This window comes from Frankia sp. Mgl5 (assembly GCF_023242985.1).
Classification (GTDB): Bacteria; Actinomycetota; Actinomycetes; order Frankiales; family Frankiaceae; genus Parafrankia; species Parafrankia soli.
Window position 1 is genome coordinate 35,109 of record NZ_JALKFY010000852.1, and the last position, 57,427, is coordinate 92,535.

The 57,427-nt window shown below is 74.1% G+C and carries 49 protein-coding genes, 1 tRNA gene and 1 pseudogene (1 of these 51 running past the window's edge); 28 read left to right on the top strand and 23 right to left on the bottom strand.

Features of this window, described 5'->3' with window-relative positions; all coding sequences use genetic code 11:
• Positions 1 to 405: 405 nt before the first annotated feature.
• Positions 406 to 1,200 carry an alpha/beta fold hydrolase gene (locus MXD62_RS37470; RefSeq protein WP_248834053.1) on the bottom strand — a complete coding sequence of 265 codons (795 nt, stop codon included), beginning with the start codon at positions 1,198 to 1,200 and terminating at the stop codon, positions 406 to 408.
• 58 nt (positions 1,201 to 1,258) lie between these two features.
• Positions 1,259 to 1,642 (bottom strand): VOC family protein, encoded by a 384-nt coding sequence (locus MXD62_RS37475; protein WP_248834054.1) that lies wholly within the window; start codon positions 1,640 to 1,642, stop codon positions 1,259 to 1,261.
• A 56-nt stretch (positions 1,643 to 1,698) separates the two neighbouring features.
• Between MXD62_RS37475 and MXD62_RS37480 the strand changes: the two genes are divergently transcribed.
• Positions 1,699 to 2,361, top strand: coding sequence for a TetR/AcrR family transcriptional regulator (locus MXD62_RS37480; protein ID WP_248834055.1), 663 nt, complete (start codon positions 1,699 to 1,701; stop codon positions 2,359 to 2,361).
• Positions 2,362 to 2,680: 319 nt separating this feature from the next.
• Positions 2,681 to 2,971, top strand: coding sequence for a hypothetical protein (locus tag MXD62_RS37485; RefSeq protein WP_248834056.1), 291 nt, complete (start codon positions 2,681 to 2,683; stop codon positions 2,969 to 2,971).
• Positions 2,972 to 3,214: 243 nt separating this feature from the next.
• Here the strand turns inward: MXD62_RS37485 and MXD62_RS37490 are convergent, their stop codons facing one another.
• Positions 3,215 to 4,345, bottom strand: a complete 1,131-nt coding sequence (locus MXD62_RS37490) for a pentapeptide repeat-containing protein (RefSeq protein WP_308301387.1) — start codon at positions 4,343 to 4,345, stop codon at positions 3,215 to 3,217.
• A gap of 316 nt (positions 4,346 to 4,661) precedes the next feature.
• On the opposite strand from MXD62_RS37490, the gene MXD62_RS37495 reads away from it, so the two are divergent.
• The gene (locus tag MXD62_RS37495; RefSeq protein ID WP_248834057.1) at positions 4,662 to 5,204 is read left to right on the top strand and encodes a xylanase; all 543 of its coding nucleotides are present in this window, start codon (positions 4,662 to 4,664) and stop codon (positions 5,202 to 5,204) included.
• A gap of 110 nt (positions 5,205 to 5,314) precedes the next feature.
• Here MXD62_RS37495 and MXD62_RS37500 read toward each other — a convergent pair whose 3' ends face one another.
• Positions 5,315 to 5,509 carry a hypothetical protein gene (locus MXD62_RS37500; RefSeq protein WP_248834058.1) on the bottom strand — a complete coding sequence of 65 codons (195 nt, stop codon included), beginning with the start codon at positions 5,507 to 5,509 and terminating at the stop codon, positions 5,315 to 5,317.
• 46 nt (positions 5,510 to 5,555) lie between these two features.
• On the opposite strand from MXD62_RS37500, the gene MXD62_RS37505 reads away from it, so the two are divergent.
• The 3 genes from MXD62_RS37505 (at position 5,556) to MXD62_RS37515 (ending at position 6,707) form a co-directional block, all read left to right on the top strand.
• The gene (locus tag MXD62_RS37505; protein ID WP_248834059.1) at positions 5,556 to 5,939 is read left to right on the top strand and encodes a hypothetical protein; all 384 of its coding nucleotides are present in this window, start codon (positions 5,556 to 5,558) and stop codon (positions 5,937 to 5,939) included.
• The gene (locus tag MXD62_RS37510; protein WP_248834060.1) at positions 5,920 to 6,288 is read left to right on the top strand and encodes a transposase; all 369 of its coding nucleotides are present in this window, start codon (positions 5,920 to 5,922) and stop codon (positions 6,286 to 6,288) included. Before MXD62_RS37505 ends, MXD62_RS37510 begins: the two co-directional genes overlap by 20 nt.
• 101 nt (positions 6,289 to 6,389) lie before the next feature.
• Entirely contained in the window at positions 6,390 to 6,707 is a 318-nt protein-coding gene (locus tag MXD62_RS37515; RefSeq protein ID WP_248834061.1) for a hypothetical protein, read from the top strand.
• Between the two features lie 169 nt (positions 6,708 to 6,876).
• Here MXD62_RS37515 and MXD62_RS37520 read toward each other — a convergent pair whose 3' ends face one another.
• Positions 6,877 to 7,035: a hypothetical protein gene (locus MXD62_RS37520; RefSeq protein WP_248834062.1), complete on the bottom strand. Its 159-nt coding sequence runs from the start codon at positions 7,033 to 7,035 to the stop codon at positions 6,877 to 6,879.
• 107 nt (positions 7,036 to 7,142) lie between these two features.
• Here MXD62_RS37520 and MXD62_RS37525 point away from each other — a divergent pair.
• A pseudogene (locus tag MXD62_RS37525) lies at positions 7,143 to 7,502 on the top strand (integrase); the annotation flags it as partial.
• Positions 7,503 to 7,543: 41 nt separating this feature from the next.
• On the opposite strand, the gene MXD62_RS37530 reads toward MXD62_RS37525, so the two are convergent.
• Positions 7,544 to 7,624, bottom strand: a tRNA-Leu gene (locus tag MXD62_RS37530).
• A 448-nt stretch (positions 7,625 to 8,072) separates the two neighbouring features.
• Here MXD62_RS37530 and MXD62_RS37535 point away from each other — a divergent pair.
• Complete coding sequence (locus tag MXD62_RS37535; protein WP_248834064.1) at positions 8,073 to 8,450, top strand: hypothetical protein; 378 nt, start codon at positions 8,073 to 8,075, stop codon at positions 8,448 to 8,450.
• Positions 8,451 to 8,514: 64 nt separating this feature from the next.
• Here MXD62_RS37535 and bcp read toward each other — a convergent pair whose 3' ends face one another.
• The 5 genes from bcp to MXD62_RS37560 all read right to left on the bottom strand — a co-directional run bounded on the left by bcp (position 8,515) and on the right by MXD62_RS37560 (position 12,636).
• Positions 8,515 to 9,009 (bottom strand): thioredoxin-dependent thiol peroxidase, encoded by a 495-nt coding sequence (gene bcp, locus MXD62_RS37540; protein ID WP_112105582.1) that lies wholly within the window; start codon positions 9,007 to 9,009, stop codon positions 8,515 to 8,517.
• Between the two features lie 162 nt (positions 9,010 to 9,171).
• Positions 9,172 to 9,888 (bottom strand): thioredoxin domain-containing protein, encoded by a 717-nt coding sequence (locus MXD62_RS37545; RefSeq protein ID WP_248834065.1) that lies wholly within the window; start codon positions 9,886 to 9,888, stop codon positions 9,172 to 9,174.
• Positions 9,889 to 9,933: 45 nt separating this feature from the next.
• On the bottom strand, positions 9,934 to 10,476 hold the full coding sequence (locus MXD62_RS37550) for a MauE/DoxX family redox-associated membrane protein (RefSeq protein ID WP_248834066.1): 543 nt from the start codon (positions 10,474 to 10,476) through the stop codon (positions 9,934 to 9,936).
• A 92-nt stretch (positions 10,477 to 10,568) separates the two neighbouring features.
• On the bottom strand, positions 10,569 to 11,453 hold the full coding sequence (locus MXD62_RS37555; protein WP_248834067.1) for an SCO family protein: 885 nt from the start codon (positions 11,451 to 11,453) through the stop codon (positions 10,569 to 10,571).
• Between the two features lie 325 nt (positions 11,454 to 11,778).
• On the bottom strand, positions 11,779 to 12,636 hold the full coding sequence (locus MXD62_RS37560) for a hypothetical protein (protein WP_248834068.1): 858 nt from the start codon (positions 12,634 to 12,636) through the stop codon (positions 11,779 to 11,781).
• Positions 12,637 to 13,008: 372 nt separating this feature from the next.
• Between MXD62_RS37560 and MXD62_RS37565 the strand changes: the two genes are divergently transcribed.
• Together MXD62_RS37565 and MXD62_RS37570 are read left to right on the top strand one after the other, a co-directional pair.
• The gene (locus MXD62_RS37565; RefSeq protein WP_248834069.1) at positions 13,009 to 13,431 is read left to right on the top strand and encodes a DUF3618 domain-containing protein; all 423 of its coding nucleotides are present in this window, start codon (positions 13,009 to 13,011) and stop codon (positions 13,429 to 13,431) included.
• The gene (locus MXD62_RS37570) at positions 13,428 to 14,153 is read left to right on the top strand and encodes a histidine phosphatase family protein (RefSeq protein WP_248834070.1); all 726 of its coding nucleotides are present in this window, start codon (positions 13,428 to 13,430) and stop codon (positions 14,151 to 14,153) included. Before MXD62_RS37565 ends, MXD62_RS37570 begins: the two co-directional genes overlap by 4 nt.
• A gap of 225 nt (positions 14,154 to 14,378) precedes the next feature.
• On the opposite strand, the gene MXD62_RS37575 is transcribed toward MXD62_RS37570, so the two are convergent.
• The 3 genes from MXD62_RS37575 to MXD62_RS37585 all read right to left on the bottom strand — a co-directional run bounded on the left by MXD62_RS37575 (position 14,379) and on the right by MXD62_RS37585 (position 17,560).
• Complete coding sequence (locus MXD62_RS37575) at positions 14,379 to 15,416, bottom strand: YbhN family protein (protein ID WP_248834071.1); 1,038 nt, start codon at positions 15,414 to 15,416, stop codon at positions 14,379 to 14,381.
• A gap of 582 nt (positions 15,417 to 15,998) precedes the next feature.
• Positions 15,999 to 16,526 (bottom strand): NUDIX domain-containing protein, encoded by a 528-nt coding sequence (locus MXD62_RS37580; protein WP_248834072.1) that lies wholly within the window; start codon positions 16,524 to 16,526, stop codon positions 15,999 to 16,001.
• On the bottom strand, positions 16,523 to 17,560 hold the full coding sequence (locus MXD62_RS37585; protein WP_248834073.1) for a tellurite resistance TerB family protein: 1,038 nt from the start codon (positions 17,558 to 17,560) through the stop codon (positions 16,523 to 16,525). Before MXD62_RS37585 ends, MXD62_RS37580 begins: the two co-directional genes overlap by 4 nt.
• A 382-nt stretch (positions 17,561 to 17,942) precedes the next feature.
• Between MXD62_RS37585 and MXD62_RS37590 the strand changes: the two genes are divergently transcribed.
• Complete coding sequence (locus MXD62_RS37590; RefSeq protein ID WP_248834106.1) at positions 17,943 to 18,740, top strand: hypothetical protein; 798 nt, start codon at positions 17,943 to 17,945, stop codon at positions 18,738 to 18,740.
• A gap of 37 nt (positions 18,741 to 18,777) precedes the next feature.
• On the opposite strand, the gene MXD62_RS37595 is transcribed toward MXD62_RS37590, so the two are convergent.
• The 3 genes from MXD62_RS37595 to MXD62_RS37605 all read right to left on the bottom strand — a co-directional run bounded on the left by MXD62_RS37595 (position 18,778) and on the right by MXD62_RS37605 (position 22,654).
• Positions 18,778 to 19,209 carry an ATP-binding protein gene (locus MXD62_RS37595; protein ID WP_248834074.1) on the bottom strand — a complete coding sequence of 144 codons (432 nt, stop codon included), beginning with the start codon at positions 19,207 to 19,209 and terminating at the stop codon, positions 18,778 to 18,780.
• 212 nt (positions 19,210 to 19,421) lie between these two features.
• Entirely contained in the window at positions 19,422 to 21,743 is a 2,322-nt protein-coding gene (locus tag MXD62_RS37600; protein WP_248834075.1) for a hypothetical protein, read from the bottom strand.
• A 236-nt stretch (positions 21,744 to 21,979) separates the two neighbouring features.
• The gene (locus MXD62_RS37605) at positions 21,980 to 22,654 is read right to left on the bottom strand and encodes a hypothetical protein (protein WP_071065827.1); all 675 of its coding nucleotides are present in this window, start codon (positions 22,652 to 22,654) and stop codon (positions 21,980 to 21,982) included.
• Between the two features lie 446 nt (positions 22,655 to 23,100).
• Between MXD62_RS37605 and MXD62_RS37610 the strand changes: the two genes are divergently transcribed.
• The 4 genes from MXD62_RS37610 to MXD62_RS37625 all read left to right on the top strand — a co-directional run bounded on the left by MXD62_RS37610 (position 23,101) and on the right by MXD62_RS37625 (position 29,049).
• Entirely contained in the window at positions 23,101 to 23,478 is a 378-nt protein-coding gene (locus MXD62_RS37610; RefSeq protein ID WP_020463076.1) for a co-chaperone GroES, read from the top strand.
• Positions 23,479 to 23,964: 486 nt separating this feature from the next.
• The gene (locus MXD62_RS37615) at positions 23,965 to 24,264 is read left to right on the top strand and encodes a DUF4193 family protein (protein ID WP_020463075.1); all 300 of its coding nucleotides are present in this window, start codon (positions 23,965 to 23,967) and stop codon (positions 24,262 to 24,264) included.
• A gap of 84 nt (positions 24,265 to 24,348) precedes the next feature.
• Positions 24,349 to 24,870: a potassium channel family protein gene (locus MXD62_RS37620; RefSeq protein WP_248834076.1), complete on the top strand. Its 522-nt coding sequence runs from the start codon at positions 24,349 to 24,351 to the stop codon at positions 24,868 to 24,870.
• A gap of 102 nt (positions 24,871 to 24,972) precedes the next feature.
• A complete protein-coding gene (locus MXD62_RS37625) occupies positions 24,973 to 29,049 on the top strand; it encodes a LuxR family transcriptional regulator (protein ID WP_248834077.1) in 4,077 nt (1,358 codons plus the stop codon).
• Positions 29,050 to 29,095: 46 nt separating this feature from the next.
• Here MXD62_RS37625 and MXD62_RS37630 read toward each other — a convergent pair whose 3' ends face one another.
• On the bottom strand, positions 29,096 to 29,758 hold the full coding sequence (locus tag MXD62_RS37630; protein WP_248834078.1) for a hypothetical protein: 663 nt from the start codon (positions 29,756 to 29,758) through the stop codon (positions 29,096 to 29,098).
• 447 nt (positions 29,759 to 30,205) lie between these two features.
• Between MXD62_RS37630 and MXD62_RS37635 the strand changes: the two genes are divergently transcribed.
• Positions 30,206 to 31,249 carry a LuxR C-terminal-related transcriptional regulator gene (locus MXD62_RS37635; RefSeq protein ID WP_020463071.1) on the top strand — a complete coding sequence of 348 codons (1,044 nt, stop codon included), beginning with the start codon at positions 30,206 to 30,208 and terminating at the stop codon, positions 31,247 to 31,249.
• A gap of 1,568 nt (positions 31,250 to 32,817) precedes the next feature.
• Here the strand turns inward: MXD62_RS37635 and bioA are convergent.
• Positions 32,818 to 34,104, bottom strand: coding sequence for an adenosylmethionine--8-amino-7-oxononanoate transaminase (bioA, locus tag MXD62_RS37640; RefSeq protein ID WP_248834079.1), 1,287 nt, complete (start codon positions 34,102 to 34,104; stop codon positions 32,818 to 32,820).
• Between the two features lie 310 nt (positions 34,105 to 34,414).
• Here bioA and MXD62_RS37645 point away from each other — a divergent pair, with 310 nt between their 5' ends.
• The 3 genes from MXD62_RS37645 (at position 34,415) to MXD62_RS37655 (ending at position 37,295) form a co-directional block, all read left to right on the top strand.
• Positions 34,415 to 35,641 carry an enoyl-CoA hydratase/isomerase family protein gene (locus MXD62_RS37645; protein ID WP_248834080.1) on the top strand — a complete coding sequence of 409 codons (1,227 nt, stop codon included), beginning with the start codon at positions 34,415 to 34,417 and terminating at the stop codon, positions 35,639 to 35,641.
• 86 nt (positions 35,642 to 35,727) lie between these two features.
• Positions 35,728 to 36,648: a 4'-phosphopantetheinyl transferase superfamily protein gene (locus tag MXD62_RS37650; RefSeq protein ID WP_308301390.1), complete on the top strand. Its 921-nt coding sequence runs from the start codon at positions 35,728 to 35,730 to the stop codon at positions 36,646 to 36,648.
• A gap of 98 nt (positions 36,649 to 36,746) precedes the next feature.
• Positions 36,747 to 37,295, top strand: a complete 549-nt coding sequence (locus tag MXD62_RS37655) for an SRPBCC family protein (protein ID WP_248834081.1) — start codon at positions 36,747 to 36,749, stop codon at positions 37,293 to 37,295.
• Positions 37,296 to 37,342: 47 nt separating this feature from the next.
• On the opposite strand, the gene MXD62_RS37660 is transcribed toward MXD62_RS37655, so the two are convergent.
• Positions 37,343 to 37,993: a TetR/AcrR family transcriptional regulator C-terminal domain-containing protein gene (locus MXD62_RS37660; RefSeq protein WP_248834082.1), complete on the bottom strand. Its 651-nt coding sequence runs from the start codon at positions 37,991 to 37,993 to the stop codon at positions 37,343 to 37,345.
• Positions 37,994 to 38,047: 54 nt separating this feature from the next.
• On the opposite strand from MXD62_RS37660, the gene MXD62_RS37665 reads away from it, so the two are divergent.
• The 3 genes from MXD62_RS37665 (at position 38,048) to MXD62_RS37675 (ending at position 42,431) form a co-directional block, all read left to right on the top strand.
• Positions 38,048 to 38,722 carry an AAA family ATPase gene (locus MXD62_RS37665; RefSeq protein WP_368862510.1) on the top strand — a complete coding sequence of 225 codons (675 nt, stop codon included), beginning with the start codon at positions 38,048 to 38,050 and terminating at the stop codon, positions 38,720 to 38,722.
• A gap of 12 nt (positions 38,723 to 38,734) precedes the next feature.
• A complete protein-coding gene (locus tag MXD62_RS37670) occupies positions 38,735 to 39,565 on the top strand; it encodes an ABC transporter permease (RefSeq protein ID WP_248834083.1) in 831 nt (276 codons plus the stop codon).
• Between the two features lie 241 nt (positions 39,566 to 39,806).
• Positions 39,807 to 42,431, top strand: coding sequence for a UvrD-helicase domain-containing protein (locus MXD62_RS37675; protein WP_251082967.1), 2,625 nt, complete (start codon positions 39,807 to 39,809; stop codon positions 42,429 to 42,431).
• Between the two features lie 220 nt (positions 42,432 to 42,651).
• Here MXD62_RS37675 and MXD62_RS37680 read toward each other — a convergent pair whose 3' ends face one another.
• Both MXD62_RS37680 and MXD62_RS37685 read right to left on the bottom strand, forming a co-directional pair.
• Entirely contained in the window at positions 42,652 to 42,894 is a 243-nt protein-coding gene (locus MXD62_RS37680) for a hypothetical protein (protein ID WP_006539918.1), read from the bottom strand.
• Between the two features lie 213 nt (positions 42,895 to 43,107).
• The gene (locus tag MXD62_RS37685) at positions 43,108 to 44,001 is read right to left on the bottom strand and encodes an acyl-CoA desaturase (RefSeq protein WP_368862511.1); all 894 of its coding nucleotides are present in this window, start codon (positions 43,999 to 44,001) and stop codon (positions 43,108 to 43,110) included.
• Between the two features lie 620 nt (positions 44,002 to 44,621).
• On the opposite strand from MXD62_RS37685, the gene MXD62_RS37690 reads away from it, so the two are divergent.
• From MXD62_RS37690 to MXD62_RS37710, 5 genes are all read left to right on the top strand, one after another.
• Positions 44,622 to 47,396: an RNA helicase gene (locus MXD62_RS37690; protein ID WP_248834086.1), complete on the top strand. Its 2,775-nt coding sequence runs from the start codon at positions 44,622 to 44,624 to the stop codon at positions 47,394 to 47,396.
• A 939-nt stretch (positions 47,397 to 48,335) separates the two neighbouring features.
• Positions 48,336 to 49,193, top strand: a complete 858-nt coding sequence (locus MXD62_RS37695; protein ID WP_248834087.1) for a LuxR C-terminal-related transcriptional regulator — start codon at positions 48,336 to 48,338, stop codon at positions 49,191 to 49,193.
• 822 nt (positions 49,194 to 50,015) lie between these two features.
• Complete coding sequence (locus tag MXD62_RS37700) at positions 50,016 to 53,267, top strand: MMPL family transporter (protein WP_248834088.1); 3,252 nt, start codon at positions 50,016 to 50,018, stop codon at positions 53,265 to 53,267.
• Positions 53,268 to 53,456: 189 nt separating this feature from the next.
• Complete coding sequence (locus tag MXD62_RS37705) at positions 53,457 to 54,287, top strand: acyl-CoA thioesterase II (protein WP_112108019.1); 831 nt, start codon at positions 53,457 to 53,459, stop codon at positions 54,285 to 54,287.
• A gap of 208 nt (positions 54,288 to 54,495) precedes the next feature.
• Entirely contained in the window at positions 54,496 to 55,827 is a 1,332-nt protein-coding gene (locus MXD62_RS37710; protein WP_248834089.1) for an alkaline phosphatase PhoX, read from the top strand.
• Between the two features lie 95 nt (positions 55,828 to 55,922).
• Here MXD62_RS37710 and nagA read toward each other — a convergent pair whose 3' ends face one another.
• The gene (gene nagA / locus MXD62_RS37715) at positions 55,923 to 57,128 is read right to left on the bottom strand and encodes an N-acetylglucosamine-6-phosphate deacetylase (RefSeq protein ID WP_248834090.1); all 1,206 of its coding nucleotides are present in this window, start codon (positions 57,126 to 57,128) and stop codon (positions 55,923 to 55,925) included.
• Positions 57,129 to 57,405: 277 nt separating this feature from the next.
• Here nagA and MXD62_RS37720 point away from each other — a divergent pair, with 277 nt between their 5' ends.
• Positions 57,406 to 57,427 carry the beginning of a GGDEF domain-containing protein gene (locus MXD62_RS37720; RefSeq protein WP_248834091.1) on the top strand. It continues 1,652 nt past the right edge of the window, so the window shows 22 of its 1,674 coding nt (coding positions 1–22); it begins with the start codon at positions 57,406 to 57,408; its stop codon lies beyond the right edge, outside the window.

Genomic DNA, 57,427 nt, shown 5'->3' on the forward strand with positions numbered 1-57,427 from the left:
GGGGCCGCCCCCCCCCCAAACCCCGGGGGGCACCAGGGGGGCCCCGGGCCCGCCGCCGGGCGGGGGGGCCGGCCCCGGACGCGGACGGGAGTGCCCGATGAACGTCGGACACTCCCGTCCGGACGTCAACGCCCCCGTTCACCCACAGGCCACGTGGGCGCGGCAGGGGCCGAACCTGCGACCACTCGCTTGTAAGGCATGGATTACGCCAAGTGACACGACTCCCGTCACGGCTCGGTCTGTCCACTGGAGCCCATAGCCGTCCGTCGACGTCCGTACAGCGCGCGGCCGCACCATGATCGGCTGCGCGCCGGCCGGGACTGCGAACGGGGTGAGCAGCGAGAGCGGCGCGGGCACGGTCACCTGGTTCGAGTCGGGGGAACGCGCGCCGCACGGTCGGACTGGTCAGGGGGCGGGAGTCGGGATGGGGAGGAGGGTGGCGAGGGCGGTGGGGGCGCGGAGGGGAAGCAGGTGGTTCTCGCCGGGGACGACGGTGGTGCGGGTGTCGGGGAGCATCGTGGCGAGGTGGTCGACGAGGCGGTGGGTGAAGGGTGGGCTCTCGCCGCCGGCGACGAGATGGACCGGCTGCTCGATCCGGCGCGCCAGTTCCTCGTCGAAGTGCCACGCGGCGAGCGCCGGCACCTCGCCGGTGAAGCAGTAGCCGCAGTCGCGTTCGGCGCGTTCCAGGCCGGCTCGGCCGAGGGCGGACTCGATCACGGACCGGTGCTGCGGTCCGCACACCGCCGCCATGAAGGTGTCGAAGGCGGTGCGCAGGTCGCCCAGGGCGGCGGCGCCCATCGCCGCGCCCAGGGCGGGGCCGATCACGGCGGCGACCGTCGCCCGGTCCTGCGGCGGCAGGAGCGGGTCGATCAGTGGCGGCTCGACCAGGACGAGTTCGCCGACCAGCTCCGGGTGGTCGAGGGCCAGCTGTAGCGCGACCACGGTGCCGGAGGAGTGCGCGAGCACCCGGGCCCGCTCGATCCCGAGGCGGCGCAACAGGTCCGCGCACTCGGCGGCGTGGTCGGCCACCGACAGCGGCTCGGCGGGTGCGGGGTCCGAGTACCCGGTGCGGGTGACGCGGATCCGGCGCAGGCCCGCGACGGCCGGCTCGCGTTCGAACGGGACGAACCAGTCGGCGAAGACTGCTGCGTGGATCAGGACGAGCGGCTCGCCGTCGCCGCCGGAGTCGGTGTGTCGCATGGAGATTCTCCTGTTCTGGGTCTGTTGTTCTTGGGCTGTTCTCGGTCTGTGGCTCGGGTCAGTCGGCGTAGAGGCGGATCTCGATGCCGTCGGGGTCGTGCAGGCCGACGAGGACGGTGCCGCCGTGGTGGCCGGTGACGAGGCCGCCGTGCTTCTGGTCGATGGCGGCGAGGTGGTCGGCCCAGGCGTGGATGCCGTCCCGGGTCGGGACGCCGAGCGCGACGAGGTCGAAGCCGGAGAGGGCGGCGGCGCGCTCGGGGTCGTGCCGCAGCGCGATCTGGGTGGTGCCGTCCGGGGCTCCCAGGGCGACGCCACGGAGCTCGCCGTCCTCGGTGAACTCGATCGTCACCTGCAGCCCGAGTACCCGCTGGTACCACTGGCTGCTGGCGCGGACGTCGCTGACCGGGATCTTCACGTGGTGGATCGGTGCGAGGTCGGGCATGGCCCCTCCTTTGGCTAGAGCTCACTCTAGCGACTCATTGGAGTAGTCTCTAGCGAGTGAGTGATTCCGTCAAGGACGGGCCGAGTCGGGTCAAGGACAAGCCGAGTCGGGCCGAGAAGACCAGGCTGACCAGGCGGCGGATCGTCGCCGCGGCGGCGGAGCTGTTCCTCGACCAGGGCTACGGAGCGACGACGCTCGACCAGGTCGCGGCGCGTGCGGGAGTCGCCGTGCAGACCGTCTACTTCCACTTCGGGAACAAGGCGACGCTGCTCAAGGAAGCGCTCGACGTGGCCGCGGTCGGCGACGACGAGCCGGTCGCGCTACTCGACCGGCCGTGGCTCGAGGAGCTGACGGCCGAGCCCGACCCGGTCCGTGTGATCGAGCTCTGGACGAACGGCGGCCGCGAGATCATGGGGCGGGTGGCGCCGCTGCTCGCCGTCGTCCGCGGCACCGTCGGCACCGATCCCGACCTCGCGGCGCAGTGGGACGTCAACGAGGGCCAGCGCCGCGCCGCGTTCCGCGCTCTCGCCGGCCTGCTCGCCGACCGCGCGGCGCTCCGCCCGGGGCTCACCGTCGAGGACGCCGCCGATCTCGCCTTCCTGATCACCAGCGCCGAGAACTACATCGTCGCCACGGGCACCCTCGGCTGGTCGCCGGAACGCTGGCGGAGCACCACGGCCACGCTGCTCACCCAGGCGCTGCTCGGCGCAACGGCCTAGCGGCGGAGGGGGCGAGTGCCGCCGCGGTCGAGGTCGAGAAACTCGGGGGCGTGCAGCCGCACCATGATCGGCTGCACGCCGGCGATTCCGGCGACACAGAGGACGGGGAAGCGGGGGAGTCTCCGGCCGGCCCGGCCACCGGTCCGCGACGTCCGCGCCCGCCGGCCCCGAGGTCGGTCAGGATCGGCCACCGGCAGGATGGTCCCGTGGCGGAGCAGAGGGACAGGCGCTGGAACCACAACATCCACTACCATCCCCGCATCCTGCGCGCGATCCCCGCAGGCGCCCAGCGCGCCCTCGATGTCGGCTGTTGACCCGCATGCGCGACCTGCTGCGCCCCGGCGGGCTCTTGGCCCTCGTTGGCCTGGCCCGCAGCGCCATGCCCAACGATCTGCCACGCGAGCTTGCCGGGGTCGCCGTCAGCGCCGTCTATCGCGCTACGAAGGGTAGTTGGGAGCACCCGTCCCCGCTCGTGTGGCCACCGCCGGTGACGTATCGGCAGATGCGGGCCTTGGCCGCCGAGATCCTGCCCGGATCCCAGTACCGCCGCCACGTCCTGTGGCGCTACAGCATCATCTGGCGCCCCCCGAGCCAAGGGATCGGAACGTGACCAGAAGTCAATGCGGCCTTGAAAGGGCGATGGACACCCGCCTGTCACACCGCTCCTGACCTGCACTTTCGCTGTTCGGCGGCCGCCCGGTGGCCGAGTTTCGGCACGTATTTGGCGTGGACCATGGTCAACGAGGGTCGCGAGGCTGCCTCGGAACCGACCTCTTCCGACCCCACATGATCTCCTCGGTTCGGAGCTGCCTTATTAGAGCGGCCGGAACGGCGGAGCCGGCCCGGCCTTGCATCAGGCCCCGCCGGTGTCGCCCGACGTCCATGACTCTGGCCGCACCAGCCCTTCGGGTAGCCGGGTCTCCTCATCGCCCCGTGCCTCGTCGACCTGCTTCTGCGACAACCCCACCGCGCCGGCGAGGTCGGCTCCGTCCAGCCGGGCCTCGACAAGATTCACTTCGACCAGCCAAGCACCCGTGAAATCCGCTCCGACCAGCCGTGCACCGACGAGGTGTGCCCCCTCTAACCACGCGTCGGATGCTCCTATGGATGTCAGGTCTGCTCCCGCTAGCCGGGTACGGGTGAGGTCCGCTCCATCCAGCCAGGTGCGGGTCAGGTCCGCCCCGTCCAACTGAGCTCGGGTGAGATCCGCTTTGACCAACCGGGCATCGGTCAGGTTCGCGTTAACCAGCCGAGTCTCGGTGAGGTCCGCTTCCTCCAGCCAGGTGCGGGTCAGGTCCGCCCCTTCCAGGTGAGCCCGGGTGAGATCCGCCCCGCTCAGCCGAGCGTCGGTCAGATCCGCACCGGCCAACCGGGCACTGGTGAGATCTGCTCCGATCAGCTGAACGTTGGTCAGGTCCGCTGCGTCCAGGTGAATGCCGGTGAGGTCGGCTGGAGGGACCCCGGGCCGGGCGGGGAGCCGACCAAGGACGGCGAGCGCAGCGTGCGCATCAGTACCCAGCCGGACACTCCCCTCACTACCGGCGACACTGGCAGGAGGATGCCTCCAGCGTTGTCCAGGTGGTGGCCGCCGCTCCAGCAACGGGGCGGGCAGGGTGTGCTCGCGGAGAAACGCCGAGAGCACCTCAACGACCGTGCGCTGATCGGCCGCGCTGTCTCGAGCGATCCGTTCCAGCGCGTAGATTCCACCGAGGCGGCTATCGATGTCGGCCGTGCTGAGCAGGCCAATCGCGGTCGCGTACAGCTCACGGACGTGTGTGTTCTTGTTCGCCCGCCGTACTTCGGCATTGGCCTGCCGTGTCTCGTCCAAGGCGATCAGACCGCCGGCCACAGCGGTGAGCGCGGCAGCCGCCGTTAACAGCCCGCCTTGCAACGCTGCCCGCGCCTGGACCGCGCCATCGCTGGTATCCGGGTACATCCGGTCGGGCAGGTGCCAGACCCCCAACACCGCCAACACCGCCAGCACCGCGCCGAGTCCGGCGATCCCAGCGACGATCCACAGCCACCGTCGACCGGTCCGCCGACGAGCGCCCCCGTTGTCCACCATGGGCAGGGTTGTATGCCTTCGATGCTGCCGGGCGCTGAGAAACGACCCAGGCCGCGGCCCTGGACCTGGGCGGCCTTGTGTCACGTCTTGCGGTATTTCGTTCCGCTTGTCGCGCAATGGCGTGAGGTCCTAGCCTCAGCGTGACCGGTATGTGCGTCACCGCCCGGTGACGTCTGGCGATGGGCGAGGGGGCTGTGTGAGCGCGGGCCGACGGCATGCGGGACTGCTGCTGTGCGTGCTGCTCTTGGGTGCTCTCGTGGGCGGGTGCGGCTCGGACGGAGACGATCCGCTGCCGGTGCCGCCAGCGCCGTCGCGGCATGGGTCGGTCGGGTTCCGCACGCCCGGGCCGCTTAAGACGCTCAGGCTCACCCCGCCCGAGGTCGCCTCCGACGATAGCGTGAAGTACCACTACCTGTTTTTCTGGCGGTCGTTCATGGACGCCCAGTACCTCAGAGACCCGAACTTCCCGAAGTTGGCGCAGCGCGGGGAGGGGGAGGCTCTCGCGTTCGCTCGGACGTCGATCGAGGAGTACAAGAAAAACGGCTGGGTCCGTGTGATGAAGGACGGGTTCCAGACCCACTCGAAGGTACTCGAGCGCACAGACGGCACCGCCCGCGTCAGTGACGTCCAGGACTGGAGCGAGTGGCCGCTCACAGTCCGGGCCAGCGGGCAGGTCGTCGAGGGTTCCGCGCCGCGCCAGTGCATCACCGCTGACCTCGTTCGGCGGGACGACATCTGGGTGGTGGCCAGGCTGGTCTTCGTACAGAACGCATGCTGAGGCGGTCCGCCGCCCCGCGGCGTGGTGATGTCCGGCCTCCTTACGCTGGCCCTGCTGACGGGCCTGGTGGTGTTCGCGGCGCCCGTGATCGCGGCCGGTCCGGAATGCCCTCACGGGACGTCCGCCGGGTTGGGTGACTCGAGCGGCTGGTGGGTGTGCACCGATGATCCCGCCTCCGTGCCCGCTCCAGCTTCGCGGCCCCGGCCTGCCAGCGAGGCGGCTGACCGGCCGAGCTCGGGCGGGGGAGTAGCCGTTGACCCGTGCTCGAACCAGCGGAACTGGCCCTTCGATCCGATCAGTGGCACGGTTCCACCCACCGGCTGGGCTGGCGTCGGGCAGGGCGGCGGCTACGTGTACCAGACCTGCGACGGCGACAACCAGAATCCCCAGGGCGGGCCGGGCTGGGTATGGGTGGCCAACCCCGGCGATCCCGCCGGTGGTGCGCCTGCCGACGTGGTCAAGCAGATGAAGGCGCTGATCGTGACCGCGCCGGAGCCGGTCCGCGCCGAGCTGTCCACCCCGACCACCGGCCGGTTGATCACTGTGTGCGTCGACGCCGAGGTTCCTTCCGCTGGGGCCGGGGACCCGGCTGTGGCGGTCCGTTTGGCGCTGCGCAGTCTCGCGCGCCGCTTCCATCACCTGTCGTCCGAGATCAAGGATCTCGGACAAGATCCTCAGTTCTCTGGTTGCCGCAATCGCTCCGAAGCCGCTCGCCGTGAACGGTGTCGGCGCTGACAGTGCCGGTCAGCTGCTCGTCAGCGCCGGCGACAACCCTGACCGGCTGCGTTCCGAGGCCGCGTTCGCGATGTTGTGCGGCGTCGCCCCGCTGCCTGCCTCGTCCGGGCGGACGCACCGCTACCGGCTCAACCGGGGCGGGGACCGCCAGGCCAACGCCGCTCTCTACCGTGTCGTGGTCTGCCGGCTGCGCTGGGACCCGGCCACCCAGGCCTACGCCCAGCGCCGCACCGCCGAAGGCAAGACCAAGCAAGAGATCATCCGCTGCCTCAAGCGCTACGTGGCCCGGGAGATCTACGCGATCTTCACCGCCCCCACCACACCAAACAATCTTCCTGCGGCTACTTGAACTTCATGAGAGCCTTGATCCAGGACGACCGCTGTTGCCGCTCGCGACCCGGATCATCGAAGCGGCCATGCACCGCGTCCCAGCAGAGGAGCCCCCGCATCGTGAAGTGGCAGTGGATCGGCCTGGTCAGCTTCTCTCTGACCCTGCTGCCCGCAGGACTGGCATTGGCCGCCGACCGGGTGCCTCGCCGCCTGCGCGCCAGGCTGGCACGGGTACGCGCGTGTGGCTGGGGCCTGTTGCTGATGTACTCCGCAGCGCCCCTCAACGCGGTTCCGCGTCTGGCCGCCGCCTCCTTCGCCGTGACTCTCATCTGTAGCGCGGCCGGCAGCGTCCTGTGCTTCGCCGGCGGGCTGCTGGTGGGCATCGCGGTCAACCGACGCCAGAACCGCGCCGTCGACGGACCGCGGACCGTCGGCTGATCATCGACCCGGGGTGCGCGGTCACACCCCCAATATGATCACTATTGATGCAAGACAGGTGAGAGCCTCGGAAGACCGGGTGCTCATGGCCGCTTGACATCCATAGGAGCGTCGATCGACCAGCGGTGCTCCGTTCGGCCGGGTGCCCGCCGCCGGTGTCCGGTTACGTTCAGTGGGGCCGGTTGGCGAGGTGGCGCTGGAGGCTGGCGTGGCGGAACTCCCACACCGCGCCGGCCTGGCGCAGGACGCCGCGGTCGTAGGCATCGGCGAGGAAATCGATTAGGTGTAGAGGCTGCTTGCGGCGGGCGGCCAGCCACAACCGGGCCACTACCAGCCGTCCCCACGCCGAACTGAGCCCGCTCGCGAGCCCGACCGCGAGCCCGACAGTAAGGATTGGGAGTGCTCGTGGGGTGGCGCGGTGCGGTTCCCGTCGCTGCGCTCTCGTCCGAGCAGGTTGCCTCACCACTCGCCGCGGCGCCTTACGACCTGCGACATGCCTGTGTGTCGACGTGACTGAACGGAATGGTCCAGGGCAGTCAGGTGGCCGAGTGGGCTGGCCACACCGTGGCTGTGCTCTACCGGGTGTACGCGAAGTGCATCGACGGGGATGTCGACATCCAGCTCCGCCGGGTCGAGGCGGCACTGGGCATCAGCCGTCCGGACGCGCCTGGCGCCGGCGGCACGGATGCCAGGGCTGTGCCGCGCATGTGCCGCGAACTGCCGGACGCCGCTGGACCTGATCGGACGCCGCCGGACACGGCGGAGCGGTCGGCTGATGATCTGTCGGTGACCTGACCTCTGCAAATAAAGGGGAAACGGCCGATCAGAGTCCTGGGTGCGGGAGGGGGGATTTGAACCCCCACGCCCTAGGGCGGCAGATCCTAAGTCTGCTGCGTCTACCATTCCGCCACTCCCGCGTCCCTCCAGATTAGCGAGCCGCGGGACGGCCTTCGGGGTCGGGATGGGCGCGCGCCGTCCGAATCCTGCCCAGGTTCTGCCCGCGGCTCGGCTGCTATGGGGGTGGTGCGGGTGGGGAGACGATCGGTTCCGGCTGACTCCCGCGGGGGTCCGCGGCGATGTCGTTGATCACATTCATCGGGGTCGATGTTTGCCGTGCCGCATCTGGGGGCTTCGTCGGGTTTGGGATGGCGTGGGCTGGACAGGACTGTGACCAGCGTCGATGACCGCTTGGCCCATGGGGACGGCGCACAGCGAAGCCACGGAGCACGAGCCGAAGCAGGTGTCGTCGACCCAACAGTGCCCCCAGGGGGCGGGTGTCGCCGACGCGACCGACAGGCAGCCCCGTCCGGGTGCAGGGTGTACCTGCGCCGGTGGGCGCCTGGATGCCTCTGGGGGAAGATCTTCATGACGACCATCGCGGACGCCTCGCCGGACCGGCCGGACCAGTCTCCCGCCGCGGTGCGGGAGGAACGGGACCGGGCCCGCCGGCTGATCGACAACGGCCGGGCCACCATGGCGGTCATCGACACCGTCAGCGACACCGGGGTGCGCGTCGACGGGCGCACCGTCGCCGAGGTGCACCTGCTGGTGGAGCGCCCAGGCCAGGAGCCCTACCCGGTCACGCGCCGGGCGGTCGTTCCCGCGGACGAGGCGGGCGCGAGCCCGGTGGGTGACGCCCGGGGCGGTATTCCGAGCCAGCTCCGCCGCCGGGTGCCCGTCCTGGTCGATCCCGCCCGCCCGGACAACGTGCTGCTGCGATGGGACCTGCGGGTCGCGAGCTGAGTGACGGGGGAGAACCGGCGGTCAGCCGGCGAGAACCGGCGAGGCCGACTTCAGCCGGCCGACTTCAGCCGGCGAGGCCGATCTCCTTCAGCAGCTTCGCGACGTGGCCGGTGGCGCGAACGTTGTACTGCGCCTTCTCGATCCTGCCCTCGGCGTCGATGACGAACGTCGAGCGGATGACGCCCATGGTCTTCTTGCCGTACATCGTCTTCTCGCCGAAGGCTCCGTAGGCCGAGAGCACGGTCCGCTCCGGGTCGGAGAGCAGCGGGAAGGTGAGGCCCTCGTTGTCCCGGAACTTGACCAGCTTGGCCGGCTTGTCCGGTGAGATCCCGAGGACGTCGATACCCGCGTCGTTGAGCAGCGCGAGGTTGTCGCGGAAGTCGCAGGCCTGCTTGGTGCACCCGGGCGTGGACGCGGCCGGGTAGAAGTAGACGACGACCTTGCGCCCGCGGAACGACGCCAGCGAGACGTCCTTGCCGTCGGCGTCGGGCAGGGTGAAGTCCGGGGCGGGGTCGCCGGGGGAGAGCCGGGCAGCGGTGGCGGTCTCGGTCTCGGTCATGACGGAGAAGCTAGTCGTGGCCCCGGCGGGCCGGCAAACGTGGCAGTGGCATCGCGAGCGAAGCGGCCCCACGGCCGACAGACCGGCCACCCGGCGGACCACCCGGCAGACCACCGGCCGGCCAACCGATTGCTGGCCGGCCGAGGAGTTCGGACGTCCCGGTCAGCCCTTGGCCGCCGCGGAGACGGCGGCGCGCAGGCCGTCGGGGGTCAGCTGGTCGGCGGAGAGCTGCTTGCCGTCGACGAGCACGGTCGGGGTCGAGGTGACGCCGCTGCGGGAGGCGTCCTCGTCGACCTTCGCGACGTAGCCGTCGTACTTGCCGTCCCGCACCGCGCTGACGAAGGCGTCCGAGGTCAGGCCGACCGAGGCGCCCTTCTGGATGAGGGTGTCGGTCTGGTAGCCGCCGGTGTGCTCCTCCGGCTGGTCGGCGAACAGGGCGTCGTGGAACTCCTTGAACTTGCCCTCGTCGGCCGCGGCGGCACTGGCGTTCGCCGCCCGCTTCGACTCGTCGCCGAGGAACGACATGACGTGATAGTTGATCTTAATGTCGCCCGAGTCGATGAGGTCGCTGATCGTCGAGCCGGTGGTGCTCTCCAGGGACCCGCAGGCGGGGCACTGGAAGTCCTCGTAGAGGTCGAGGGTGACAAGCGCGTCAGCTTTCCCGACGACGATCGCGTTGTCGGGCCCCGTCGCGCTCGCCGGGAGAACGACCGGCTTGGACTCCTCCCGCGAGTTCTGCACGGCGAAGCCGATCACCCCGATCAGGACGAGCACGGCGGCGACGACCGAGCCGATGATGAGCTGCCTGCGCCGTCGTTCCCGGGCGGCCGCCGCCGCCCGGGCCGCCGCGACCTTCTCCCGCCGCTCCGCGGCCGTCACGCGTGGCCCCGATCCTGAGGGGGCGCCGGCGTGCTGCCGCCGGAGCTACGGCCGGGCGGCGCCGACGTCCGCGATGTCTTCCTCGTCCGCGATGCCATGGGTACTCCCGAGAAGGTCGTCCTCGTCGTCGAGGGGCTGTCGTGCTGGTCCGTTCAGAAGCCGGTCGACCGACAGGTAGCCCGCGGGCCACCGCGCCAGCAGCAGGCTGGCCAGCAGCAGCGCGCTGTCGCGAACGATCTCCTGGGTGTAGTGCGTGGGTGCCTCGGACGTCAGATCGCCGCCCGCGGAGAAGCAGCCGCAGTCGATGCGCAGGCCGCGGGCGGCCGCCGACGCGATCGCCGCGATGTAGACGGCGAACAGCACCGCCGAGATGGCGGCGGTCAGCCGGATGGTGAGGCCGACGATCAGCAGCACGCCGAGCGCGATCTCCACGAACGGCACGGCGTAGGCGACCGGGTCCACCAGCGCTTCGGGCAGGATCCGGAACGCGCGGACGGACCGCACCATGCCGTCCGGGTCGTTGATCTTCAGCGCGCCCGCGGCGAGCCAGAGGATGCCGAGGCCGACCCGCAGGACGGTGCTGGCCACGCGGGCGAACCGAAGCGTGCGCGGCGTCCCGGCGTTCCCTGCGTCTCCGGAAGCAGCGGACCCGGTGGCCCCCACGGCCGCGGTGGTCCCGGTCATCCGGCGGCGACCCGGGTCGGCCGGCTGTCGCCGGTTGTCAGGACGGTGTTCGTCGTCCCGGCTGTCCCGGCTGTCCCAGAGGACCCGAACGGCCCTGGTGCCGCGGTCACCCTCGGCGTCGCGGTGACCCTGGCCGCGCTGGTCGCCCTGGGCGTCGCGGTCGCGGTCCCGTCGCGCGGGTCGGTTCCGAGGGTCTCGGCCGTGAGGACGGGAAGGTCCGCGATGTAGTCGGCCACCGGGGTGCCGGCCAGGTAGAGCACGCGGGCGCGGGCGTCCCGGCCGAAGGCGATGACCTGGCTGCCATGGGTGACCAGGACGGATCCGTCCGCCTGGACCTTCGGTGCCTCCAGCGGGACGCCGATCGCCTCGGCCTGGGCCTGCACGTCCTTGAACGGCCCGCGTACGCCGATGAAGGTCGAGTCGAACTGGCTGAGCCAGCGGTCGAGGACGGGAGCGGTGTCACGGTCCGGGTCGGTGCTGACGAACACCACCGAGACCTGGTCCCGCACCGATCGGTCGACCTCGTCCAGGGCCGCGGCGATGTCGGCCATGGTGGTCGGGCAGACGTCCGGGCACATCGTGTAACCGAAGAAAAGCAGAGTGATCTTCCCTTGCGTTCGGGCGCGAAGATCGAACGGGCGCCCGTCGGTATCGGTCAGGTTGAGCGCCGGCTTCGCGAAGCGTTCGGTTGGGACAACGCCGTGTAGTCCCCCGTCGGTTCCACCGGCGTCGACGATCGTCACCCCGGTGCCGTCGCCGCCGTTGGAGCAGGCGCCGAGTGTCGCGCTGACTACGACGATGATCCCGATCAGCAGGGCGGACGACGTCCGTCCGCGACGGGTAGTTGAAAGGTAACTGATGGTGGATGGATTCCTGGTCACGGACACCTGATTCCTGCGGAGATCTGGGCGATACCGACACACACCGCGCCGCCGGGCTGGCGTGGTCAGCGCGCGGGGCACCGCGTGCCGGGCAGCGCGCACGGCGCACCGCCCAGAGCTGAGCCCGCGACGGGGCCACACCTGGGCAACGCCTGCCGGCGACGGTCAGACCACGGACATTCGGCCTGACCTCAGAAATCTGACGCCAGAGATCGGGCGCGAGCGGTCTGACGGCCAGCGGCCAGGCGTCGGGTCGGGCCTGGTGGGTGGGGAAGGGGCGCGGACGGATCGCGGCGCCTGGCGCCGGTCGCGTCGCTACGCCGTTTCAGCAGCTCGCGATGGCCGGCGGGCCTCGGGACGGCGTCGCCGCCCACGGGCGGTCGAGTGCGCGGAGCGCGGGTAGGTGCGGTGCGCGGACGATCCGGCGCGGCACCGGGACCAGCGCGACGGGAGCCCGCAGCGCGGACAGGCACGACCCGAGCGTCAGGCAGGCGGCGCGCAGCACCTGGCAGCCGCGGCTGGTCCACCAGGAGGCCGCGGCAGCCGCCAGGGTGTGGGCGAGCAGCACCGCGATGCTGTGCCCCTGGAGGCCGTGCCCCTGGAGGAGCTGGCCGTACAGCCCGTGGCTGTGGACGCCGTACTGGGACAGCCGCGCCGCGGCCGCGGCCAAGCCGCCGCTGTCGGTGGTCGGCGGGGCGCCGAGCGGTCGGCCGGCGAGCGCCGCCGCGAGCTGCCCGGGGGAGGCGAGCGCCCCACCGGGGCCGCTGCCGGGCGCGCAGAGCAGGCCTTTGAGTGAGGTGCCGCCGGGTGGCCCGGCCCGCCCGGCCCCGGCGAGCAGCAGGACATGCACCCCGGCCTGGACGCCGAGCAGCGCGGGGAACGAGCGGGGACCACCGACCCGGCGCCGTCCGGCTGTGGCCGTGGCCCCGGCACCGGGCCGGCCGCCGCGTGACCCGGCCGAGTGGGCTGAGCGGGCGAGATCACTACCGGCGCACAGTGCGACGATGGCGGCGACGGACAGCGCCATGCCGGCGGGCGCGGGTGCTTCGGTGTGCGCGGTCGGCAGGTGGGCCAGCAGGGCGAGCGCGACCGTGGGCACGGCGAAGGCCAGACCTGGGAGCACCGCGGACGCGAGGCGGTGGGCCAGCCCGGTGAACCGCGCCCCGCACCGGCCGACGTGCACGCCTTCAGCGTAGTGCCGCTCCCGGCCCGTCCGGATCGGGCCCGACGCGCTTCCGGAGCTGCTCCGGTGGTCGTCGGGCGTGGCGCGTGCCTGTCGGTGTCCGCCCCGGGCGGCTGGACGTCCGCCCACGAGGGGGGTCGACCGATAAGGGGTCGGCGGGGACAACTCACACCGAGCGGTAGGGGCGCCCCGACCGGGGTGCTGACCAGGTTCGCAAGTGCCACCGGAGCGGCGCCGGTCACCTGGAACCCGCAGGTCCGCGGACATGGTCCGCCGTTTCGTCGCGCTGGGGAGGGGCTGGTCTGGCACGATCGAGTCGGGTCGTCAGCCCGACCCCGTCCACCCAGTAAGAGAACCGAGAGGGCGACATCGGTGCCGCAGGATCCGGCCGTCATCCAGCGTCAGATCGAACAGACCCGCGCAGAGCTGGCCGAGACCGTCGACGCGATCGCGGAGATCGTCAGTCCGAAGCGGGTGGCCGAACGAGCGAACGAGCAGGTCCGGGCCAAGGTGGCTGAGTTGCGCGAGCGGTTCGCCCCGGGTAGCGCCGCGCGGTCCGCGCTCGGTGCGGCGCCCGCCGGGCACCGCGCGATCGGGGCCGGCACGACCGAGAGCGGCACACTCGGTGGCGGCCTGCCGGGCACGGTCGGCTCGGCACCGGGTGCGGACGGCGCGGCGGGCGAGGGCGGCCCGACCCAGGTGGTGCGGACGGTTCGATGGGACAGGGTCGCGCTGGTGACGGCGGCGGTCGTGCTGCTCGTGGGGGCGCGCCGCCGCCGGCACCGGAGCCGGTGACCTCGGAGCCGGTGACCTCGGAGCCGGTGGGTCCGGTGGTGGTTCCCGCCGGTCGGGTCACGCTGATCCGGCACGGCGAGACCGAGTGGAGTCGCACCGGTCGGCACACCGGGCACACCGACGTTCCCCTCACCGCCGAGGGTGAGCGCCAGGCCGCCGCGCTGCGGGCGGCGCTGGTGGGCCGGCGGTTCGTCCTGGTCGCGACGAGCCCGCGGCGCCGGGCGGCGCACACCGCCGAGATCGCGGGCCTGTGCCCGCCAGCCGGCGAGCCGGGAACCATCGAGCCGGGAACCATCGAGACACAGGCCGCTGGGACGCCGGCCGCCGCGCCGGGAGCTGAGGACTGCGTCGTCTGGCCGGAGCTCGCCGAGTGGGACTACGGGGACTACGAGGGAGTCACCACCGCGCGGATCCGTGAGGATCATCCCGGCTGGACGGTCTTCACCGGCGACGTGCCGGGCGGGGAGACCGCCGATGAGGTGGGGCGGCGCGCAGACCTCGTCCTCGGCCGGGTGGTGCCGCTGCTCGCACACGGGGACGTGGCGTTGCTCGGGCACGGCCACATGCTCCGGGTGCTGGTGGCGCGGTGGCTGGGCCTGCCCCCGACGGCCGGGGCCCACTTCGTGATCGAGCCGGCGGGAGTCTCGGAGCTCGGGTTCGAGCACGAGAACCGGGTGCTGCGGCAGCTCAACGCCCGTCCCGCCCCACCGACTCACTACTGAAAGTAACCACCGATCGTCCGCGTGCGAGCCCGCCGATCCGGCGGTGTCCGCGGCGTGTGGTCGGTGGAAGACGAGGCTTGGTCGAGAGGGAGCGGGCCCGGGACCGGGTGGTCTCGGGCCCGCTCCGCTGCCGGTCAGAAGACCGGGCAGCGGCCGTCGAGGAGTGATGGTCCTCGAGGCGGTGGTCTCGGGTGCGATCGTCTCAGCGGCGGGGGTCCGGGGGTCTCAGAGGTCGCCGCGGCGGCGCATCATCGCGAGCGCGGTCACCCCGGGCAGGATCGGCAGCCAGTAGCTGATCAGGCGGAAGACCAGGACGGCAGCGAACATGGTCGCCGCCGTGCCACCCGACGCGGTGAGCCCGATGACGAGCGCCGGTTCGATGGCCCCGACGCTGCCGGCTGTCGGCGCCGCGCCCGCGACGGCCGAGCCGACCAGGTACACGGCGGTGATCGAGGCGATGCTCAGCCCGCTCTCGAACGACCACACCGCGCAGGCGAGGCCCATGACCTGTGCGGCTTTCGTGGCTGCGGTGCTGGTCACGAGCACGACCGTCCGGCCGGGCGAGCGGGCGAGTACCGCCAGGTGCGCGCGGAAGCCCCGCAGCGCGGGCCGCAGCCTCGTGCGTACCCGCGGGTGCGCGGCGGCGGTGCCGATCCCCACACCGACCACGGTGAGCCCGGCCGCGACGGGGCCGGCTCCGATCCCGTTCACCGTCATCCGGACGGGCGCCGTCACCGCCTCGCCGACGCCGGAGCCGCGCAGGGTGCCGGCGACGAGCGCGATCCCGGCCAGGTGGACGAGGAACGCGGCGCCCTTGATCGACGCCACGGCGGCCACCGCGGCGGGACGGGTCATCCCGCGGCGTTCCAGGAAGCGCAGGTGCACGGCGATGGCGCCCAGGCCCGCCGGGACGACTCGGTTCGCCGCGGCCGCGGCGAGCTGGGAGGCGGTGGCCGTGCCCAGGCTCATCCGCAGCCCGCTCGCCGCCCGCACGCTCACGCCGTGCGCCACGTAGAAGAGCACCGAGGCGAGCAGGCAGACCACGAGCCAGTGCCAGCGCGGCGCGGGGACGTTGGAGAGGGTGCCGAGAACGTCCGAACGGAACCGGGTGCCGACGAGTGCGCCGACGACGCCGACGACCACGACGGCGGCCAGGACACGCAGGCGCGTCCGGCGCAGGCCGAACCCGCGGGGGGCCCGGATGAGCTCGACGGCGACGGCGGCGGCGCCGGTGGCGTCCACCCCGCCGAGCACCGCGGGCACGTCGGCCGGCGTGACACCGGTGCGCCCGGCGCGCGCGTCGGCGGGGGCGGTCCGCTCCGGCGGGAGCAGCGCCTCCTTGACCGTGGACCTGGCGGGTCGGGGCCCGCCGCGGCCGGACGTCGGACGTTCGCCATGGGCGGGAGCCCTGCGCTCGCCGACCCGTCGGTGACGGGGCAGTGTCGGCCCGGGAACAAGCGGTGCAGCCGCGGCGTTGTCGGCGTTCAGCGCGACCGGGACGTTCAGCGCGACCGGGATCTCGATGTCTACCCCCAGTGTCCGGAAGCCTCGCCGCTCACGCTACGGCGCACGCCTGAACGGCACCTGAATGTGCTTCATTGTGCGGCTGGCCGAGCAAGGTCGCCGACCGGGGAATCAGGACAGACGAGACAGCGGAGCGCACGGGCCACAGCATGGCGTAGTCATCCCCCCGCAACGCTGTCCGATGCCTGCCGGACACACTGTGACGTGGTCGTATGCTCCCTGTGAAGGGCCCGGGAGGTAACAGTTGGATGGCCGTAACGGGCCCGTGGGGTGCCGCCGCTGCGGGCGGCGGCCGGGGGAGGCCCCGGCCGCCCCGAGGGCTCAGCGGGTAGACCCGTTCGTGGGGTGTGCCGACCCCCCGTCGGTGTACCAGCGGGGCTGGCGGTCGGTCAGCCAGTCGGTGATCGCCCGCCCGGCGCGCGCCGGGCGGAACTCGACGGACCGTAGCCGGGACGGCCGGAGGGTGACGATGTCGATGTCGTCGATCCGGCTGCCGAACTCCGCATAGCGCGGCACGGCCCCCGCGAAGACCACATCGATGCGCTGGGACGTCCCGCCGACGGGGTCGAGATGCTCGACGCCGCCGACGAAGTCGAGGGAGCGCACCTCGAAGCCGGCCGTCCGGCGCAGTACGCGGTGCAGCACCTCCTCCACCCCCTCGCCCGGTGGGACGTGCCCGCCGAGCAGGAAGAACCAGGGCTGGCCGCGATGGTTGGCGACGACCACGAGATCGCCGAAGGTCAGGAAGACCCGGGCGTGCAGCGACCGGCCCGGCCGCGGCCCCGCGGGCACCGCCCGCGCCCCGGGCACCGGCGCGTGCGGCCGCCGGGCGGCGTCGGCCGGGTTCATCGCCCGACCGCCTGGACGGCGAGCGCGCCCGAGCGAAGCCCCAGCGTGTCGGCGGCGTCCTGGACGACCCGCCGCTCGGCCGGATCGAAGTACCCGTCGGCCCGGCCGATCACCGCCCCGATGCGCAGCACCGCCCACGAACGAACCGGGTCACCGCGGACCTTGCCGATCTCGCGCATCGCCGCGCGGCGGCCGGCGGCGAGATCCGAGCGCAGCCGGGCGACGTGCAGGTCGAACAGCAGCTCCAGGTCGGCCCGCGGGTAGTCCGCCAGCACGTCCTCGGCGTGGATGGACGCGGTCATCGCGTCACGCTCGGCGGGGTCGACATACCCGTCGGCGGCCGCGACCAGCGCGCACATCGCCACCGCGGCGTCCCGGAACACCTCGCCCCGCACGTCCTCGCGGCGGGCGGTGAGCTGGGCCCGCAGGGTCCGCACCGACTGGCGCAGGCCGGTCCACCAGGGCTCGGCGTCCGCGACCGCGAGCCCGCGCCAGGACGGCCACCGATCGGCCCACCACGACATCGCCGCGTGGCCGACCGCGGGCGGCTGGATCGTGAGTGCGGGCCCGGAATCGCTCTCGTAGGGGTGGACCAACGTCAGCCCCGGGGGAAGCGAGTGCCCGCCGGCGAGTCCCGCCGGCTCGAGGGTTACGGCGTAGAGCACGGTCAGGGTGTGCGCGGACGTCGTCCCGTCCGTCGCGGCCGCCGTCTCCGCGGGTGTCCTGTCCGCGGGCGTGTCCCCGGGTACCCCGTCCGGGGTCCTGTCCGGGGGCGCGTCCGTGGGTGAGCTGCGCGGGCTGGGTGCCGGGGTGGGTCGCCACGCCCCGCTGTGCTCGACGCAGCCCGCGAAGACGGGCCGCCCCGCCGCGGACAGGACGGCCCGCAGGAGCCGCTCGGCGGCGTCCAGGGACGACTCGCCCGGCCGGGCGGAGCCGCCCGGGAACCGCGGGCCCGCGGCGTCGTCAGCGCGGACCAGCAGACCGCCGTCGACCTCGATGAGTAGCGCTATTTCCAGAGAGACCTGTGTCGACATCGGCATGCCGCCCCCAATCGTGACGCCCCGTCGTCACCTGGCTGCTGATACGCCGCCATCATCCACCTCCCCCCGAAGATTTCGCCGCACTATGGCCGAATGGTGGCACGGTGTCGCGGATCCGGGTCGCCGGACGGCCGCCGGGCGTGGCCGAAGGCGGGCGTCGCCGGCCCGTGGGGGAGCGGCCGCACACTGGACCGGCGCCGACCGTGACGCGCCGTGACGGTCCGCCTGCTTGCCGGTGGGGCCGCGTCGCGGTGCGCTGTGCGGCGCTGGGCTGGGCTGGCACGGCTGCTCTGGCGCGCGGCGGCCGGGGCGGCGCGCTGCCGGGTTGATGTGGGCGGGCCGGTGTGTGGTCCGTGGGCGCGGGAGGAGGGACGTGATGTGGGCGGCTTTGTCGCGCGGCTACGAACGGGTGATCGTCGAGCCTGGGAAGCAGCCGTTGCTGGCGCTCCTCGTCGCGTTCATCCTCACGTTCCTGTTCATCCGGCTGAGTGTGCGCATGATCCGTGCGGGCGTGCGCTGGTGGCCGGGCAACGTCGCGGTCGGCGGGGTGCACGTCCACCACGCCGTCTTCGGCATCGCCTTCGTGCTGCTCGCCGGGGTGGGCGCGTTCTCGCCCGCGGGGGGGCGGTCGCCCTGGTGGGATCTGCTGGCGATTCTGTTCGGCGTGGGCGCGGCGCTCATCCTCGACGAGTTCGCGCTGGTACTGCGGCTGAAGGACGTCTACTGGTCCGAACAGGGCCGGATGTCGGTGGACGCGGTCATCCTGGGCGCGGCGTTCACGGCACTGCTGATCGTCGGCGCGACACCACTGGGCGTGGACGGCCTCGACACCGGAGACCACCTCGCGCTGTGGGACCTCATCGTCGTGCTCGGCATCAACATCGTGGCGGTGAGCTGCAGCTTCCTCAAGGGCCGCGTCGGCTTCGGTGTCGTCGGCCTGCTCATTCCGCTGGTCGCGGTGGTCGGGGCGGTCCGCCTGGCGCGGCCCGGCTCGGCCTGGGCGCACCGGCGTTACCCTGAAGGGTCCCGCAAGGCCGAGCGGGCCGCCCGGCGCGCGGCCCGGTTCGCCGCCCGCTGGCGGCCGCGCCGGGACAGGTTCTTCGACCTGATCGCCGGCCGTCCGGACGACGAGACGGATCACGCGGGTCGCGGGGACTCAGGCCGGGGGAGCTGACGGCGGCGCTGAGCGGCCGCGGCCGAGCCCGCCGCCCTCATCTCAGGACGCAGCCGATCGTCGCCGCCTCCCGGACGGCCGGCAGCTCGAACCAGACCTGCTTGCCCGGGCCGGTCGAGGGCGGATCGTCGACGACACCCCACCGGCTGGCGAGCGCGGCGACGAGCTGCATCCCGCGGCCGGACTCGTCATCGTCCTGGGCGGCCTTGAGTACCGGGCGCAACGAGCTCCCGTCGCTCACGGCTACCCGGACCTGCTCGCCGCGGCACTCAACCGACACGCGCAGCACCTCACGGGCTCCCACGTAGCGAACGGCGTTCGTGACGACCTCGCTGACCAGCAGTCTCGCGACTTCGGCGGCGTTGCCACAGCCCCACGACACGAGCAGATCGGCGACCAGCCCGCGGGCCTGCCCGGCTGCCCGGGGATCGGCGGGCAGGTCGAAGCCAGCGGTCAGAGCTTCGGCCACGCATCACCTTCCGGGCGGTTGTCCGTTTCCGGTCCGCCCGCGTTGCCACGGCCGGGCCGGCGTCGCGTTCCTCCCACCTCCGCGTGGACCTCAAACCTGATTGGCGTGGTCCTGCCAGACCGGAGGCGCGAGACACAGCCTGGCCCGGGTCCGGTGCGGGGTGGTCGCGACTCGCCGCAACCCCCGATGACCGCACTGCTGGCGGTCGGCGTTCAGATGACGTCGATGCCGTCGAGCACCGAATCCTTGCGCGCGAGCCAGGCCCTCGTGACGGCCTCCACCTCAGGGCTCAGCGACGGGTCCGAGGCCTGGTCGCGGCCGGGGCCACGGTCCGCCGGGCCCGGGCCGGCCGGGCCGCTGGAACGGTCCGCGCCGACGTCGGCGTTGGGACCTCCCGGGCCGCCGGACCCCCGCTGGCCGTTCGGCTGATGCTGGCCGTTCTGGCCGCCGCCATACCCGTTCTGACCGCCATACCCGTTCTGGCCGCCGTGCCCGTTCTGGCTCTGGCCGCCGTGCCCGTTCTGACCGCCTTGGCCGCCGTCGCCGTTCTGGCCACGCGGGCCGCGCCCGACACCGGCCCAGGAGTCGTCGACGGAGATGGGACGGCGCTGCTCGGCGGCCTGGCTGCTCCACGGGGAGCCCTGGGGACGCGGCTGGTCCGGGCCCGCGTGCCGGCCGCGCGTACGCGCCGGGTCGGAGGTGAGCCGTCCGACGGGCGGCCGGGTTCCACGTTCGGGGCCGCGGACGATGTCGGGATGCCGCGGCGGCGGTGGTCCGGCCGCGGCGGCCGCCTGCCCGCGCGCCAGCTCCGCGGCCCGGGCGGCGGCGATGCTGGCGGGCAGCATCTCCACCGGGCCGGAGATCGGCGGCGCCTGCCGGGACGTCGGCACCGAGAAACCGTCGGCCTGAGCCGCCGGGGCCTCGACACCGTCAGGACGGGCCGGAGCCCGGGACGGCTCGGACCGGGACACGCCGGCCGCGGGCTGGTGCTGCGCGGGTTGGGACTGCGCGTGGTGGGGTGGGGGGCGGGACGGATCGCCCGGGTGCTGGGCCCGTCCGGGCATGCGGTCACCGAGCCCGGTGGAGACCGGGCCCGTGGACCGGCCCGGGCCCATTGCCGCGGGCTGGCCGAACAGGCCTGGCCGCGCGATCGGGCCGGACTGCTCCACCTGGCCCTGATAACCGGGATGGCCTGGCTGCCGGCCCTGGCCGGGCTGCCCGGCGTAGCCAGGCTGCCCGTTGCTGTAGCCAGGCTGCCCGTTGTGGCTGGGCTGCCCGTTGTACGCCGGTTGCCCGTTGTAGCCAGGCTGGCCGTTGTAGCCGGGGCGCTCCATCGGCCCGGTCGGCGGGCCGCCGGCCGGGCCGGCCGCGGGGCGGTGCACGGGTGGCCCGCCCGGGCGGTTGAACCCGGGCGCGGGCCGGCTGCCCGGGCCACCGGGAAGCTGTTGTTCGCGGGCTCGCTCGAAGCCGGGGGCCGACATCGGACGTCCCGGCTGCCCGGCGGTGCCCGGCGGCGGCCCGGCTGCCTGGAGCCCAGGTGGTTGAAGTCCGGGCGGCTGGAAGCCGGGTGGTTGGAGCCCCGGCGGCTGGAGGCCAGGCGGTTGAAGTCCCGGCGGCTGGAGGCCGGGCGGTGCGGAGCGGCGACCGGTGTCGGCGGGGGGTGGCCCCGGCCGGCCGGGTGGGGCCTGCTCGCCGGGCGGGCCCCCGCCGACCCGCGGCGGCATGCCGGCGCCCGGACGGCGGATCCCGGCCAACGGGTCGCCGAATACGGGGGTGCGGGCGGACGCGCCGTTGCCCGCGCCGCCCAGGGGCGTTCCGCCCGTCCGCGAGCCGCCGGTGGGCATCCCGCCGGTGGCCGCGGCCGCGGCCGGCGGAACGGCGGCCGGCGGGCGCGTGCCCGCCGGCATGCCGGACGGATGCGACGGCGGTGGCATGGAGGGTGGTGGCATCGACGGCGGTGGCATGGAGGGCGGCGGCGGCACGCGGTGCGGCCCGGTCGGCCGGGGCGCGGCCATCGGCTCGTCCGCCGGGCCGGGGGCGCCGCGCTGCCGGACCGGGTCCGTGCCCCGTGGCAGTTCGTGCGGCATCGTCGACTGGCCGGTGCTGGTCTGCGTCGTCGTCGAGTAGGAGCCCGTGTCGAACGGTGGTGGCGCGGCCGCGCGAACGTCCGGCCGGCGCTGGTCGGCGGGGCCTCCCGCCGCCGCGTGGCGGGGGTCGGCCGGGCGCCCGTCCGCCTGGCGGCCGTCGCCGGACCGCGTGGCCGGGGCTTCGGGCAGCGGCCGGGGCGTCACCTCGTCCTCGGTGGCCGCTAGCTCACCGGTGATGGCGACGACGGTGGCGCAGGGCCAGAGCCGGTCACAGCTGAGGCAGAGGTCGAACTCGTTCGGTTGGTGCAGGTCAATCAGTGTGATCAGGGAATTGATGTGCTCGACGATCCGTGGGCCGGCCAGTACTGGTCCGTTCGCGATCATCTCGAGTTCCGAGCGCAACTGACCGTGGTACCGCTCGACGTCGACTACGCGCGGATCCTCCATCGAAGGCAGCATGCACCATTGCGGGCGGAAACGTGCGGGGGGCACCACCACTGCGGGTAACTGGTGACCTTGTCCTCACTATGTGCGTCCGCCGTTTCCACGGATAGCGAGTGCTGTGTGCACCCGCCGCGACAGAGTGGCGATAGCGGTGCGCTCCGTCGGAGCTCCCGTCACACAGCGCCCGCGCGCGGTCGGATCGGTCCGGCCCAGATGGGCCAGCGCCGGGCCGGCTGGCGTCAGGTGCGGTCGGGCCGGACCTCGCCGTCGCGGCGGACCTGCCGCATCAGCCCCTCCTGGAGCCGTGCGAACTCCTCGATATAGGGACTTTCCACGCCTGCGGCGCCACCGGTGTCCTTACCGCCCTGTGAGCGGTCGAAGACCGGCTCGAAGCCGGCGAACTGTCCGTTCTGGCCGGGCATCCGCTCGTTCTGGCCGTCGAAGGCCGGGTAGTGGCTGCCGCTCGGGGGCGGCGGAGGTGGCGGGGTGCCCCGTTCCTGCTGGCCGTCATAACCGCCGGGCCCGTACGACGGCAGGTTGCCGGCCGCGGACGGCGGGCGCTCCGATCCGTTGTCGAACGCCGGATAGTGGCTGCCATTGGACGAAGCGGCGCGCTCGGGCGTGCCGTCGTAACCGAAGCCCGCTCCCGTCCCGGTGCTTCCGGAACCGATCGACAGCGGCGTCGATCCGCGCATGCCCTCGCCCGAACCGATCTCCGGCTGCTCGGTCGACAGGAATCCGTCGGAGGCCGGGTAGATCCGCGCCGAGAGGCTGACCGACATCGGGTCACTGCCGTACGTGATGACGTCGACCTGGTCCTCTGGCCCGATGCCGCCGTTTCGAGCGAGATCGACGAACCGGAAGAGGTCCGCCCAGCGCAGCCCCTCAAGGTCCACACTGATTCTCAGCGCCATTGGTTTGCCCCATCCCTCGGCTCGTGCGTGTCGACGGTTACCTGGCTTCCGACGCGGACGCTTCTCCTGGAGGCCGGGCTCCCCCCCGGCGCCTCTGCGCGGCCGGCCGTGTAGGGCCGGGCTGCGATGGGCGGCAGCTTATACCGCGTTGAGGTGGCATTCCCCATCCGGGCTGGTTGATATGCCTGTGTTCGCGGGTGGGGGTAAGGCGTGGGATTCATCTGTGTGTCGGCGCGGTGTACCTGGGCGCGAGCGAGATCGCGGCGGATGATCCGTCCGCCGCCCGGCGACGAGCGTGAGGGCTGGGATCCGCTGTGTCGCCGCCGGCTGGCGGGCAGTTTGATTTCCCGGCGGGACGGCCCCGGCAGCACCGCACGGCCTGCTCTACCGGGAAATCGGAAGCATCGGGCCGGTCCCGCCGCCGTGGACGAGTAGGGTCCGAGCCTGTGAGCGTAGTTTCCGGCGATGTCAACGGTGTCGGGGGCGCGGCCGGCATCGACGTGTCCGGTGGTTCGCTGCCCATCCGGCTCCTTCATGATCGGGTGTTGGTGCGGCCGCGGGAGGATTCCGCGGACCGGCGTTCGAAGGCGGGCATCGTGATCCCGGCCACCGCGCAGATGGGTAAGCGGCTGGCGTGGGCCGACGTGGTGGCCGTCGGCACGGCGGTGCGCACGATCCAGGTGGCCGACCGGGTGCTCTACGACCCGGAGGACCGCGCCGAGGTCGAGCTGCACTCGACCACCTACATCCTGATGCGCGAGCGTGACGTGCACGCCGTGGCCGCCGAGCGGCTCGACGACGGGCTGACCGGCCTCTACCTCTGAACCGCTGCCGCTGGTCCGTCCGAGCGCGCCGGGGTACCTCCGAGCCGCGCCGGCGTTCTCGCGCCGGCCGACCCACCACCGACGGGCGGTGTGCGGCCGGTCGCCGTCGCGGCCCGGTTCGCCCCCATGACAGACCGATCGTGCCGACGGTGCCGGTCATCGCGGGGCCATCCCTGTGGTCCGGAGCGTCCGAGTGTGGCGGGAGTGACACCGCGCCGGGCTGCCCCTGCTTGGTGCGGACACTCCTCGGCCCGTATCCTTCGCTCGGCTCTGGAGATCCGCGTTCCGAACTGGTGGCCGTGGGTACCGGCTCCAGGTGCGGGGAACGCGGACATCTGCTTGTCGCCCACTTCTCTGGCCAGAGCCACTGCTTATTGTGATCAGCCGATGTCGTTCGGGTACCGCGCATGGTCGATCCGGTGGTCAGGGTCGGCGCCGGTGTCGACAGGCCGCGGTCTGTGAGGACGAGGAAAGGTAAGGAGACGCATGGCTCGTGACTTCGACGCTCGGCGAAGCACGGATGTCGAGGAGGACGAGCTCCAGGAGCAGAGCCTGGAGACACTGAAGGCGCAGCGCGCCGGAGCGGCGGCCGACCTCGGCGACGACATGGACGCGCTCGAGGCGGAGCTGGACCTGCCCGACGCCGAGGTCAGGGACGAGGAGCTCGCGCTGCGGGTGCTGCCCCGGCAGGCGGACGAGTTCACCTGCACGAGCTGCTTCCTGGTGCAGCACCGCAGCCAGCTCGCCGACCCACGCCGGGCGGTGTGCGCGGACTGCGCGGCCTGACACGCGCGCGGCCCCGGGCAGGCAGGCATGAGCGGTGGACGTCCATCGCATGACGCCGGACGGGCGGTTCCGGGAGCGAGGCCCTTGCCAGGCCCGCCCCCGGAGCCGTCCGCCCGCCGGATGGGTGCGGTCGCGGTCGCGGTCCTGGTCGGGTGCCTGACGGCCTACTACGCCCTGCCCGTCTACGGCGATGGCGGCGGGCGGTGGTTCCCGCTGCGGGTGGGGCTGTTCGCCCTCGGCCTGATCCTGACCGGATGCCTGCTCGCCAGGCAGGTGGTCTTCGCTCGGCACGTCTCTGCCGCGTGGGTCCGCGCGCAGTGGCTGTTCGCCGGGATCTGCGTCACCGTCGTCCTGTTCGCCGCCGCCTACTACGCGCTGGCGGTCGGTGCGTCCGCCCAGATCTCCGGCATCCGGACCAAGACCGACGCGCTCTATTTCGCCGTCACCGTGCTGACCACGGTCGGCTTCGGGGACATCCACGCCACGGGTCAGGCCGCCCGGGGCGTCGTCACCGTCCAGATGGGGTTCGACGTCCTTTTCGTGGCGACCGCGGCCTCGGCGCTGCGCGCGTCGAGTTCGGCTCGCCGGGCGGCGCGCGCGTCCTGAGGGCGGCGCGGCCTTCTTTCCGACACCGCTCCTGCGCCCCGGTTGCCGGTGGTCCAGAGTAGCTGTACCACTACCCTGAGTTTGGGAAGTGGGGGTGAGCGCGTGGCCGGCGCGGACGAACCGGACGACCGTTTCGGAACGCCCGGGTCTGCCGTGCCCCGGGCCGGCGGGGGAGACGGGGCCGCCGCGCTGCCGCGCATCCAGCCGCCGCCGGCCGGCGACCTGCCGGTGGTGGGGACGAGGCTGGTCCCCCCGCGTCCGGTCGTCCCGCATGTGACCCGGCCGCGGCTGCTGGCGCTGCTCGACGAGGCGGTCGACCGGCCGCTGACCGTGGTGTGCGCACCGGCCGGCGCCGGCAAGACGATGGCGCTCGCCGACTGGGCGCGATCGGGCCGGCCCGCGCACCCGGTGGTCTGGCTGCGCGTCGACCCGATGCTCGGACGGCGTACCGCGCGCGCCGAGCATCCCGGTGGCGATCCGGCGGCCGGTGGGCCGTTGTCGTCGCCGTCGTCGTCGCAGCCGGGGTCGCAGCCGGGGTCGCCTTCGTCCGCGCTGTCGTTGTTGCCGTCGGCGCGGAGCACGACGCGGTGGCCCGGTCCGCCCGTGTCCCTGTGGTCGCAGATCCTGCGCGGGCTCACCCGGGACGCCGGCCTGCCCCCCGGGGACCGTCTCGCGCACCTGGTCGCCGCGGACGCCTGGATCTGCCCTGAGCGCTTCCGGCGGGAGCTGGTCAACCAGCTCGCCGAGCTGCCGGCCCCGGCGGTTCTGGTCCTCGACGACGCGCACCTCGTCCGGGATCCCGATGATCTCGCCGGGCTGGAGCTGCTCGCGAGCGAGGGCGAGGGCCACCTGCGCATCGTCCTGTCGGGGCGGGCGCCGATTCTGCGCGTGCACCGGCTGCGCGCCGAGGGCAGGGTCACCGAGATCGGCCCGGCGGAGCTGGCCTTCACCACGGCGGAGACCGCCGAACTGCTCGCCGCCCACGGCCTGCGTGTCCCGCCCGGCGCGGCGGCCCAGCTGCGGCGCGCGACGGAGGGCTGGGCGGTCGGCCTGCGGCTGGCCGCGGCGTGCGCGGTGTCGAGTGGAGCCCGGAGGCCGGCCCCCGGCGCGCCCGCCGGCCGGGACGAGCAGTGGGCGCCGGCCCCGCCGGTCCCCGTCCCGGCTGACGTGGTCCCGGGCCGCGGCGCCGAGCGCGCGGGCAGCGGCGTCCCGCCGGCCGAGCTCGACCCGTCCCGCGCGGGGAGCGGCGCTCTGCCGGCCGAGCTCGACCCGTCCCGCGCTGCGCGGGCGGCGATCGCCGAGTTCCTGCACGCGGAGGTGCTGGAGGAGTACCCGGAGCCCGTCCGACGGTTCCTGCTCCGGACGAGCGTGCTGGAGCGGATCAGTGCCCCGCTCGCCCACGCGGTCTCCGCGGTGGCGCCCGCGTCCGCCCAGACATCCGCGCACCTGCTCGGTGAGCTCGCGCGCCCGGGCGGCTTCCTCGTCCGGCTGTTGGACGGGCCGGCTGCGACAGCTCACCCGGGTGCCGGCGACCACCCGGACGACGGGGTGGGCGGTCCGCTCCCGGCGGCCGTCGCCACGTTGCCGGACGGCCGCCCGGAGTATCGCCTCACCCAGGAGGCCACGGCTGAGACCACGCAGGAGTGGTACCGGTTCCATCGGATGTTCGCGTCGATGCTGCGCGGTGTGCTCGTGCGTGATCCGGAGGAGGACTCCCGCGAGCTCAACCTCCGCGCCGCCCTCTGGTTCGCCGCGAACGACCGCACACCCGACGCCGCCCGTCACGCGTCGCGGGCTGGTGACTGGTGGTATCTCGCCTGTCTGCTCGTCGACGGCCCGGCACTGGTGGACGTCCTGTTCGGACGCTCACCCGAGCTCGATGCGCTGGTCGCCGGGCTGCCCGCCGCGGCGGCGGGGCTGTCGGCCGAGTGCGATCTCGTCCTGGCCGTCGCACAGCTGCGCTCCGGCCGGCTGGAGGCCGGTTCGGCCAGCCTGTCCTCCGCGCGGGCGCAGCTGCCCGCGGCGGGGTCGGGCCCGGCGGCCGCCCGCCGCCGGACGCTCGTCGACCGGATCGACATCGTGGAGGCGTACCGTGCCGAGCTTGCCGGGGAACCGGCGGCGATGATCGCCGCGGCCCGGCGGCTGCAGCGTTCCGGGCCGCCGGGTGGCCCGCCCGCCGGGACGGCACCGCGTGCGGGCGCCGCCGCCGGGCCGGCACGGGCACCCGGGGGCGATCCGGACGCCGCGGCCGACCGGGCTGTGATCGACCGGGCTGGGGCCGACCGGGCTCCGTCGAGGCCCGGTCGGGTGCCGGACGAGCGGGCCCGCGCGCTGGCGTTGTGCGCGCGGGGCCGGGGCGAGCTGTGGCTCGGCCGGCTGGCCGTCGCCGCCGGCCTGTTGTGCGAGGGCGCCGAGGTGGCCCGGCGGGCCGGGCTCGGCGGCGTCGAGGTGTCCTGCCTGGGGGCACTCGCCCTCCAGTACGCGCTGCGCGGCCGGCTGCGCCAGGCCGAGAGCCATCTGTACGCGGTGGTCGGCACGGCGGCCGACCCGTCCGGAGCACTGGCCGGTCGCTCTGGTGCGCTGGCCGGCGTGCCCGATGCGGCGACCAGCGTCCCCGGCGGGGCACGGCCCGGCGAGCGGTGGGGCATCCCCGGACTGCCCGAGGCGTATCTGGCCGCCGTGCTGGTTCACCTGCAGCGTGCGGAGCCGGTCGAGGCCGACCGGTGGCTGGGCGCGGCGCGGATGACGATCACTGCCGCCCACCCCGCCTTCCTCGGCGGGATCGCCGCGATCTGCGCCGCGCGGCTGCGCCTGCTCGACGGATCACCCGACGAGGTGCGCGCGGCCCGGCGGATGTTGACCGTCGCCAGGACCGGCCCGATGCCGCCGCTGTGCGCGGCGGCCAGGCAGGCGGCCGAGGCGGACCTGCTCGTCGCCGCCGGTAATCCGGAGGCGGCCCGCCGGCTGCTGCTGCGGGACGCCGACCGCGCGGCCCCGGACCCGCAGACCCAGCTCGCGCTGGCGCGCTGCGCCCTGGCCTGCGCCGACGTTCCCGCGGCGGAGGAGGCGCTCGCCCCGCTGCTGCGGGCCGACGACGGCGGCGCGGGACTCGTCGCGGCGTGCGTGCTCGGCGCGGTCGCGGCTGCCCGGCGTGACGACCACGCCCGCGCCGGTGGCCTGCTCGCCCGGGCGGTGGCGCTCGCCGCGGACGAGGGCATGGTCGCGCCGTTCTTCGAGGCGGGGACGGAGGCGCTGGCGATGGTGCTCGCCCATCCCGGGCTGACCGACGCCTATCCGGCCTTCGTCGCCGTCCTCACCCGGTCGGGGAGGTCCGGGCCGCGGCCGGTGCCCGTGCTGTCGCGATCCGCGGCGCAGGGGTCCGCGTCGCCTCGGCCTGCGGCGTCGAGGCCAGCGGCGGCGCACGCGGGGCCCGGCGCGTCGGGGCAGGGGAGCGCGCCGCCTCGGGCGGGCGTCCGGGCGCCCGCCGCGTCAGGTGCCGGGCCGGCGGCCCGCGCGGGGGAGCCGACGGACCTGGTGGTCGGGCCCGATGTCGTCGTGCCGCAACCGGCTCCGCCGATGTCGCAGCGGTCCCGGACCACGGTGCCGGCCGCCGGGCCGGGGCGGCCGGCCGGGTCGTTCGCCGGCCCGGATCCGGCCTGGCCCGGCGCGCAGGGAGCCCCGGACGGCGGCGGTCGGGACGTCCGCAACGGCGTCGACCGCGGCATCGGTATCAACGACGGCGGCCTCAGCCGGGATGGCGATGGCGTCGATGGCGACGGCAACCGCGTCGACGGCAACCGCGTCGGTGGCGACGGTTTCGGTGGTGGCGGGGGCGTGGGTGGGCTCGGGTCGCCCCGGGGGCCGTGGCGCCCCGATGGCGCGCCCGTGGGCGGCCCCGGTGACGCCCGGCGCCGAGGCGGTCCCGGTGGTGGGAGCGCGGGTGGTGGGCCGCGCCCGGGGAGTGGGGAGCACCGGCCGGAGCCGGCCGAACGGCTCAGCGAGCGCGAGCTCGCGGTGCTCAGCTACCTGCCCACGATGCTCACCACCGCGGAGATCGCGGCCGAGATGTACGTGTCGGTGAACACCGTCAAGACGCACCTCAAGAGCATCTACCGCAAGCTGGACGTCGCCAGGCGCCGGGACGCCGTCCACCGTGCGCGTGCCCTTCACCTGTTGTGATCGGCCACCTGTGGCGATCGGCATCTGTTGGGATCGGCACACGTCGTCAGCCCGCCGGGCGGTGTGTCTCGTCGGGCCATCCCGCGTCGTCGAGGTGCCACACGGCCCTCGGTGGCAGGTGACGGGCGTGCTCGCCGGGCTCCTCGGGGGTGCCCGCGGCGGGCTCGCCGCCTTGCGGCGGGGCCAGGTCCGGGCCGGTGCCGCACCACCCCGGTGCGACGTCTGAGCGGGGCGGACTCTCTCCGGCGCCCCACCACTCGGGACCACCTTCGTGGGGGTACCCGGGGTTGTGGACCTGCCCGGCGGGGCCGGGGAAACCGCTGGGGCCGAGGTCCTCCCACATGGCGGGGATGCCCGCGTGGGGATGTTGGCCCGGGGGTGGTCCGGCGGCCGGGAAACGAAATCCGGTTGGCTCCTCTGTCCCGAACCGTTCAGTGCCGGCCTGCGGCCAGAACCGCTCGGTCGTGCCATCCACCGAGGGGAAACGCGGGGGAAACGGAGGAAGTGGAAGCGTCGCGGCAACGGCTGCCGGTCGGCGGCGGCGCGGCGGGCGTAGACCGCGCCCGAGACAGACGAGCAGGGTGGCTCCACCGGCCAGCATGATGATCGAACCGAGGACCCGCAGGTCGATGCCGGTCAACCGATAGGACAACGCATAGCGGAGCGTTGCGCCCGCGGCGATGAGGAAGATCGCGAATCCGGTCGTCACTCGCTTCACCTCATTTCGGCGGGCCTCGTGGGCCGACCGCAATGGTGATCGAATGTGATCGTCAAATATACGCTCGGTGAGAAAACTACCCTCTGTGGCAGGTGGTTACACGCGTGCAGCCGAAGGTGGAGGTGGTGGTCGGACCGGGCCAATTTGAGGGCGGTTGCTGGCACCTTTGGGTGGTGGAGGCGCTGCGTTGATGTGACTGTGCGTGTCGCAGTCGTGACGATCAACGGTGTCCCGCGGGGAAATGACGCATGAACTGAGGTTCATTATTCACATAAGCGGGCCAGGCTTATCAGGCGTCAGAAAGTAGGCTTCGCGGACTGGCATCTGGGTAGTCGCGGCCCTAGGCTTGCCGAACATGTCCAGCTTGGCCGGAAATACGCCGGCTGATTCGCGACTACCGGCCAGTGACCTGGTGTCGGTCTGCCCCCGGAGGCATGTGTGACTGACCGAATGCTCAGCAATCCCGATGGTAGCCCCAGCGGCCATCCGGCCACCGGCCGGCTCGCCGTGACGATGGACACATCGGCGGGGGTTTCTCGGCCGCCCGGCGTGGCGGCCCCGCACCGGGCACCTACGATGCGGCACGCGCCGATCTCGGCGACGTCCGCGGTGGGCCACCCGGGCGCCCGTACCCGTCCCGGCGCGGTGGCGGCGGGTCTGCCCGGCCGCGCCCCGGTCGCGGCCCGCGGGCCGCAGGTGCCGCGGGATCTGGCGCTCGGCGCGGCGGAGCTGCGCGGCGTGCTCCGCGTCGTCGAGGACTGCGAACGAGCGGCGTCGCTGCCGGCGTTCCGCGAGGCGGCGCTCGACGGGATGGCCCGCCATCTCGGCTACCGCCACTCGGCGTTCTTCCTCGGCTCGTCCCCGCAGGCGACCTTCCAGGACGCCCGCCCGACCGGTCGCGGTCTCGCGCTGCGCATGGCCGGGCCCTTCCTGGAGCGGTACCGCAGCCTCGAGGTCTTCAACGACCCGGAGAGCCTGCGGCTGATGTGGGAGCGCGGCCTGGTCACGCTCGACGAGATCGGGGTGCCCGACCGGCCCGAAGTCCGGCTGCGGTTGGAGCGCTTCCTGCGCGCCCACGGGATCCACGCGAAGCTGCTGATCAGGCTCGCCGGGGGAAGCGGTGTCGGTGCGGTCGTCTCCCTGCTGGACCCGCGGCCCGGTGCCTTCGGGCCGCGTGACCGCGCCGTGGGCGCCGTGCTCGCCCGCCACCTCGGCAACCTGCTGCGCTTCTACATCCGGGTGAACCCGGGCCCGGCCGTGACGGCGAAGCTTTCCGCCCGTGAGCGCGACGTCGTCCGCCTGGTGGCGGAGGGCCAGTCGAACCGGCAGGTGGCGGAGGCCCTCTGCATCAGCATCGACACGGTCAAGCACCACCTGACGCACGCGCTCGTGGCGACCGGTTGCTCCAACCGCACCCAGCTCGCGCTCGCCTGGCAGCGTGAGATGGGCTCGATGCCGGCGCCGGGGCTGCCCCGCCCGTAGCCGGTGCCGTCGTATCCCGGCCAGCCGTGGTCGGGGCGCTCGCGGGTCCGCGGACCGGCGGCGCACGAGCGGGCGGTGCGGGGTGCCCACCCGGTGCCGATCGCTCTCCTCAGCACAACCTGTTCATGATCGTCCGTGCGGGTTCGCTCGACCCGCACCCTCCGGGGGCACCGGCGCCCGGATAGCAACGCCCGGCCGGCATGCCCGGCAGGGTCGTCGGACCAGCCCACGGCCCGACATAGCCCGGACGTCGAGAGATCGGCGCCAGGCGGAACGTACACCGGATCGCGCCCGCGCTCGCCCGGCGCGCGGCGCGTCCGAGGGCTCGGCCGCGCGCCACGGCGCACGCGGACCGAGGCCGTCCGCACCCCCGACGGGAGACCGGCGGGACCGGGACCGCCCATCCCGGTCACCCGCCGCGGGCTGACGTCGAAGCAACTCGCGGTCACATGTTCGGCGTGGGGGGGGGGGGGGGGGGGGGGGGGCGCGGCCCCGGGCGCCCCCACGGCCGGGGGTGCGGCCGGGGGTGTCGTCAGGTCCGGGCAGGGCGGAGGCCGGGCAGGTGGCGTCCCGTAGAAACAGCGAGGCACCATGGCCCGCGGAGGTGCCGTGACCCGGATCGGCGCGGGGGACGCCCGTCATCTCCGGGAACGGGGTGTCGCGGGCCAGCGGGGTGTCGCGGGGCACCGCGGCGGAGGCGATGGCTGTGGGCGGGCCCGCGGGAAGGCTGGGTAGGGCGGGGAAGGGGTGGACCAGGCCCTGGCGGGCCGCCCATCCGCGCGGCCCGGTCGTGGTCGGGGCCACCCGCCCGAAGGTGGACATCGGCAGCGGCTCGGCCCGCGCGGGCGCGATCCGGGCCGGAGCGGGACGCGTCGGGATCGGGGCCGGAGCCGGGTGGGTGGCGGGAAGCTCGACGGGGCGTCGGGTCCCGTCCGGAGACGTCCCGATCACCGCGACGAACCCGGCCGGACGGCGGGCCGCCGCCCGGCGGACCGCGCGCACCACCGCCCCGAGCCCGGGGGGGACATGCCCGCGCCCGGGTCGCCATGGCGCTTGTCGTAACGGCATCCGCACGTGGCCCTTCTCGTTCACCGCCGGTGCTGGTGACGCCCGCGGCGCCCACCTCGCGGTATCCAGGTCTGTCGGGGCATCCGTTCACGAACCGGGGCCGACCCGTGCCCGGCGCCGGCCGGGGCGGGACCGCCCTCGGTGGGACCGGCGCCGCCGGCAACCACAGCCGCCGGCTGCTACACACAGTGAAGCCCCGTGAACGAAGGGTATGAAGGCTCTTCGGGCATCCGCAACTAGTTCGTGGATGTCGGACATGCAGTACCGGCATCCGCACCAGCGGTCGACGCACCCCCGGTGGGTGTGCTCCCCCGACCTTCGCGCTTCTGACCTGCATCATCAGGCGACGCACCGGCTCAGATGGCCGGGTCGCAGGCGCCGGGACGGCCGTCCCGCACGGCACGGGAAGACCACAGGCGACCCACCTGATGGGGTGGGTCGTCAGGGCGCCGGACGGCCGCCGTGCCGGCCCGACGGCCCCGCGGCCACCGTCCGGCCGGTCAGCCGGTGGTGGCGGCGACGGCGTCGACCATGGCGGCGGTCAGGGTGGCGACGTCCGCCGGCTCCATCACGAACGGCGGCATCGCGTAGACGAGCCGTCCGAACGGGCGCACCCACACCCCCAGCTCGACGAGCAGCGGCTGGATGACGGCCATGTCGACCGGACGGTGGGTCTCGATAACGCCGATGGCGCCGAGAGTGCGGACGTCCGCGACGCCCGGCAGGTCGGCGGCGGGCGCGAGCCCGGCCGCCAGCGCGTCGTGCACGGCGCGGACCCGCTCCCGCCACGGGGAGGCGAGCAGCAGCTCGACGCTCGCCCGCGAGATCGCCGCGGCCAGCGGGTTGGCCATGAACGTGGGGCCGTGCATGAACGCGCCCGCCTCCGACGCGCAGACGCCGTCGGCCACCTCGGCGGTGCACAGGGTGGCGCCCATCGTCAGGTAGCCGCCGGTCATCGCCTTGCCGACACACATGATGTCCGGGGTGATCCCGGCGTGATCGCAGCCGAACAGCTCCCCGGTGCGCCCGAAGCCGGTCGCGATCTCGTCGGCGACGAGCAGCACCCGGTGCCGGTCGCACAGCTCACGGACCCGGGCCAGCCAGCCGGGGGCGTAGAAGCGCATCGCGCCGGCGCCCTGCACGACCGGCTCGAGAACGACCGCGGCGATCTCCCCCTCGTGGGCGGCGAGCAGGCGTTCGACGTCGGCGAGGTCGTCATCGGTGACCGGCTCGCCGAAGCCGGGAGCCGGGGCGGGGGCGAACAGATGCCGGGCCAGCAGGCCGGTGAACAGGTGGTGCATGCCGGTGTCGGGATCGCAGACCGACATCGCGCCGGAGGTGTCACCGTGGTAGCCGCGGCGGATCGTGAGCAGCCTCGTCCGCCCGGGCCGGCCGCGCCCGGCCTGGTACTGCAGCGCCATCTTGATCGCGACCTCGACGGCGACGGAGCCGGAGTCGCAGAAGAACACCCGCTCCAGGCCGGGTGGGGTGACCCGGACAAGCAGCTCGGCCAGCGCGACGGCGGGCTCGTGGGTGAGCCCGCCGAACATGACGTGCGACATCCGGTCCAGCTGGTCGCGGGCGGCCTGGTCCAGGACGGGATGGCGGTATCCGTGGATCGCCGCCCACCACGACGACATCCCGTCGAGCAGCTCGCGGCCGTCGGTGAGGGTCAGGCGCACCCCGGCGGCGGAGGCGACGGCGAACAGCGGCGCCTGGTCGCGCACGGAGGCGTACGGATGCCAGACGACCGCGCGGTCCCGGGTGACCAGGTCGGAGGCGTCCATGGCCCCAGCTTCTCCCACCGGCCGCCGGAGCGGGCCGGTGGCGGCGGGCGCGGGGCTGTGCCGCTGCTCACCCGGCTTCGGCCGGTGGGACGTGCCACGGCCGAAGCCGGGGGCCGGGCGAGGCGGGGTGTGGGGGTGTGTCGGAAGGGCCACACGGGGCACCCACCGGTCCCGGGTGCGGGCGGCGGCGTCGAAGATGGGACGGGCACTGTCCACCCGCTCACACTGTCCACCGCTCGCCGGCCGCCCGCCGGTGCCGGCTGCCCGCCGCCGTGTGGTCGGCCACAGGTCCAGGGAGGAGTCACCTCGCATGCCGCCCGACCCCACCGACCCCGCCGTGCCGGCCGCGCGTACCGCGGCCGCAGCGCTCGCCGAGCCGGCGGTGCTCGTGCGCCGCGAGGGTGCCCTCGGCCGGATCACGCTGAACCGACCGAAGGCGATCAACGCGCTGACCACGGGCATGGTGCAGACCATCGACGCGGCGCTGCGGACCTGGGCGGCTGACGACGGGATCGCCGCGGTGCTCGTCGACGGGGCGGGCGGGCGCGGCCTGTGCGCGGGCGGCGACATCCGCTTCTTCCACGACTGCGCGCGGCGCGGCGACCCGGCACCGAAGGCGTTCTGGGCCGCCGAGTACCGGCTCAACGCGCTGATCAGCACCTACCCGAAGCCGTATGTGGCGCTGATGGACGGGCTCGTCATGGGCGGCGGGATCGGGATCTCGGCGCACGGCGCCACCCGGATCGTCACCGAGCGCTCGGTGCTGTCGATGCCCGAGGTCGGGATCGGCTTCGTCCCCGACGTCGGTGGCACCCACCTGCTCGCGCGGATACCCGGGGAGATCGGGACGCATCTGGCCCTCACCGGCGCCCGGATCGGCGCCGCCGACGCCATCGCCTGCGGGCTGGCCGACCACCACCTGCCCAGCGACGCGCTGCCGGCGTTCGTCGCCGCGCTGCGCGAGGCCGCCCCCCCCGCGCGCGGCACCGCGGCGGCCGGCCTCGGCGCGGGCGGCGCGGGCCCACTGGCCCGCCGGTACGCGACGGTCGCCGCGGCGACCGGCCCGTCCTCGCTGGCGGCCGACCGGGCCTGGATCGACCCGTGCTACCGGCACGGCAGCGTCGAGGAGATTCTTGCCGCGCTGACGGCCAGCCCCGCCCCGGCGGCCCGCGCCGCCGCGGAGGAGATCGCCGCGAAGTCACCGACCTCGCTGAAGGTGACCCTGCGCGCGCTGCGTTCGGCGCGGGCGCTGCCCGGGCTGGGAGCCTGTCTGGACCAGGAGTACCGGATCGCCTGCGTGCTGCTGAGCACCCACGACCTCGTGGAGGGCATCCGTGCGGCTGTCGTCGACAAGGACCGCTCCCCTCGCTGGTCCCCGGCCCGGCTCGACGACGTCACGACCGAGGACGTCGACCGGTTCTTCGCCCCGCTGGGCGACGCCGAGCTCGGCCTGGGCGACGCCGGCGGAATCGGTCCGACCGACGACTCCGGTCCGGGCGGCGAGCTCGGTCTGCGCGAAAGAGAGGCGGCCCGATGACCGACAGCTGGGGCGCGGCGGCCGGGACGCCGGCAGCGGCCACAGGACCTGTCGAGTCGACCGAGCCGGTTGGAGTCACCGCGCCGGTGACGGTGCCGGGTCCGCCCCGGCTCGCCGGCGGCGCGGTCCTGCTGGCCGCGGTGCTGCCGGCGCCCGGCACAGCCTGGTCCCCCGCCGCGGACCCCGGGACCGGGCCGGCGCTCGCCGCGGTGGAGAAGTTCGACGACGACTTCGGCGGCGCCACGGACGCCCAGCTGTTCCCCGAGGAGGCCGCGACCCTCACCCGCGCGGTCGACAAGCGCCGCCGCGAGTTCACCACCGGACGGATCTGCGCCCACCGGGCGCTGGAGGCCCTCGGCGTGCCCGCGGTGCCCATCCTCCCCGGGGAGCGCCGTGAGCCGCTGTGGCCGGCCGGGGTGGTCGGCAGCATCACCCACACCGCCGGTTACCGGGCGGCCGTCGTCGCCCGCGGCGCGGCAGGTTCGGCGGTGAGTGTCGGCATCGACGCCGAGCCGAACGAGCCGACGCCCGGCGGCGTGCTCCGCGAGATCTCGCTGCCCGCGGAGCGGGACATGCTCACCGCGCTGGGCCGGGAGCACCCGGCTGTCTGCTGGGACCGACTGCTGTTCAGCGCCAAGGAGTCGGTGTACAAGGCCTGGTTCCCACTGGCCCAACGCTGGCTGGGCTTCGACGACGCCGAGCTGACGATCACCGTCGACGCCGGGGCCGACGGCGGGGGCGGGGCCGGCAGCGGTCCCGGTGGGAGCAGCCTCAGTGGGATCAGTCCCGGCTGGAGCCGACCCGGTGCGAGTGGTGGGGACGGGCCGCCTGTCGAGGGAGCGCCCATCGCGGGGGCACCTGGGGTGGATGCGCGGGGGGTGTTCCAGGCGCGTCTGCTGGTGGCGGGGCCTGCGCTGCCCGGCGGGGAGCTGACCGGTTTCAGCGGGCGCTGGGCGGTGGGCCGGGGCCTGATCGTCACCGCGATCGCCTTCACTCCCCCGATCTGAAACCTGCCGCACCCGCAGCGATCCGCCCGGTCGGGTGGCCGGGTCGGGAAGCGCGGTGCGGGTGAAGATTCGCCGGGGTCGGCCTACCGTGGGTGGGTGTGAGCGTGGTGTTCCTGGAGGCCTCCGGGCCTGCACCGCCCGACCTGTGCTGGGAGCGGTACGCCGTCCCGGCGGCCTGGCCGGGCTGGGCGCCGCAGATCCGGGCGGTCGAGATCGAGAGCGCGGGGCGCGTCCCCGCAGGTACCGCGGGCCCGGCGGGTGCCGCGGCCGGAGCGTATGCCGGGCAGGGCCACGGCACCTTCCAAGGGCACAGCCGCGATCAGGATCATTACGGCTGGCGGCCCTGCGGCGAGGAGCCCCGTGGGGCGGACGCGGGCAGGTGGCAGCGGATCGTTCCCGGGCTGCGCGGGCAGGTGCGTCCACTCGCCGGGCCGGCGGTGCGGTTCCTCGTCACCGCCGTGGACGAGTTCGAGCGCACCTGGAGCTGGCGGGTCGGGATCGGCCCGCTGCGGCTGGACCTCGACCACGGCGTGGACGCCTGCCTCGACGGCGGCACGTCCACCTGGCTGCGGATCACCGGACCGGGCCCGCTGCCCCACGCCTACGCCCCACTGGCCCGGGTCGCGTTACGCCGCATCGTCCGCTGACCCGGCACGAGGCGTCCCGCACTTCTCCGACGGGTCTCCGGGCGCGGTCAGCGGGCGGGCCGATGCAGGAAGACCTCGATGCCGTCGAGGATGCGCGCCAGCCCGAACTCGTAGTCGGTGTCGTCGTAGTCCGGCGGGCTGTCGAGCGACCCGGTCGCGACGATCTCCATGAGCGCCGGGTAGCGCTCGCGGTCGATCAGCTGGCGCAGTAGCGACCCCCAGGACGGCGGCGGCTCGGCGTCCGCGGACACGGCCTCGGCGGGCACGGCATTGCCTGCCGGCCCGGCCGCCGAGGCGGCGGCCTCCGCGGCGGCCGCGGAGGTTGCCGAGGCGGGAGCCGCGCCGGGGCCGTAGGCGCGGCGCAGCTGCACCCACAGCCGCGTCTCGGCGCGCACGTACCCGTCGAGGAGAAGCATCACGCTCGGCTTCTCCTCGGGGGTGGCCCGTGTCCCGGCGAGGGCCGCCAGCCCGGCGTCGAGCCAGCGCAACTGGTTGGGGCCCAGCGGCGGCCCGCTGATCGGGGCGTCGAGCGCCCACGGGTGGCGCTGGTAGAGCGAGCGGTACTCCCCCGCCCAGCGCTCGAGCACCGCACGCCAGCCCTCCCCCGGCGCGGGGCCCGGCGGAGGGCTGGCCATGACGGCGTCGAGCATGAGCATGAGCAGCTCGTCCTTGCCGGTCATGTACCGGTAGAGCGACATCGCGGTGAAGCCGAGCCGCTGGGCGAGCCGGCGCCCGCGCGCGCCGCCGAGCTGCTGGCGCGCTTCGAGCTGACCGACGCCCGCACCCGGGCGGTGCGCACCTACTCCGGGGGGATGCGCCGCCGTCTGGACCTGGCCCTCGGCCTCGTGTCCCGACCGCAGGTGGTGTTCCTCGACGAGCCGACCACCGGGCTCGACCCGCGCAGCCGCGCCGAGCTGTGGACGGTCATCCGCGAGCTCGCCGTGGACGGCGTGAGCGTCCTGCTCACCACCCAGTACCTGGAGGAGGCCGACCGGGTCACCGTGCTCGACCGCGGGCGGTTCGTGGCCGAGGGGACCACCGAGGAGCTGAAGTCCCGGTTCGCCGGGCAGCGCCTCGAGCTCACGTTCACCGACGACGCCCACTTCGCCGCCGCGCTGCGGCTGCTCGGCCCCACCGCGGGCGAGCGCGACGCCCGGCGCCGGGCGGTGGAGATCCCCACCGACGGCACCGCCACCGACGTGCGCGCCGTCCTCGACCGGATGCGGCACGCCGGGCTGGAGGTCGGCCCGGTCGCGCTGCGCCGGCCGAACCTCGACGACGTGTTCCTCAGCCTCACCACCGCGAGCCGCACCACCGCGCCGTCCACTCGCCCCACGCCGGTGGCGGTCACGCCGGCCGGCGCGTCCACCACCGGGGTCGCCGCGCGCCGCGCGCGGCGCCGGCCGGCCCGCCCCGTCCCGCCGTGAGGAGCCCGCGCGATGACCACCGAACCCCTCGCCCCCGCCGGCATCGCCCCGGCCGAGGGATGGGCGTCCACGCTGCGCTGGGCGGCGGCGGACGCCGCCGTGATGGTCGGCCGCGGCATCCGGCACCTGACCCGCGACCCGGAGACGCTGCTGCTGAGCGTGATCCTGCCGATCAACCTGATGCTGCTGTTCGTCTACGTGTTCGGCGGCGCGATCGACACCGAGGGCGACTACGTCGACTATGTCGTGCCGGGCATCATCCTGCTCTGCGCGGGTTACGGGGCGGCCGCGACCGCGGTCGGTGTCGCCCAGGACACCACGGCCGGTGTCATCGACCGGTTCCGCTCGCTGCCGATCTCGGCCGGGGCGGTGCTGACCGGGCATGTCGTCGCCAGCGTCGCGCGTAACGCCGTCTCGACCGCGCTGGTCGTCACGGTGGCGCTGGCCACCGGGTTCCGCCCGAACGCCACCGCCGCGGAATGGTGCGCGACCGCCGCGGTGCTGCTGCTGTTCGTCCTCGCCATGACCTGGCTGTCGGTGGCGCTCGGCCTGCTGGCCGGCAGCCCGCAGGCCGCCAGCGGGTTCACTTTCTTCGTGCTGTTCCTGCCGTACCTGAGCAGCGCGTTCGTGCCGACGGGGACGATGCCGGCCCCGCTGCGGGCGGTCGCCGACCACCAGCCGGTCACCCCGGTGATCGAGACGCTGCGCGGCCTGCTGATGGGAACGCCGATCGGGACGGGCGGGTGGCTGGCGCTGGCCTGGTTCGGCCCGGTGCTGGCCGGGTCATACCTGGCGGCGAAGTTCCTGTTCGGACGGCGTGCGTTCACCGGGCGGGCGGGCTGACCGGTGGTCTCGACGCACCAGGACGATGCCACTCTGGGCTAAGCTGGAGCCGCCACAAGGGCGCGCAAAAGCGCGCTATACGCAGCCACAGATTAGCGGAAAGGGTTGGGGATTGTCAAACGAAGCGGTGCCCGCCGCGGCTGTGCCCCCCGCGCCCCCGGTGCCCCCTGAGAGCGCCCCGGCCCCGGCCGGAGACACCTCCGGGGGCGACGAGCACGCTCGGGAGCAGCAGTATCTGACCATGCTGCACGAGCGGCTGGACGGGCTACGCGCCGCCGCCGCCGCCGGACTCGCCGAAGCCCTGCTGCGCGACGATCCCGAACCCGGCGCGCGCGCCGACCGCGACGCGCTCGCCGCCCGCCACGCCGACCAGGTCGCCCGCTTCGACGCGATGCGCGACCGGCTGCTGTTCGGCCGGCTCGACATGGCCGACGGCGAGCAGCGTTACATCGGCCGGATGGGTGTCCTCGACCCCGAAGCCGACTACCAGCCGCTGCTCATCGACTGGCGGGCCCCGGCCTCCCGCCCGTTCTACCTGGCCACCGGGGCCACCCCGCTGCACGTCGCCCGCCGCCGCCACATCCGCACCGTCGGGCGGCGGGTGACCCACCTCGACGACGAGGTGTTCGGCCCGACGACCCTCGGCGGCGGGGTCCTCGGCCTGCGGACCCTCGACGGGCTCGGCGCCGACGAGGGCGACCCCGACCTCACCGCCGGCCCGCCCACCGCGACCGGTGAACCGGACGGCACACCGGCGCACGACAGCCTCGTCGGCGAGGCGGCGCTACTGGCCACCCTCGGCGCGCACCGCACCGGCCGGATGCGCGACATCGTCGCGACCATCCAGGCCGAACAGGATCGGATCATCCGCTCCGAGCAGGACGGCATCCTCGTCGTCGAGGGCGGACCGGGTACCGGCAAGACCACCGTCGCGCTGCACCGTGCCGCCTACCTGCTGTACTCCCGGCGCGAGCAGCTGTCCAAGCGCGGGGTGCTGATCGTCGGGCCGAACCCGGCCTTCCTGCGCTACATCGAGCAGGTGCTGCCCTCCCTCGGCGAGACCGGGGTGCTGCTGTCGACCGTCGGTGACCTCTTCCCCGGCGTGCGGGCCCGCCGCGCCGAGAGCACGACCGCCGCGGAGGTCAAGGGCCGACCCGAGATGGTCGACATCCTGGCCGCCGCCGTTCGTGACCGCCAGCGGCTCCCCGACACGCCCGTGGAGATCACCGTCGCGGACGGGATCGCCCGCCTCGACGAGACCATCGTCGTGCCGGCCCGGGCCGCCGCCCGGCTCACCGGACGCCCGCACAACCATGCCCGGTCGGTGTTCGTCCGCGAGGTGATCACCGCCCTGACCCGCCAGATCGCCGACCGGTACGAGTCGTCGATCGACGAGGTCGACATCCCGGACTTCGTCGACGACTTCATGCTCTGGCCGGACACCGACGCCGCGCGCGACGCCCTCGGCGACGGCACCGAAGGCGGCGAGCCGGGTGGGGGCAGCGCGGCGGCGGACGGCGGCGACTGGCCCAGCGCGGCCCTGGCCGCCGCGGCCGCGGCGGCGGACCGGCCGGTGCTCGACCCCTCCGACCTGGCCGACCTGCGCCGTGATCTGAGGTCCGACCCCAGGCTCGCCGAGGCGATCGACGGCCTGTGGCCGCTGCTGACCCCGCAGGCGCTGCTGGAGGACCTGTTCGCCTCCGCCGACGCGCTGTCGCGCGCCGCCCCCGGGCTGACCGACACCGAGCGGGCGGCGCTGCGCCGCGACCCCGGCGGGGGCTGGGCCCCCGGCGACTGGGCACCCGCCGACACCCCGCTGCTCGACGAGGCCGCCGAACTGCTCGGCGACGACCCCCGGGCGGCGATCGACGCGGCCGTCGCCGCGCACCTGGAGCGCCAGCAGCGGATCGACTACGCCGGCGGCGTGCTGGACATCCTCTCCCGCGGCGACACCGAGGACCCCGACGGCGAGCTGCTGATGGCCTCCGACCTCATCGACGCCGACCGGTTCGGCGAACGCCAGGAGGAGGTCGACACCCGCAGCACCGCCGAGCGCGCGGCCGCCGACCGCACCTGGGCGTTCGGCCACGTGATCGTCGACGAGGCGCAGGAGCTGTCCCCGATGGCCTGGCGGATGGTGATGCGCCGCTGCCCGACCCGGTCGATGACGCTGGTCGGCGACGTCGCGCAGACCGGCGACGCGGCGGGGAGCTCCTCGTGGGCGCAGGCGCTCGACCCGTTCGTCGGCCCGCGCTTCACCCTCGAGCGGCTCACGGTGAACTACCGCACCGGCGCGGAGATCATGGCCATCGCCGGCGACGTGCTCGCCGCTCAGGGGCGTGGGCTGCGCGCGCCGCGGTCGGTGCGCCGGTCGGGCCGCGCGCCGTGGCGGCTCACGGTCGGCGCCCACGAGCTGGCCGAGCATCTGGAGCGGCTGGTACGTGCCGAGCGCGCGGCGGCCGGCGGCGGGCGGCTGGCTGTGATCGTGCCACGCTCCCGCCGCGACGAGCTGGCGTCCCTCGCCGAAACCGGGTCCACCGGCCCGCGGCCGGACCAGGACGGGGAGGGTGGCTCGGACGGGGATCCGGAGCGGCCGGTCGTCGTGCTGACGGTCCGTGAGTCCAAGGGGCTGGAGTTCGACGCGGTCATCGTGGTCGAGCCCGAGCGCATCCTGGCCGAGTCGCCGCGGGGCGCCGGTGACCTGTACGTCGCGCTGACCCGGCCGACGAACCAGCTCGGGGTCGTGCACGTCGGCGAGCTGCCGGCGGTGCTGAGCCGGCTGCGACCGCGCGAGGGGACCGGTGAGACAGCCAGCGAGGCGACCGGCGGCGTTCCGGCGGCCGGTCCGGCGGCATCCGGTCGCTGAGGCGCCTCGTGCCGCGGCGCGAGGCGCGGCGGGCTGTGGTGGCGACCGTCGGGTCGCCGGGCGGAGGTCGGTCCGTCCCCGGGACGGGGCACACAGCCCCGTCCCGGGGACGGAATGGAGGTTTCAAGATCGAATTTAGTCGCGAACGGTCGTCAACAGCGTTGACTATCTTGTGTCGGGGGTGCACCAGCCGGTAGTCGAACGATCAGCCCACCGCCGGTCACCCGCCCCGCGCGGTAGACGCGAGTAGTCGATGCCACCGGTCAGGCTCGAGGTTCAGCCACCGGTCGACATCTTCGCGCCACCAGATCCGGGTCCCGTTCCAGGCGGACGTCCGGTTCACGACCCCCGCGGCCGCGGGTGCCGCCGGATCACTGCGCAGCCGGTGATCGACAGCCTGCCGGGTGACGCCCAGCGCCCGGGCGATGTCACCAGACCCGACGAGCAGAGGGAGCTCATCCACCCCGCCGACGCTAACCGCAAAAAGGACGGACGGGATGCCCCGCCGCCCCGGTAGGTGGGGCAGCGCACCCCATCACAGGACCAACGGACGGCACACGGGAGCACTCGACCCCTGCGTACGGTACCCACCCGGTCTACGGAGCGGTGCGCTGACGACTCCGTCACGGCGCACCGCGCGGCGGGGAGAACGGTCAGGCGGCCGATCAGGCGGCGATCAGGCGGCGCGCTTCGCCGCGATCCGCTCGCTGTCGGGCCAGCGCACGTCGTGGGCCCAGCCGAGGCGCTCGAACACCGCGATCAGCCCGGCGCTGAGGTCGATCTGGCCGCGCAGCACACCGTGCCGCGCGCTGGTGGGGTCCGCGTGGTGCAGGTTGTGCCACGCCTCCCCGAACGACGGGACGGCCAGCCACCACACGTTGCCCGAGTGGTCCCGGGTGGCGAACGGCGTGGCGCCCAGGACGTGGCAGATCGAGTTGATCGAGAAGGTCACGTGGTGCAACAGGAAGACCCGGACCAGCGACGCCCAGAAGAACGCGGTGAGCGCGCCCGTCCACGACCCCGCCCACAGGCCGCCGACCAGCGGCGGGAGAAGCATCGACACGGCGACGAGCCAGCCGAAGCGGTCCGAGATCCGCCGGATGTCCCGGTCGGCGAGCAGGTCCGGGCAGTACCGCTGGGCATTGGTCCGCTGCGGTGCGAACAGCCACCCGACGTGCGCGTGCAGCAGACCGCGCGCCAGCGACCGGGTGCCGGGCCCGAAACGCCACGGGGAGTGCGGGTCGCCGTCACGGTCGGAGAAGCGGTGGTGGCGCCGGTGCGCGGCCACCCAGTCGATCACGCTCATCTCGATCGCCATGCTGCCGGCGAGAGCGAGCGCGATCCGCAGGCCCCGGCGCGCCTTGAACGCGCCGTGGGTGAAGTGCCGGTGGTAGCCGACGGTGATCCCGAGACCGCCGATGACGTACATCACCGCGCCGATGACGACGTCGTGCCAGCTCAGACCCCAGCCCCAGGCGAACGGGACAGCGAGGGCGACCGCCAGCAGCGGCCCACCCAGGAAGAGCGCGAGCAGGATCTGCTCGGCGCGGGACTTCGGCCGCGGATCCAGCTCGGGCGCGGTGCCCGCCGCCCGCGGCGCCGCAACGGCGGCGCCCGCGGCGCTCTCCCCCGCGGCGCTCTCCCCCGCGGCGGCCGCGCCCACGGCGGCCTTGACCGAGGTCCGCCTGCCCGCGGTGCTCACCGGCGGTGGGCACGCCGCCGGGCCCGCCGGCGTGGGCGGCCGCACCGCGACGGCCGTCGCGACCGGCCGGGACGGCTCCACCGGCACGGCGGCGACGGCTGGCGGGGCCGGCTCCACCGGCACGGCCGGCAGTGATGCCCGGGACGTGGCTGTGGCCGGACCGACAGTCAGTAGCACGGGCGGACTCACGCCCGTACGGTCATGGGACATATGGACCCTCTCCAGGTGGCCGACGACGACACCGCCGACTCTGCTGCGAATCATCGTCCTGGTCAGTGGAGGTGGCGCCCCGGCCCAGGGGGGTCTGACCCCACCCGTACCCGCGGGGGGTGAGCCGCGCCGGCACCGGCCGGCCCTCGGCGAGGGTGCCCGGCACCGGTGCCGGAACAGGTGCCCGGCGGGCGCCGGCGGACAGGTACTCGGCCCCGCCCGGCAAAGGCGGGGATACCCACGCCGCCGCGGGTCGATGCGCCGCCGCGCCCCGGCCGGTGGCGGTTCACCCGGCGCGGTTCACCCGGGTTCACCCGGCCCGGCCGACGAGCCTGCGCGCCACGGACCGGACGGCGCGCGCCGCCGCGGGGCGGCCCGTCGCCCGCGCCCGCCGTCCGTGGGGCACGATCGAGAGCACCATGACGCCGCACACCTCCACGCCCGAGAACACCTCACCCGACCTCGCCCCCGGCGGCAGCGCGCCCGGCGTCACACCCGGCAGCGCGCCGGGCCCGACCGCCGGCCCGACCGCCGGCCCGCCGTCGCTGGCCGACCGCCTGCCGGCCGGTCCCGAACCCGACGCGGACGCCCTGTTCGACGCGTTCGGCGCCTGGGTGACCGACCAGGGCCTGGAACTGTATCCGGCGCAGACCGAGGCGCTGATCGAGGTGGTGAGCGGAGCGCACGTCATCCTGGCGACACCGACCGGGAGCGGGAAGAGCCTGGTGGCCACCGGCGCCCACTTCGCCGCGCTCGGCTGGGGCCGGCGCACCTTCTACACCGCGCCCATCAAGGCCCTGGTGTCGGAGAAGTTCTTCGCGCTGTGCGCGGTGTTCGGCCCGGCGCGGGTCGGCATGATGACCGGTGACGCCTCGGTCAACGAGACCGCGCCGATCATCTGCTGCACCGCCGAGATCCTGGCGAACATCGCGCTGCGCGACGGCGCCGCGGCCGACGTCGGCCAGGTCGTCATGGACGAGTTCCACTACTACGCCGACCCGGACCGGGGCTGGGCCTGGCAGGTGCCGCTCATCGAGCTGCCCGACACGCAGTTCCTGCTCATGTCGGCGACGCTGGGCGACGTCACCCGGTTCGAGGAGGACCTGACCCGGCGCACCGGGCGGCCGACGGCGGTGGTGCGCTCGGCGCAGCGGCCCGTCCCACTGTTCCACCGGTATGTGACCACCCCGCTGCACGAGACGATCGAGGAGCTGCTCGAGACCCGCCAGGCGCCGGTCTACGTCGTGCACTTCACGCAGGCCTCCGCGCTGGAACGGGCCCAGGCGCTGATGAGCGTGAACGTCTCCACCCGGGCGGAGAAGGACGCCATCGCGGAGATGATCGGCGGCTTCCGGTTCTCCGCCGGGTTCGGCAAGACGCTGTCCCGTCTGGTCCGGCACGGGATCGGCGTCCACCACGCGGGGATGCTGCCGAAGTACCGCCGACTGGTCGAGCTGCTCGCGCAGGCCGGCCTGCTCAAGGTCATCTGCGGCACCGACACGCTCGGGGTGGGCATCAACGTCCCGATCCGCACCGTGGTGTTCACCGCGCTGTCGAAGTACGACGGCACCCGCACCCGGATCCTGACCGCGCGCGAGTTCCACCAGATCGCCGGGCGGGCCGGGCGGGCCGGCTACGACACCGTCGGCAACGTCGTCGTGCAGGCCCCCGAGCACGTCGTGGAGAACGAGAAGGCGCTGGCGAAGGCCGGGGACGACCCGAAGAAGCGGCGCAAGGTCGTGCGCCGCAAGCCCCCCGAGGGCTTCGTCTCCTGGGGCGTGCCGACCTTCGAGCGCCTCGTCGCCGCCGAACCCGAGCCGCTGACGTCGCACCTCGCCGTCAGCCACTCGATGCTGCTCAACGTGGTCAACCGGCCGGGGGACGCGTTCAGCGCGATGCGCCACCTGCTCACCGACAACCACGAGTCGCCGGCCGCGCAGCGCCGGCTCATCCGCCGGGCGATCGCGATCTACCGGGCGCTGCTCGCCGCCGGGGTGGTGGAGAAGCTCGACACGCCGGACGAGACCGGGCGCACCGTGCGGCTCACCGTCGACCTGCAGCTCGACTTCGCGCTCAACCAGCCGCTGTCCCCGTTCGCGCTGGCCGCGATCGAGCTGCTCGACCGCGAGTCCCCCGACTATCCGCTGGACGTCCTGAGCCTGCTCGAGTCGACGCTGGACAACCCGCGGCAGGTGCTGTCGGCGCAGCAGTTCCGCGCCCGCGGGGAGGCGGTGGCGGCGATGAAGGCCGAGGGCGTCGACTACGACCGTCGGATGGAACTGCTCGACGAGGTCACCTGGCCCAAGCCGCTCGACGAGCTGCTGCACGCCGCGCTGGCCACCTACCGGCGCGGCCACCCCTGGGTCGACGACTACGAGCTGTCGCCCAAGTCCGTCGCCCGGGACATGTACGAGCGGGCGATGACCTTCGCCGAGTACGTCGACTTCTACGGCCTGGCCCGCTCGGAGGGGCTGCTGCTGCGCTACCTGGCCGACGCGTTCAAGGCGCTGCGCCAGACGGTGCCCGAGGACGCGCGCACCGAGGAGCTCACCGACCTCACCGAGTGGCTGGGCGAGCTGGTCCGCCAGGTCGACTCCAGCCTGCTCGACGAGTGGGAGGCGCTGCGCGACCCCGCTCCCGAGAGCCACGCCCCGCCGAGCGGGCTGGTCGAGCGGACCTCGGCGGTCACCGCGAACACCCGCGCGTTCCGGGTGCTGGTGCGCAACGCGCTGTTCCGCCGGGTCGAGCTGGCCGCGCTGCGCCGCTACGACCTGCTCGGCGAGCTCGACGCGGCCGTGGGCTTCGACGCGCCGGCCTGGCGCGACGCCCTGGAGCCGTACTTCGACACGCACGCCGAGATCGGCACGGGGCCGAACGCCCGCGGCCCCGGGCTGCTCATCGTGGAGACCGCCGCGGACCGCTGGACGCTGCGCCAGATCTTCGACGACCCGGCCGGGGACCACGACTGGGGAATCAGCGCCGAGGTGGATCTCGCCGCCTCCGACGAGGCCGGCATCGCCGTCCTGCGGGTGACGGCCGTCGACCAGCTCTGAGCGGCTTTCCCGCGGTCCGCTTTCCGGCGGTCGGTCGGAGGGGCGTATCGGGCGGCGGGCGCGGCGGCGAACCGCCCATGGCACCGAGGTGTTCATACGCGCTCCGGGTGGTGCGCAACCGGCACCATCGGTCCAGCCCTCCCGCGTAGGTCCTGGAAATGCCGCAGGTGCGGTGCGGCGCGGTGCGGTAACGGACGGACATGACGGCCGCCGCGGCCGGCCCGCGGCCTTTCCCGTAACGGCCCGAGCCCGGCCGGGCCGGGCATCGCGCACCGGCGTCCACCCACGACCAGGGGTGACGGCGGCGACTGTGGGCGTGGGCCCGAAAGACGCCGCCGGCCTGGTATTTACCCAACCCCGACGGCAGGCATTCTCATAAACTAACCACCGGATACACAACTGACACCATGCCGGGAATCGACGAAGAACACCGGACGACGGATCCCGTCGATCCATGCCAACGGAGAACGAACGGTCGAGCACCGTGCCCCACGCGCCGCCGTGGCACGCCGGCGCGCTCCCCACGGCGCCGCGCGGCGGTGCGCGGCGGCGGGATCCACGCGCCGCGCACGGGGATCCGGCGGCGGTGGCGGGCCCACGCGACCGGGCCACCCCCATACACCTTCGCCGGATCCCAACCCTCACTGCGCGCGTTCGGCACCACAGTGCACAATGCGCTGATTGCCGGGACGAAGATCCCCTTGCTAGTCTCATTTCCCAGCAAGGCGTTTTGTCTGCCGTAAAGGACCGGGCGACCCGGCGACACTCCCCGCCGACCCGGCACCGCATCCGGCGCCGCACGACCTCCGTTTCCGCGACTGACCTCGTCTCACGCCGGCTTAGGCCCGGGAAATAAGTGGCGGGCCGGTGGCACCTTTGCTGAATTTTTCTGTTTTGTTTCGTTCTTAGTCCGCGAGACCCCCGGACGAGAGGAAGACGATGACATCGGGCACTTCCGATGACTGCTCGGTCGAGGCTTTGCTGCCTCGAGCCGTCACCCGGCTGCGCGCCCGTACCGGCGCCGATCTGGCCTATGGCGGATCGGTCGATCCCCGCTCGCGCTACCTGACCATCAGCGCGCTCGACGGGAACCGCACCAACGCGCTGCGCGGCATGTCGCTGCCGCCGGGCCACGGCGTGGGCGGGCGGGTCGTCGCGCTGGGACGGCCCGTCGTGATCGACGCCGGCACCCGCCCGCGCTACACCGAGGACCAGCGTGACTGGGCCGTCCTCGGCGAGGACATCTCCTCGGTGGTGGCCGTGCCGGTACGCACCGGCGGAACCGTCCACGCGGTGCTGTACTGCGGCGTGCGGGCCGACAACCCCGTCCCGCCGGCCGCCGTGGAGACCGCGCTCAGCGTCGCCCGCCGATTCGAGGCGTTCCTGGCCGAACGCACGATGACGGCGCGCGCCGACGCCGGCCCGACCTCGGGCGGCCCGGCGGGCGCGTCCCGGCTGCGGGTGCTGTGCCGGGTCGACGCCGAACTGGAGGAGCTCAGCTACCAGGCCGGCGACCCGGCCCTGCGGGAACGGATCGTCGCGGTGCGCGACCTGCTCGAGGACCTCTTCCCCGACACCGCGCCGCCGACGCGGGCCCAGCCCTTCGGGCTGTCCCCCCGCGAGCTCGACGTCCTGCGGCTCGTCGCGGAGGGCATGTCCAACGCGGAGACCGCGCGCCGGCTCGCCGTCAGCCCCGAGACGGTGAAGGCGTACCTGCGCAGCATCATGAACAAACTGGGGGTGCACAACCGCACCGCGGCCGTGAACGTCGCGCGCCGTTCCAGCCTTTTGCCGTGAGACAGGCGCGACAGCGCGCCGCCAGAACCGCCGACGGGCGGTGACCCCCCGAGATTCTCGGGACGGTCACCGCCCGTCTGCTTCGTCCGAGCCGTTCACCCGGCCGGCGGTGCACCCGACCGAAAGTGCTTCCCGCCGACCACGCACCCGGCGAGCAGGGCGCCCGACCGGCGTTTCACCCGCGGCCGGCCGGTGGGAAACATTCCGTTCACGCCCATCGGGAAATGCATTCCAGTCCTGGTGCCCGTAACCCGCGGGCCACGAGCGGAACCGGCCGCGGGACGAATCTCACCGGCGCCGTGTCGGCCCGGGGCAGAACCGCCGCGCGCCGGGCGCCGGCGCCGGTCGGGTGGCCGCGGCGCCGGGCGCCGGCAGCGGGAGCGGGCCGGTGGACGCCGGGCCCGACGCGCCGCTCTGATCCCCCGCGGGCGGCTGTTCCGCCCCAGGTGGCGGCGCCGCGCCCGGGCCGCCCGACCGCGGCCGCGCCCCGGGCCGCTGCCCTGTCCCACCGGGCGCGGCGGGACGCTCGTCCCAACCGGAACCCTCCGGCCGGCCCGCGTTGTCAGCCGGATTACCCCCGTGCGGTTGAACCCCGTACCGCGGCCGGGGGCACCTCGCCAGATGCGGCGGTGTTCTGCCGTTGTTGTGCCCTTCGAACTTCTCCTCCACGACGAACTCCCCCTCCTCCGGATACCGACTGGCGCGAGTCACGACGTCATCGCGGTACTCACGCCAACGGCGTGAACATTAAAGAGGGATTCGCGCCTTTGGTACCCCTCTATGGGGGTATCGCCCAATCTTTGCTACTTCTACGTTGAACTCATGTCATTTCCCGTCGAAGTCACGCGGCGGTTCAGGGGCTCGACGGGGCGCCCCGCCAACCACCGGTCACCCGCCCACCCGGGCGCCGTGGCCGGGCCGGCAGAACCGCTCGAGCCGCACCTGCCGCCCCGCACGACGCCACCGCGGCCCGGCACCGTCCACCCCGCCGCGCCACCGCCACCGCCACCGGAGCAGGGGCCACGCCGGCGCCGCTGGCGCGGCCGCGCCGGGCGCTCGCCCGAGCCGCGGGCCACACAGCCGCAGGCCGCGGCACCGGGAGCCGCCGAGCCGCGAGCCGCGGCACCGCAGCGGCCGGGCGGTCCGGGCCGTCCCGGGCAGCCGGGTGGGCCTGGGGGTTCGGCGGGCGCACCGGCCGGCGGGCGCGGCGGGCTGTTCGCCCTCCTCGCCCGGATCGCGATCACCCGGCCGGGGCGCGTACTGGCCGTCACCGGGCTGCTCGTGCTGCTCCTGCTGCCCTGGGCCGCCGGGGTGTTCGACCGGCTCGCCACCGGCGGCTTCTACGCCCCCGGCGACTCCGCCACCCGCGCCGAGGCGATGCTCGACGCCGAGTTCCCCGGCGCCCCGCCCAACGTCGCGATCATGATCACCGCACCCGGGGACATCGACGGTCCGACCGCCCGCCGGCTGGGCGAGAACCTCACCGAGGAACTTCACCGCGAGCCGGGCGTCAGCGGCGTCACGTCCTACTGGTCGACGGAGTCCCAGCGCGGGCTGCTGCGCTCCCAGGACGGGCGCAGCGCGCTCGTCCTGCTGCGGCTCACCGGCACCGAGGACGCGATCGCGCGCCACGTGGCCGCCCTGCATGACAGGTACGCCCACGACGGGCCCGGCGTCACCGTGCGCCTCGGCGGCGCGCCCGCGGTCATGCTGGACGTCACCGAACAGAGCCGCGCGGACCTCAAGCGCGCCGAGCTGATCACCGCGCCGCTGGTGCTCGGTGTCCTGTTGTATGCGTTCGGCGGAACGGCCGCGGCGCTGCTGCCCATCGTCGTCGGCGGCAGCGCGGTCATCGCCAGCCTCGCCTCGCTGCGGCTGCTCTCCGAGGTCACCCACATTTCGGTGTTCTCGCTGAATCTGACCACCGCGCTCGGTTTCGCCCTCGCCGTGGACTACTGCCTGTTCATCCTGCGGCGTTTCCGCGAGGAGCGGGAGAATGGCCTGGACCGGCCCGCCGCCCTGCACACCAGCCTGCGTACCGCCGGCCGCACGGTGCTTTTCTCCGGTCTGACGGTGGCGCTCTCCCTGACGGGCGCGCTGCTGTTCCCGCTGCCCTACCTGCAGTCGTACGCCTACGCGGGCATCGCGGTGGTGGTGACCTCAGAACTCGCGGCCCTGCTGGTGCTGCCGGCGGCGATCATGCTGCTGGGCGAGCGGGTGGAACGTGGACGTCGCCGCCGGGCCGGGGCGCCTGCGCCCGCCGGCACCGGGGTTGGTGGCGGCCGCGAGCCCGGCGCGGTGTGGGGGGCGATCGCCCGCCGGGTGATGGCCCATCCGCTGCTGTTCGGCGGCGCGGCGGTCGCCCTGATGGTGGTGATGGCGCTGCCGCTGGGCAACCTGCGGGTCGCCCTCGCCGACGACACCGTCCTGCCGACCAGCGCGGACTCGCACATCGTCAACGACGCCATGCGTGAGGACTTCACCGTCTGCCTGCCCTGCCAGATCCCGGTCGTCGCGGCCGGGGTGGACGCCCGCGAGCCGCAGGTCGCCGCGCGCCTGGGCGGCTACGCGGCGCGGCTGTCCCGGGTGCCCGGCGTCGCGCGGGTGGACACTGTGGCCGGCAGCTTCACCGACGGCCGTCTCATCGCCCCACCGCCACCGGACGGCGGGGCGTTCGTCGGCGTGCACGGCGGCGCCTGGCTCTCCCTGTGGCCGACCGAACCCGACCCGCTCTCGGCGGGCACCCAGCGCACCGTCGACCTCGTCCGTGCCATCCCGGCGCCCTACCCGGTCGAGATCGGTGGCCTGGCCCCGCACCTGGTCGAGACCCGGGACACGGTGATGCGCGGCCTGCCCGGCGCCATCACCGTGGTGATCATGGCGACGTTCGTGCTGCTGTTCCTGTTCACCGGCAGCATCCTGCTGCCGGTGAAGGCGCTGCTGCTCAACGCGCTCAACCTGGCCGCGGTCATGGGCACGATGGTGCTCGTCTTCCAGGACGGGCACCTCCAGCCCCTGGTCGGGCACTTCCAGGTCTCGGGCACCGTCGAGCTGACCAGCCCGGTGCTGATGTTCTGCGTCGCCTTCGGGCTCAGCATGGACTACGAGATCTTCCTGCTCGCCCGCATCCGCGAGGAGCACCAGCGCGGGGCGGGCAACCGGCGCGCGGTCACCCGTGGCCTGGCCGCGACCGGCCCGCTGCTGACCTGCGCCGCACTCGCCCTGATCGTCGTGATGATCGGCGTCGCGACGTCCCAGATCAGCATCATCAAGATGATCGGTGTCGGCCTGGCGCTGGCCGTGCTCCTGGACGTGACGGTCGTGCGCGCCGTGCTGGTGCCGGCCTTCATGGCCCTCGCCGGCCGGTACAACTGGTGGGCGCCCAGGCCGCTGCGGCTGCTGCACGAGCGGTTCGGCCTGCGCGAGGGCGGCGACGCGTTCGGCGAGGCACTCACCGCCGGGGCGCTCACTCCCGCGGCCCCGCCGGCCACCACCGCGCCGGCCACCGGTCCGTCGGCGACCACCACTCGGGCCACGTCCCGGTCGGCCGGCAGCCCGCCGGCCGGCGCCGGGCCGGGCACGGCGAGCACCCGGCCGACCGCCGTCGCCCGCTCGTGGGCGCCCGCGGCGGCGGCCCGCCCGGTAGGCGGTCACGAGTCGGAACCCGGCCCGCAGGGCACCGCCGGTGGTGCGGGGGCGCCGCGCCGGCGTCCCGGGCTCGGCATCTCCGAGCCGGCTCACCCGACCCCGCCGAAGGTCCTCTTCTCCGCGAGCACCTACGGCCGGGCCGAGGACGGCCTGTACGACCCCGACGACCAGGCCGACCACCAGTCCCCCGGCGGGAGCCGCGGCGGCCCGGCGGTCGGCCACGGCGGCGCCGACACCCGGGCGGACGGCACGCGGCCGGACGGCGATGCCGAGCGCGCCCCGGCGGAGGCCGACTCGGACGAACCGACACGGGACACCCACGTGCCCACCCTCGGCGAGCGGGAGACCACGGAGGGCTGCTGGTCGGCGGACGCCTGGTTCTCTCCGCACGGCGACGCGCCGGGTGAACCGCCACACGAGAGCTGACCGCCAGCCGCCTGACCAGCACCACTGACGGTGGGCTGCGGCACACCCCCTAGTGGTGGGGGCGCCCGATGCAGTATCCCGGACTGACGGCACGCTCTCCCGGAGCGGCCCGTCAGCGCGACGTTCCGGCCACCGCGCGAAGGCGCCGGGGCCGGGACGTGCCGCGCCGACCGACCCAGAAGGTGGATCATGCGACCAGTGACCGTGAACGAGCCGGCGATCCTCGCCCCGACCGAGGGCACGGTCCTGGACCTGCTGGACCTCGAGGAGATCGACCGCGACCTGTTCCGGGTCCGCATGGTGTTCGACGACGTGTACGCGCTCTACGGCGGCCAGGTCGCCGCCCAGGCCCTGCTCGCCGCGGGCCGCACCGTGCCCGAGGGGCGGGTGCCGCATTCGCTGCACGGCTACTACCTGCGCCTGGGGGACGCGTCCCGGCCGACCATCTTCCGGGTCGACCGCGACCGTGACGGCCGCTCGTTCTCGGCCCGCCGGGTGGTCGCCGTGCAGGGCGGCGAGGTCATCTTCAACATGTCGGCGTCGTTCCACGTGCCTGAGAAGGGCACGGACATCGACGCCGAGCCGATGCCGGCGGCGGGCCCCCCGGAGACGATGATCGACTACGTGTTCCCGCGGCTGTTCTCCTTCGAGGGCCGCACCGAGAAGCCGGTCGAGCCCGGCGAGGACTTCCCGACCCGCTGCTGGGCGCGGTGCACCGCGGCGCTGCCGGACGACCCGCTGACCCACGCGGTCATCCTGACCTACCTCTCCGACAGCATGGCCGGCCTCGCCCCGTTCCACACGCCCACGGCCCGCTCCGGGTCGAGCCTGGACCACGCGGTCTGGTTCCACCGGCCGATCCGGCTCGACGAGTGGGTGCTGATGGACCACGTCCCGCGTACGATCGCCGGCGGCCGCGGCTGGTACACCGGCACCATCCACACCCGTGACGGCCGGCTCGGCGCGAGCCTGACCCAGGAGGCCCTCTTCCGCGCACCCCGGGAGCGTCCCCGCCGGTAGCCCCGGCGCGGCACCGCCACGACCGCCGACAAGGCGGGACAACCGGACATACCGGACCGAGATGTCCGCCTGCCTGCTCCGGGTAGGGCTCCTGCCACGGGAGTTGGGAAATCAGACCACCGGCCGTGCCCGGACGTTCGTGTCCGGGTCGCGAAATGGTCATGTGCGGCTGCGAGCGTGCGGACCGTCCTTGTGAAGGAGGGTCTTCATGGCAGTCAACCGCCGTCAGGTGGTCGTGGGAACCGGCGCGGCCGGCCTGGGCTTCGCCTTGTCGGGTGCGGTGAGCTCGGTGTTCGCCGGCACCGCGTCCGCCGCAACACCGAAGAAGTTCACCGGGTACGGCGAGCTGGTCCCGGATCCGAAGGGCCTGGTCGATCTTCCCTCCGGCTTCCGGTACACCGTGCTGTCCCGAGCCGGGGTCGACTCCCTGACCGGCGGGGGTGCGGTGCCCGGCGCGCCCGACGGGACGTACGCGTTCCCGCTCGGCCCGGGCCGCAGCGTTCTCGTCCGCAACCACGAGCTCTCCCCCGGTGGCACGGACCTCGTCCCGCAGCAGCCGGGCATCACCTACGACCCGGCCGCCCCGGGCGGGACGACGACCGTCACCGTCGCCGGTGACCGGCTGCTGTCGGCCGTGCCCAGCCTGGCCGGCACCATCCGCAACTGCGCCGGCGGCAACACCCCGTGGCGCACCTGGCTGTCCTGCGAGGAGACCGAGGAGACCCCGGCGACCAACCCCGCGCTCACCAAGCGGCACGGGTACGTCTTCGAGGTCGACCCGTTCGGCCGGCTGCGTGACCGCGAGGCGGTGCCGCTGACCGCGCTCGGCCGGTTCGCGCACGAGGCCGTCGCGGTCGACCCCCAGTCGGGCTGCCTCTACCTGACCGAGGACGCGTCCAAGCCGTACGGCCTGATCTACCGCTTCCTGCCCCGCAAGCCGCTCGGCGGGCCCGGCAGCCTGCGGGCCGGCGGTAAGCTGCAGGCGCTGCAGGTCCCCGGTGTCCCGGACCTGTCCGCCATCAGCGAGCTGCACACCACGGTGCAGCTGTCCTGGGTCGACGTCCCCGACCCGGACGCCGCCACGGTGTCGACCCGCAAGCAGTTCGCCGCCGGCAAGGTCACCCAGGTCCCGAAGGCCGAGGGCATCTTCTGGTCCGGGCGCTCCGCCTACGTGGTCTCCAGCTACGCCAGGACCGCGGACGGCGCCGCCCGTGACCACGCCGGCCAGGTCTGGAAGCTCGACCCGAAGAAGGGCACCCTCGAGCTGGTGCTGCTGATCGAGCCGGGCGGCCGGTTCGACGGCCCCGACAACATCACCGTGTCGCCCAACGGCGGCATCGTGCTGTGCGAGGACGGCGACGGCGAGCAGTACCTGATCGCGCCGTCGGCCGAGGGTGTCCCCTACCCGCTGGCCCGCAACGCCGTCAGCGACAGCGAGTGGGCCGGCGCCACGTTCTCCGCGGACGGCCGCTGGCTCTACGCCCACATCCAGAGCGACGGCCTCACGGTGGCGATCACCGGCCCGTGGTGGCGCGGCTGAGCGTCCGCCTCGCGACCGCGAGAACGCGAGCGCGAACGACCCCGGGACGTCGAACGCGGCGTCCTGACGCACCGGTGCGCTGACCGGTGCTCCGGCTACCCGGCCGCGATCGGCCGGGTAGCCGGAGCGGGGACCCACCTGCCGGCCGCCATGACCCGCGTGACCCTCAGATCGGCGTCGAGCACGACGAGGTCGGCGTCCAGCCCGGGGGCGATCGACCCGCAGCGGTGGGCGAGGCCCAGCACCCGGGCGGGGTTCGTCGCCGCGGCGGCGACCGCCACCTCGAGCGCAAGCCCGGCCGCGACGGCGCGGCGCACCGCCAGGTCCATCGTCAGGGTGCTGCCGGCGAGCGCGCCGGTGGCGGCCAGGCGGGCCTGCCCGTCCCGGACCCGGACCGGGTGGCCGCCCAGCAGGTAGTCGCCGTCGCCGACACCCGCCGCGTCGACCGCGTCGGTGACCAACACCAGGCGCGCCGGCTCGGCGGCGACCAGGCGCAGCAGCGCCGGGTGCACGTGCACGCCGTCGTTGATCAGTTCGCAGGCCACACCGGCGTCGAGCGCCGCCCCGGCCGGGCCGGGCTCGCGGTGATGCAGCGGGCGCATGCCGTTGAACAGGTGGGTGGCGAGCGTCATGCCAGCCGCGAAACCGGAGGCGGCCTCGTCGTAGGTGGCGTCCGTGTGGCCGGCGGCGGCGATCACCCCCGCCGCGAGCGCGGCCTCGGTCACCGCGCCGGCCCCGGGCAGTTCCGGGGCGAGGGTGATCACCCGCAGCGTGCCCGCGCCCGCCGCGACGAGCTCGGCGAACACACCGCGGTCAGGCGCGCGCAGATGCTCGCCCGGCTGGGCGCCACGGCGCGCGGGCGCGAGGAACGGCCCCTCCAGATGCGCGCCGACCACATGGCCATCCGGCCCCGGCCCGGCCGCGGTGAGCGCCGCCACCCAGGACAACTGCTCGGCCAGGCGCTCCACCGGCGCCGCCACCAGCGAGACCAGCGTGCGGGTCGTGCCGTGCGCCCGGTGGAAGGCCACCGCCGCGGCCAGATCGGCCGGTGACGCCGTGACGTCGTGCCCGCCCCCGCCGTGGACGTGCAGGTCGACGAACCCGGGCACCAGCCAGGACCCGGCCAGGTCGACGATGTCCGCGCCGCCCGCCCCCGCGCCGCCCGCCTCCCCACCGACGGGCCCGGCCGTGGGGCCGACCTCGGGGCCGACCTCGGTGATCAGGCCGTTCTCGACGCGCACCCGGCCGGGGTCGAGGACACCGTGCGGCGTCACCACCCGGGCGCCGGCCAGAACGATCATCCCAACCTCCCCCTCGAGCCTCCCCCCGCGGGCCCGGCGTGCCCCGTGGCGGTGCGCGGGTGTGGCGGCACGCTCACCGTAGCGGCACCGCGCTGCGGGCCGGACTGGCGCCATGACGACGTAACGGACAGATCGCGCGTCCTGAGTTGAAGAAGCCCGGCGCTGGGCGTCCACTCGAAACACGGACTTCTCGCCCGGCGTGCCGCACGGCCCGGTCCCGCTGACCGGCCGCGCACGCCCGGCGGGACGTCACCGGACGACCGCCGACGGGAGCTGAATGCCGGACGGACGGGAAGCGA

What these genes read in the sequence shown, in the direction of transcription:
- MXD62_RS37710 (WP_248834089.1), top strand. Translation starts at nt 54,496, where the DNA reads ATGGCAGTCAACCGCCGTCAGGTGGTCGTGGGAACCGGCGCGGCCGGC.
- MXD62_RS37700 (WP_248834088.1), top strand. Translation starts at nt 50,016, where the DNA reads ATGTCATTTCCCGTCGAAGTCACGCGGCGGTTCAGGGGCTCGACGGGG.
- MXD62_RS37675 (WP_251082967.1), top strand. Translation starts at nt 39,807, where the DNA reads ATGCTGCACGAGCGGCTGGACGGGCTACGCGCCGCCGCCGCCGCCGGA.
- MXD62_RS37705 (WP_112108019.1), top strand. Translation starts at nt 53,457, where the DNA reads ATGCGACCAGTGACCGTGAACGAGCCGGCGATCCTCGCCCCGACCGAG.
- MXD62_RS37580 (WP_248834072.1), bottom strand. Translation starts at nt 16,526, where the DNA reads ATGAACCCGGCCGACGCCGCCCGGCGGCCGCACGCGCCGGTGCCCGGG.
- bioA (WP_248834079.1), bottom strand. Translation starts at nt 34,104, where the DNA reads ATGGACGCCTCCGACCTGGTCACCCGGGACCGCGCGGTCGTCTGGCAT.
- MXD62_RS37470 (WP_248834053.1), bottom strand. Translation starts at nt 1,200, where the DNA reads ATGCGACACACCGACTCCGGCGGCGACGGCGAGCCGCTCGTCCTGATC.
- bcp (WP_112105582.1), bottom strand. Translation starts at nt 9,009, where the DNA reads ATGACCGAGACCGAGACCGCCACCGCTGCCCGGCTCTCCCCCGGCGAC.
- MXD62_RS37660 (WP_248834082.1), bottom strand. Translation starts at nt 37,993, where the DNA reads ATGTCGCTCTACCGGTACATGACCGGCAAGGACGAGCTGCTCATGCTC.
- MXD62_RS37475 (WP_248834054.1), bottom strand. Translation starts at nt 1,642, where the DNA reads ATGCCCGACCTCGCACCGATCCACCACGTGAAGATCCCGGTCAGCGAC.
- nagA (WP_248834090.1), bottom strand. Translation starts at nt 57,128, where the DNA reads ATGATCGTTCTGGCCGGCGCCCGGGTGGTGACGCCGCACGGTGTCCTC.
- MXD62_RS37535 (WP_248834064.1), top strand. Translation starts at nt 8,073, where the DNA reads ATGACGACCATCGCGGACGCCTCGCCGGACCGGCCGGACCAGTCTCCC.
- MXD62_RS37600 (WP_248834075.1), bottom strand. Translation starts at nt 21,743, where the DNA reads ATGGAGGATCCGCGCGTAGTCGACGTCGAGCGGTACCACGGTCAGTTG.
- MXD62_RS37670 (WP_248834083.1), top strand. Translation starts at nt 38,735, where the DNA reads ATGACCACCGAACCCCTCGCCCCCGCCGGCATCGCCCCGGCCGAGGGA.
- MXD62_RS37585 (WP_248834073.1), bottom strand. Translation starts at nt 17,560, where the DNA reads ATGTCGACACAGGTCTCTCTGGAAATAGCGCTACTCATCGAGGTCGAC.
- MXD62_RS37590 (WP_248834106.1), top strand. Translation starts at nt 17,943, where the DNA reads ATGTGGGCGGCTTTGTCGCGCGGCTACGAACGGGTGATCGTCGAGCCT.
- MXD62_RS37645 (WP_248834080.1), top strand. Translation starts at nt 34,415, where the DNA reads ATGCCGCCCGACCCCACCGACCCCGCCGTGCCGGCCGCGCGTACCGCG.
- MXD62_RS37615 (WP_020463075.1), top strand. Translation starts at nt 23,965, where the DNA reads ATGGCTCGTGACTTCGACGCTCGGCGAAGCACGGATGTCGAGGAGGAC.
- MXD62_RS37605 (WP_071065827.1), bottom strand. Translation starts at nt 22,654, where the DNA reads ATGGCGCTGAGAATCAGTGTGGACCTTGAGGGGCTGCGCTGGGCGGAC.
- MXD62_RS37485 (WP_248834056.1), top strand. Translation starts at nt 2,681, where the DNA reads ATGCGCGACCTGCTGCGCCCCGGCGGGCTCTTGGCCCTCGTTGGCCTG.
- MXD62_RS37695 (WP_248834087.1), top strand. Translation starts at nt 48,336, where the DNA reads ATGACATCGGGCACTTCCGATGACTGCTCGGTCGAGGCTTTGCTGCCT.